General features: G+C 47.6%; 63 protein-coding genes. 26 read left to right on the top strand and 37 right to left on the bottom strand.

The window, feature by feature from the left end:
• Positions 1–734: 734 nt before the first annotated feature.
• The 5 genes from EAO33_RS02475 to EAO33_RS02455 all read right to left on the bottom strand — a co-directional run bounded on the left by EAO33_RS02475 (position 735) and on the right by EAO33_RS02455 (position 2,473).
• Positions 735–1,037 carry a hypothetical protein gene (locus EAO33_RS02475; protein ID WP_120944646.1) on the bottom strand — a complete coding sequence of 101 codons (303 nt, stop codon included), beginning with the start codon at positions 1,035–1,037 and terminating at the stop codon, positions 735–737.
• Between the two features lie 149 nt (positions 1,038–1,186).
• The gene (locus EAO33_RS09380; RefSeq protein WP_235853004.1) at positions 1,187–1,420 is read right to left on the bottom strand and encodes a hypothetical protein; all 234 of its coding nucleotides are present in this window, start codon (positions 1,418–1,420) and stop codon (positions 1,187–1,189) included.
• A 101-nt stretch (positions 1,421–1,521) separates the two neighbouring features.
• A complete protein-coding gene (locus EAO33_RS02465; RefSeq protein WP_120944644.1) occupies positions 1,522–1,800 on the bottom strand; it encodes an iron transporter in 279 nt (92 codons plus the stop codon).
• Positions 1,801–1,902: 102 nt separating this feature from the next.
• The gene (locus EAO33_RS02460) at positions 1,903–2,190 is read right to left on the bottom strand and encodes an iron transporter (RefSeq protein ID WP_120944642.1); all 288 of its coding nucleotides are present in this window, start codon (positions 2,188–2,190) and stop codon (positions 1,903–1,905) included.
• 10 nt (positions 2,191–2,200) lie between these two features.
• Positions 2,201–2,473, bottom strand: a complete 273-nt coding sequence (locus EAO33_RS02455; RefSeq protein WP_235853003.1) for an iron transporter — start codon at positions 2,471–2,473, stop codon at positions 2,201–2,203.
• 136 nt (positions 2,474–2,609) lie between these two features.
• On the opposite strand from EAO33_RS02455, the gene EAO33_RS02450 reads away from it, so the two are divergent.
• From EAO33_RS02450 to EAO33_RS02435, 4 genes are all read left to right on the top strand, one after another.
• Positions 2,610–4,142 (top strand): AAA family ATPase, encoded by a 1,533-nt coding sequence (locus EAO33_RS02450; RefSeq protein WP_120944640.1) that lies wholly within the window; start codon positions 2,610–2,612, stop codon positions 4,140–4,142.
• A 153-nt stretch (positions 4,143–4,295) separates the two neighbouring features.
• Positions 4,296–4,754, top strand: a complete 459-nt coding sequence (locus EAO33_RS02445; protein WP_120944638.1) for a hypothetical protein — start codon at positions 4,296–4,298, stop codon at positions 4,752–4,754.
• Positions 4,755–6,335, top strand: a complete 1,581-nt coding sequence (locus EAO33_RS09375; RefSeq protein ID WP_235853002.1) for a VWA domain-containing protein — start codon at positions 4,755–4,757, stop codon at positions 6,333–6,335.
• A gap of 79 nt (positions 6,336–6,414) precedes the next feature.
• The gene (locus EAO33_RS02435; protein WP_120944635.1) at positions 6,415–6,969 is read left to right on the top strand and encodes a restriction endonuclease; all 555 of its coding nucleotides are present in this window, start codon (positions 6,415–6,417) and stop codon (positions 6,967–6,969) included.
• Here EAO33_RS02435 and EAO33_RS02430 read toward each other — a convergent pair.
• The 3 genes from EAO33_RS02430 to uvrB all read right to left on the bottom strand — a co-directional run bounded on the left by EAO33_RS02430 (position 6,960) and on the right by uvrB (position 11,148).
• Positions 6,960–7,874 carry a DNA-methyltransferase gene (locus EAO33_RS02430; protein WP_120944633.1) on the bottom strand — a complete coding sequence of 305 codons (915 nt, stop codon included), beginning with the start codon at positions 7,872–7,874 and terminating at the stop codon, positions 6,960–6,962. The genes EAO33_RS02435 and EAO33_RS02430 overlap by 10 nt on opposite strands.
• Positions 7,871–8,119 carry a helix-turn-helix domain-containing protein gene (locus EAO33_RS02425; protein ID WP_120944631.1) on the bottom strand — a complete coding sequence of 83 codons (249 nt, stop codon included), beginning with the start codon at positions 8,117–8,119 and terminating at the stop codon, positions 7,871–7,873. Before EAO33_RS02425 ends, EAO33_RS02430 begins: the two co-directional genes overlap by 4 nt.
• A 1,058-nt stretch (positions 8,120–9,177) precedes the next feature.
• On the bottom strand, positions 9,178–11,148 hold the full coding sequence (gene uvrB, locus EAO33_RS02410) for an excinuclease ABC subunit UvrB (protein ID WP_120944627.1): 1,971 nt from the start codon (positions 11,146–11,148) through the stop codon (positions 9,178–9,180).
• A gap of 273 nt (positions 11,149–11,421) precedes the next feature.
• Here uvrB and EAO33_RS02405 point away from each other — a divergent pair, with 273 nt between their 5' ends.
• The gene (locus tag EAO33_RS02405; protein ID WP_162982183.1) at positions 11,422–12,249 is read left to right on the top strand and encodes a hypothetical protein; all 828 of its coding nucleotides are present in this window, start codon (positions 11,422–11,424) and stop codon (positions 12,247–12,249) included.
• Here EAO33_RS02405 and EAO33_RS09020 read toward each other — a convergent pair.
• Both EAO33_RS09020 and EAO33_RS02400 read right to left on the bottom strand, forming a co-directional pair.
• Positions 12,237–12,392 carry a hypothetical protein gene (locus tag EAO33_RS09020; protein ID WP_162982182.1) on the bottom strand — a complete coding sequence of 52 codons (156 nt, stop codon included), beginning with the start codon at positions 12,390–12,392 and terminating at the stop codon, positions 12,237–12,239. The two genes, EAO33_RS02405 and EAO33_RS09020, sit on opposite strands and share 13 nt — an antisense overlap.
• 45 nt (positions 12,393–12,437) lie before the next feature.
• Positions 12,438–13,010, bottom strand: coding sequence for a DedA family protein (locus EAO33_RS02400; protein ID WP_120944622.1), 573 nt, complete (start codon positions 13,008–13,010; stop codon positions 12,438–12,440).
• Between the two features lie 57 nt (positions 13,011–13,067).
• On the opposite strand from EAO33_RS02400, the gene EAO33_RS02395 reads away from it, so the two are divergent.
• Genes EAO33_RS02395 through EAO33_RS02385 form a run of 3 tightly spaced genes read left to right on the top strand, consistent with a single transcriptional unit; the run spans position 13,068 to position 15,048 of the window.
• Positions 13,068–13,883: a flagellar hook-basal body protein gene (locus tag EAO33_RS02395; protein WP_120944620.1), complete on the top strand. Its 816-nt coding sequence runs from the start codon at positions 13,068–13,070 to the stop codon at positions 13,881–13,883.
• A 52-nt stretch (positions 13,884–13,935) separates the two neighbouring features.
• Complete coding sequence (locus tag EAO33_RS02390; protein ID WP_120944618.1) at positions 13,936–14,583, top strand: outer membrane protein; 648 nt, start codon at positions 13,936–13,938, stop codon at positions 14,581–14,583.
• A 24-nt stretch (positions 14,584–14,607) separates the two neighbouring features.
• A complete protein-coding gene (locus EAO33_RS02385; protein WP_235853001.1) occupies positions 14,608–15,048 on the top strand; it encodes a DUF4149 domain-containing protein in 441 nt (146 codons plus the stop codon).
• Here EAO33_RS02385 and fliP read toward each other — a convergent pair.
• Positions 15,045–15,773, bottom strand: coding sequence for a flagellar type III secretion system pore protein FliP (gene fliP, locus EAO33_RS02380; RefSeq protein WP_407920456.1), 729 nt, complete (start codon positions 15,771–15,773; stop codon positions 15,045–15,047). The genes EAO33_RS02385 and fliP overlap by 4 nt on opposite strands.
• A gap of 93 nt (positions 15,774–15,866) precedes the next feature.
• Here fliP and glmU point away from each other — a divergent pair, with 93 nt between their 5' ends.
• The 3 genes from glmU to EAO33_RS02365 all read left to right on the top strand — a co-directional run bounded on the left by glmU (position 15,867) and on the right by EAO33_RS02365 (position 18,530).
• Positions 15,867–17,165: a bifunctional UDP-N-acetylglucosamine diphosphorylase/glucosamine-1-phosphate N-acetyltransferase GlmU gene (glmU, locus tag EAO33_RS02375; RefSeq protein WP_120944612.1), complete on the top strand. Its 1,299-nt coding sequence runs from the start codon at positions 15,867–15,869 to the stop codon at positions 17,163–17,165.
• A gap of 62 nt (positions 17,166–17,227) precedes the next feature.
• Positions 17,228–17,986, top strand: coding sequence for a DsbA family protein (locus EAO33_RS02370; RefSeq protein ID WP_120944610.1), 759 nt, complete (start codon positions 17,228–17,230; stop codon positions 17,984–17,986).
• A gap of 58 nt (positions 17,987–18,044) precedes the next feature.
• The gene (locus EAO33_RS02365) at positions 18,045–18,530 is read left to right on the top strand and encodes a DUF1104 domain-containing protein (protein ID WP_120944608.1); all 486 of its coding nucleotides are present in this window, start codon (positions 18,045–18,047) and stop codon (positions 18,528–18,530) included.
• On the opposite strand, the gene EAO33_RS02360 is transcribed toward EAO33_RS02365, so the two are convergent.
• The gene (locus tag EAO33_RS02360) at positions 18,527–18,961 is read right to left on the bottom strand and encodes a N6-threonylcarbamoyl adenosine t(6)A37 modification in tRNA (protein ID WP_205589483.1); all 435 of its coding nucleotides are present in this window, start codon (positions 18,959–18,961) and stop codon (positions 18,527–18,529) included. The genes EAO33_RS02365 and EAO33_RS02360 overlap by 4 nt on opposite strands.
• Before the next feature lie 192 nt (positions 18,962–19,153).
• Here EAO33_RS02360 and EAO33_RS02355 point away from each other — a divergent pair, with 192 nt between their 5' ends.
• Both EAO33_RS02355 and ruvC read left to right on the top strand, forming a co-directional pair.
• On the top strand, positions 19,154–20,692 hold the full coding sequence (locus tag EAO33_RS02355; protein ID WP_162982181.1) for a methyl-accepting chemotaxis protein: 1,539 nt from the start codon (positions 19,154–19,156) through the stop codon (positions 20,690–20,692).
• A complete protein-coding gene (gene ruvC, locus EAO33_RS02350; protein ID WP_120944606.1) occupies positions 20,692–21,189 on the top strand; it encodes a crossover junction endodeoxyribonuclease RuvC in 498 nt (165 codons plus the stop codon). The genes EAO33_RS02355 and ruvC overlap by 1 nt, the downstream gene beginning before the upstream one ends.
• Here ruvC and EAO33_RS02345 read toward each other — a convergent pair.
• From EAO33_RS02345 to greA, 11 genes are read right to left on the bottom strand one after another with little or no spacing between them, the layout of a single operon-like run.
• Positions 21,146–21,421, bottom strand: a complete 276-nt coding sequence (locus EAO33_RS02345; protein ID WP_120944604.1) for a hypothetical protein — start codon at positions 21,419–21,421, stop codon at positions 21,146–21,148. The two genes, ruvC and EAO33_RS02345, sit on opposite strands and share 44 nt — an antisense overlap.
• Positions 21,414–21,764, bottom strand: coding sequence for a dihydroneopterin aldolase (locus EAO33_RS02340; protein WP_235853000.1), 351 nt, complete (start codon positions 21,762–21,764; stop codon positions 21,414–21,416). Before EAO33_RS02340 ends, EAO33_RS02345 begins: the two co-directional genes overlap by 8 nt.
• Positions 21,761–22,429 carry a glycerol-3-phosphate 1-O-acyltransferase PlsY gene (gene plsY, locus EAO33_RS02335; RefSeq protein WP_120944715.1) on the bottom strand — a complete coding sequence of 223 codons (669 nt, stop codon included), beginning with the start codon at positions 22,427–22,429 and terminating at the stop codon, positions 21,761–21,763. Before plsY ends, EAO33_RS02340 begins: the two co-directional genes overlap by 4 nt.
• A gap of 40 nt (positions 22,430–22,469) precedes the next feature.
• Positions 22,470–22,985 (bottom strand): D-glycero-alpha-D-manno-heptose-1,7-bisphosphate 7-phosphatase, encoded by a 516-nt coding sequence (locus tag EAO33_RS02330; RefSeq protein WP_120944601.1) that lies wholly within the window; start codon positions 22,983–22,985, stop codon positions 22,470–22,472.
• The gene (locus EAO33_RS02325; protein ID WP_120944599.1) at positions 22,982–23,671 is read right to left on the bottom strand and encodes a sulfite exporter TauE/SafE family protein; all 690 of its coding nucleotides are present in this window, start codon (positions 23,669–23,671) and stop codon (positions 22,982–22,984) included. Before EAO33_RS02325 ends, EAO33_RS02330 begins: the two co-directional genes overlap by 4 nt.
• The gene (locus EAO33_RS02320) at positions 23,662–24,276 is read right to left on the bottom strand and encodes a type III pantothenate kinase (RefSeq protein ID WP_120944597.1); all 615 of its coding nucleotides are present in this window, start codon (positions 24,274–24,276) and stop codon (positions 23,662–23,664) included. The genes EAO33_RS02325 and EAO33_RS02320 overlap by 10 nt, the downstream gene beginning before the upstream one ends.
• Positions 24,273–24,509, bottom strand: a complete 237-nt coding sequence (locus tag EAO33_RS09370) for a hypothetical protein (protein ID WP_235852999.1) — start codon at positions 24,507–24,509, stop codon at positions 24,273–24,275. Before EAO33_RS09370 ends, EAO33_RS02320 begins: the two co-directional genes overlap by 4 nt.
• A complete protein-coding gene (locus EAO33_RS02315) occupies positions 24,506–25,468 on the bottom strand; it encodes a hypothetical protein (protein WP_235852998.1) in 963 nt (320 codons plus the stop codon). Before EAO33_RS02315 ends, EAO33_RS09370 begins: the two co-directional genes overlap by 4 nt.
• On the bottom strand, positions 25,465–26,076 hold the full coding sequence (locus EAO33_RS02310) for a hypothetical protein (protein ID WP_120944595.1): 612 nt from the start codon (positions 26,074–26,076) through the stop codon (positions 25,465–25,467). The genes EAO33_RS02315 and EAO33_RS02310 overlap by 4 nt, the downstream gene beginning before the upstream one ends.
• Positions 26,076–26,507 (bottom strand): dUTP diphosphatase, encoded by a 432-nt coding sequence (gene dut / locus EAO33_RS02305; protein WP_120944593.1) that lies wholly within the window; start codon positions 26,505–26,507, stop codon positions 26,076–26,078. Before dut ends, EAO33_RS02310 begins: the two co-directional genes overlap by 1 nt.
• Positions 26,494–26,985: a transcription elongation factor GreA gene (gene greA / locus EAO33_RS02300; RefSeq protein WP_120944591.1), complete on the bottom strand. Its 492-nt coding sequence runs from the start codon at positions 26,983–26,985 to the stop codon at positions 26,494–26,496. The genes dut and greA overlap by 14 nt, the downstream gene beginning before the upstream one ends.
• 73 nt (positions 26,986–27,058) lie before the next feature.
• Between greA and EAO33_RS02295 the strand changes: the two genes are divergently transcribed.
• From EAO33_RS02295 to EAO33_RS09890, 3 genes are read left to right on the top strand one after another with little or no spacing between them, the layout of a single operon-like run.
• Positions 27,059–27,676, top strand: a complete 618-nt coding sequence (locus EAO33_RS02295) for a 5-formyltetrahydrofolate cyclo-ligase (RefSeq protein WP_162982180.1) — start codon at positions 27,059–27,061, stop codon at positions 27,674–27,676.
• A complete protein-coding gene (locus EAO33_RS02290) occupies positions 27,609–28,811 on the top strand; it encodes an Rnase Y domain-containing protein (RefSeq protein WP_407920455.1) in 1,203 nt (400 codons plus the stop codon). The genes EAO33_RS02295 and EAO33_RS02290 overlap by 68 nt, the downstream gene beginning before the upstream one ends.
• Complete coding sequence (locus tag EAO33_RS09890) at positions 28,757–29,173, top strand: hypothetical protein (RefSeq protein WP_407920454.1); 417 nt, start codon at positions 28,757–28,759, stop codon at positions 29,171–29,173. Before EAO33_RS02290 ends, EAO33_RS09890 begins: the two co-directional genes overlap by 55 nt.
• Here EAO33_RS09890 and priA read toward each other — a convergent pair whose 3' ends face one another.
• Together priA and dapF are read right to left on the bottom strand one after the other, a co-directional pair.
• On the bottom strand, positions 29,174–30,979 hold the full coding sequence (gene priA / locus EAO33_RS02285; protein WP_120944587.1) for a replication restart helicase PriA: 1,806 nt from the start codon (positions 30,977–30,979) through the stop codon (positions 29,174–29,176).
• 18 nt (positions 30,980–30,997) lie between these two features.
• The gene (gene dapF, locus EAO33_RS02280; RefSeq protein WP_120944585.1) at positions 30,998–31,762 is read right to left on the bottom strand and encodes a diaminopimelate epimerase; all 765 of its coding nucleotides are present in this window, start codon (positions 31,760–31,762) and stop codon (positions 30,998–31,000) included.
• Positions 31,763–31,808: 46 nt separating this feature from the next.
• On the opposite strand from dapF, the gene EAO33_RS02275 reads away from it, so the two are divergent.
• Complete coding sequence (locus EAO33_RS02275; protein WP_120944713.1) at positions 31,809–32,891, top strand: AI-2E family transporter; 1,083 nt, start codon at positions 31,809–31,811, stop codon at positions 32,889–32,891.
• Here the strand turns inward: EAO33_RS02275 and EAO33_RS02270 are convergent.
• The 3 genes from EAO33_RS02270 to guaA are packed head-to-tail and all read right to left on the bottom strand — an operon-like array spanning position 32,839 to position 35,715.
• Positions 32,839–33,582, bottom strand: a complete 744-nt coding sequence (locus EAO33_RS02270; protein ID WP_120944583.1) for a hypothetical protein — start codon at positions 33,580–33,582, stop codon at positions 32,839–32,841. The genes EAO33_RS02275 and EAO33_RS02270 overlap by 53 nt on opposite strands.
• The gene (gene thiE / locus EAO33_RS02265; protein WP_120944581.1) at positions 33,566–34,183 is read right to left on the bottom strand and encodes a thiamine phosphate synthase; all 618 of its coding nucleotides are present in this window, start codon (positions 34,181–34,183) and stop codon (positions 33,566–33,568) included. Before thiE ends, EAO33_RS02270 begins: the two co-directional genes overlap by 17 nt.
• A complete protein-coding gene (guaA, locus tag EAO33_RS02260; RefSeq protein WP_120944579.1) occupies positions 34,174–35,715 on the bottom strand; it encodes a glutamine-hydrolyzing GMP synthase in 1,542 nt (513 codons plus the stop codon). Before guaA ends, thiE begins: the two co-directional genes overlap by 10 nt.
• 90 nt (positions 35,716–35,805) lie before the next feature.
• Between guaA and ccoG the strand changes: the two genes are divergently transcribed.
• The 8 genes from ccoG to EAO33_RS02220 all read left to right on the top strand — a co-directional run bounded on the left by ccoG (position 35,806) and on the right by EAO33_RS02220 (position 43,958).
• A complete protein-coding gene (gene ccoG, locus EAO33_RS02255) occupies positions 35,806–37,203 on the top strand; it encodes a cytochrome c oxidase accessory protein CcoG (RefSeq protein ID WP_120944577.1) in 1,398 nt (465 codons plus the stop codon).
• 118 nt (positions 37,204–37,321) lie between these two features.
• A complete protein-coding gene (locus EAO33_RS02250; protein ID WP_120944711.1) occupies positions 37,322–37,948 on the top strand; it encodes a cytochrome c3 family protein in 627 nt (208 codons plus the stop codon).
• Between the two features lie 31 nt (positions 37,949–37,979).
• Positions 37,980–39,356 carry a multiheme c-type cytochrome gene (locus EAO33_RS02245; RefSeq protein ID WP_120944575.1) on the top strand — a complete coding sequence of 459 codons (1,377 nt, stop codon included), beginning with the start codon at positions 37,980–37,982 and terminating at the stop codon, positions 39,354–39,356.
• 67 nt (positions 39,357–39,423) lie between these two features.
• Positions 39,424–39,696, top strand: coding sequence for a hypothetical protein (locus EAO33_RS02240; protein WP_120944573.1), 273 nt, complete (start codon positions 39,424–39,426; stop codon positions 39,694–39,696).
• 146 nt (positions 39,697–39,842) lie between these two features.
• On the top strand, positions 39,843–40,178 hold the full coding sequence (locus tag EAO33_RS02235; protein WP_120944571.1) for a DUF485 domain-containing protein: 336 nt from the start codon (positions 39,843–39,845) through the stop codon (positions 40,176–40,178).
• On the top strand, positions 40,165–41,823 hold the full coding sequence (locus tag EAO33_RS02230) for a cation acetate symporter (protein WP_120944569.1): 1,659 nt from the start codon (positions 40,165–40,167) through the stop codon (positions 41,821–41,823). Before EAO33_RS02235 ends, EAO33_RS02230 begins: the two co-directional genes overlap by 14 nt.
• Before the next feature lie 10 nt (positions 41,824–41,833).
• On the top strand, positions 41,834–42,799 hold the full coding sequence (rocF, locus tag EAO33_RS02225; protein ID WP_120944567.1) for an arginase: 966 nt from the start codon (positions 41,834–41,836) through the stop codon (positions 42,797–42,799).
• 10 nt (positions 42,800–42,809) lie between these two features.
• On the top strand, positions 42,810–43,958 hold the full coding sequence (locus EAO33_RS02220; RefSeq protein WP_120944565.1) for an alanine dehydrogenase: 1,149 nt from the start codon (positions 42,810–42,812) through the stop codon (positions 43,956–43,958).
• On the opposite strand, the gene EAO33_RS02215 is transcribed toward EAO33_RS02220, so the two are convergent.
• A complete protein-coding gene (locus tag EAO33_RS02215) occupies positions 43,955–44,833 on the bottom strand; it encodes an outer membrane protein (protein WP_120944563.1) in 879 nt (292 codons plus the stop codon). The genes EAO33_RS02220 and EAO33_RS02215 overlap by 4 nt on opposite strands.
• Before the next feature lie 109 nt (positions 44,834–44,942).
• Here EAO33_RS02215 and EAO33_RS02210 point away from each other — a divergent pair, with 109 nt between their 5' ends.
• Complete coding sequence (locus EAO33_RS02210; RefSeq protein WP_120944561.1) at positions 44,943–45,689, top strand: hypothetical protein; 747 nt, start codon at positions 44,943–44,945, stop codon at positions 45,687–45,689.
• Here EAO33_RS02210 and EAO33_RS02205 read toward each other — a convergent pair.
• The 8 genes from EAO33_RS02205 to EAO33_RS02170 form a co-directional block, all read right to left on the bottom strand.
• The gene (locus tag EAO33_RS02205; RefSeq protein ID WP_235852997.1) at positions 45,673–46,515 is read right to left on the bottom strand and encodes a glycosyltransferase family 4 protein; all 843 of its coding nucleotides are present in this window, start codon (positions 46,513–46,515) and stop codon (positions 45,673–45,675) included. The two genes, EAO33_RS02210 and EAO33_RS02205, sit on opposite strands and share 17 nt — an antisense overlap.
• Before the next feature lie 643 nt (positions 46,516–47,158).
• The gene (rlmN, locus tag EAO33_RS02200; protein WP_120944559.1) at positions 47,159–48,232 is read right to left on the bottom strand and encodes a 23S rRNA (adenine(2503)-C(2))-methyltransferase RlmN; all 1,074 of its coding nucleotides are present in this window, start codon (positions 48,230–48,232) and stop codon (positions 47,159–47,161) included.
• Positions 48,232–49,080 carry a glycosyltransferase family 25 protein gene (locus tag EAO33_RS02195; RefSeq protein WP_120944557.1) on the bottom strand — a complete coding sequence of 283 codons (849 nt, stop codon included), beginning with the start codon at positions 49,078–49,080 and terminating at the stop codon, positions 48,232–48,234. The genes rlmN and EAO33_RS02195 overlap by 1 nt, the downstream gene beginning before the upstream one ends.
• A complete protein-coding gene (glmS, locus tag EAO33_RS02190) occupies positions 49,080–50,888 on the bottom strand; it encodes a glutamine--fructose-6-phosphate transaminase (isomerizing) (protein WP_120944555.1) in 1,809 nt (602 codons plus the stop codon). Before glmS ends, EAO33_RS02195 begins: the two co-directional genes overlap by 1 nt.
• A gap of 9 nt (positions 50,889–50,897) precedes the next feature.
• Positions 50,898–51,137, bottom strand: coding sequence for a DUF2443 family protein (locus EAO33_RS02185; protein ID WP_120944553.1), 240 nt, complete (start codon positions 51,135–51,137; stop codon positions 50,898–50,900).
• 2 nt (positions 51,138–51,139) lie between these two features.
• The gene (locus EAO33_RS02180) at positions 51,140–52,117 is read right to left on the bottom strand and encodes a KpsF/GutQ family sugar-phosphate isomerase (protein ID WP_120944551.1); all 978 of its coding nucleotides are present in this window, start codon (positions 52,115–52,117) and stop codon (positions 51,140–51,142) included.
• Entirely contained in the window at positions 52,117–53,115 is a 999-nt protein-coding gene (gene msrB, locus EAO33_RS02175; protein ID WP_120944705.1) for a peptide-methionine (R)-S-oxide reductase MsrB, read from the bottom strand. Before msrB ends, EAO33_RS02180 begins: the two co-directional genes overlap by 1 nt.
• Before the next feature lie 37 nt (positions 53,116–53,152).
• Positions 53,153–54,979 (bottom strand): ribonuclease J (locus tag EAO33_RS02170; protein WP_407920453.1); only part of this gene is annotated, 1,827 nt, incomplete at its 5' end.

The raw sequence follows: 54,979 nt of genomic DNA, 5'->3' as shown, positions 1-54,979 counted from the left end.
CGCCAAAGAAAACCCGTGCAGCAAGACCCACACCTCCTATTAAAATCACGCCATTAAGTCCAGCGAATACCAAACAAGCCATCTTCCAAACACGACTAGGTTTTGTTTCACTATAAACCACCAAAATCAGTGCAAAAGACAACAAACTACAAAGGGGTGCGCTCAAAAGCGCTGAAATCTCATGCCCCAAATAAGATAATCTGCCCCCCACTCTAGCGCATAAAAAAAGCGTTAAAAAGGGTGTTATGAGAAGCAAAACCCCCCAATAAAACCTCTCTATACGATCGATCCACTTCTTCATATAACGCTCCAAACACAATCGATCCAAACACAATCGCCCCAAACCCAACCTCTCATACACAAACAAAATGATAAGGGATATCAACACTAATCCCAAGAACAAGAGAAAAATTTTCAACATTTATCCTTACTAGGGTATAGAACGCAAGACTTAAAAACATAAGGGATACCAAGCCACCACAGCTAGAGCATTAAAAACCCCGCTAATGATACAACGCCACGCCCAAACTTTGCTAGGCGCATGGCGCTTGTAAATTTTAAAAATGGGGTAAAAAGACAAACCCCCTAAGATCCATGAAGCCATAAGGGCGAGGTTAAGATCAAGAACAATACAAAGAACCAATGCAAAAAAGAAAAGGCACGATGCAAAAGTAACAAAGGGCATGAGCACCAACTCCAAGCAAAACAATGTAGTCATTTTCATTTTTACACTCCTAACAACGAAACGATTGCATGTCTAAAAGTAGCCCCCCTATAATCAGCAAGCCCACCACAACCATCATATTAGAATATATACTGATCCAGCAAGCCAAAGCCCAAGTCTTACTAGAAGCGGTGTATTGATAGATTTTGATAAGGGGCACAAAAGAGAGAGCCCCTAAGAGCACATCACTCAAGCAGGCTAAACGCACATGGCAGGGACCAAAGTACATCATCGCGTCTGCACACACCCAAAAAGTCAAAAGAGGCATCAACACCAACACCGCTTCCAAGCAAAACGCCTTAATCTTTTTCATAATAACCCCTAAAACATCTTAGTCGGGCAACCTACCTAAGGGGTGCCCCAGTAGTAGCGCGCCCTAGACACTGAGGACAATACCTCCCAATACAACTATCTTTATCCTTCACAGGGTCTGTAGGGCAAGGGCTCTCATAACACATCCCCTCACACACGCACCGCTCTGCATAGCAAGGGCGATCCCAAACCCCCAGCCCCACAAAAAAAACCACTCAGCACCACTAATAGGGTGAAAATCCCACTCAAGCGACAGCCAAAAACCCAGCCCGTGCGCTTGTAAATCCCAAAAATCAACCCAAGAAACAGCGCGCCTAAGAGCACTTGGCTTAAAGCTGCTAAGTGAGAATAGCAAGCATTCACAAGTTGCTTCCCGACAAACAAACACACTCCAAAAGCCAAAACAGGCATTAACCCCAACGCTAGCTACAACAACTCTAAAAGCTCTTCTCTTTTTTTCATCACCAACCTTTCCAATATGCATATCATGAATATGGGATACTGAGCATAAAACAACATCCCACGATCACAGCATTCACAATCCCACTCACCACACAGCCATCCCAACCCGTGTATTTATAAATCTCTCTAATGGGTAAGAAGGACAACACACCCAACACCGCTACGCTTACAACTTGCAAAATATGAGTCCTATCGCAACCACAATCATGGATTGTTACAATTACCCCAAAACACATACACAAAGTAAGAATGGGCGTTAACCACAACGCTAGCTTTAAGAGAGACTCTTCTTCAGTTTTCATCGCCAACCTTTTCAAAATATGCATGCTATATGCATGCTATATGCATGCTATATGCATGCTATATGCATGCTATATGCATGCTATATGCATGCTATATGCATGCTATATGCATGCTAGTATCAGGCACAATGCCACCACTAACCAATTAAAACCCCCACTCACCCCACAACCAAAAACCCAACCCGTGTGTGCATAAATTTTACTAATGAGCAAAAAGGACAGCACACTCAACACCGCTACGCTTATAAATCTCAAGACATGCTCAGGGTCGTAACCATAATGGTAGCCATAATCATGCAATGTTGCGACTACCTCCACACACATACACAAATTGAAGCTAGGGATGAGCACCAACACCAACCCTAAGAAAAACGCTTTGATAGCTTTCATCACTCATTCTTTAATATACATAGGATGCTATCATATGGCAGAACACCACCACCAACCCATTAATACCCGCACTCAGCACACAGCCAGAATACCAACCCGTGTATTTATATATCTCCCTAATGGGTAAAAGAGACAGCACGCCTAGCACCGCTACGCTTATAAATCCCAAAATATGCGTATGGCAACAATGATCATGCAATATGGCTATCATCTCAAAACACATACACGCGGTGAAAATAGGCATGAGCACCAACGCCAACCCTAAGAAAAAATTTTTCATCATGCTACAATCCTCTAATGCGTGTGATCTAAACGGAGATTTAGAAATAGGCGTTTTGTCATGTCATTCTCTCTTTTTACCTTTGTTAGGCTGTCTAAGAATCATGTTACAATACAGTCCTTAGTTTTAAGGAGACCCCATGCCTTACAAGAGTCGAGTTAAAAACCTCATCGCCGAGCTAGAAAAAGGTTTATTCGAACGAGAGGAGTGCGTGCGCTTGGTGTTATTAGCCATGTTTGCCGGAAAAGCGATTTTCTTGTATGGACCCCCGGGCACAGCCAAATCCATGATTGCTAGAAAAGTGAGCCTTGCTTTTGGCGAGTCTAGAGATTTCTTTAGTGCTTTAATGCATCGCTTTTCTACCCCTGAGGATATTTTTGGTCCCATTGATATTGGCGCACTCAAGCAAAACAAATTGATTAGAAACACAAAAGGCTATCTCCCCACCGCTAGCTTTGCCTTTTTAGATGAGATTTGGAAAAGCTCACCGGCGATCTTAAACACCCTACTAACCATCATCAACGAAAGGCTTTTCAAAGAGGGCGACACGGACATTAAAGTCCCCCTCAAGGGCATTGTGTGCGCGAGCAATGAGTTTCCTCCGGCTAATCAAGGGCTAGAAGCTCTTTACGATCGCATGCTTTTGCGCTACTTTGTCGAACCCTTAAAATCTAAAGAGAATTTCTTAAAACTCATCACCGCCCAAGAGAACAAGAGTTCTAACCAACACGCCTTTAGCCTAGAGGAATTAGAGGCTATCCACCAGCAAGCCACTCAAATCCCCTTTAGCCAAGAAGCCTTAGAGAGTTTGCACACCATTAAGGCAACTTTAGAGCAATTAAAACACAACCCCGCCCTAGTGGCAAAATTCTTAGGAGATGATGCGCCCACAAAGGAGGATGAGGAGAGCACAGAGCCTGATTCTAACTTGATTGCCACCCCTTCCGATCGGCGTTTTAAACAATGCGCCCAACTCCTACAGGTTGCCGCCCTACTTAGCGATCAAGATCAAGTTACCACCCCCGATCTTGCCTTACTTAGGCATTGTCTATGGGATAGCCTCGAGCAAATCCCCTTAGTCAATGCGATCTTAGCACGGGTGTTAAAAAGTAGCCACGCAAAGGCTAGGGATTTGGAAAAGGCGCAAGAAAATTTTTTACACCTTGAAAAGATGACTATAGATTCTTCAGAAACTTTTGCTAATGCCTACCAATACCTATACAAACAAGTTACTACACATACCCAAGAACTTAGTCAAGAGTTACAGACAGCGCGCCAAAATACTAATGTATTTTTATCCCATGAAGATATCAAGATCGCCTTTGCAGGTATTCAAGAATTGTTACAAGCTTTTAAAGTGCTGGAATTAGGACTAAAGGAACTCGATCAAAAGGCGGTCAAAACCCAAAGCACAGCTGGAAACACAAATATTAACCCTTCTTTAGAAAAAGAGATTTTGGCGATCACGCGCAAGTATGGAATCACAGACACAGCGCAAGTAGCCAAAATTGCAGAGCTTTTAGACGCGTATGTGCAGGGTAATCTTGATCCCACTGATCTTAAAAAGCGTGGTTTTAAGCTCACTAACCATCGTGGAGAGGCTGTGGATCTGGGTGCTTATGCCGACCCGCGTAATGTGCTTAAAGCAGGTTTAAGGGGCTTAATTCATTAAAGGAGTGTTAAATGGCTCTTCATCTAGATCAAAAACAAAAAGACGATCTCATTAACGAACTTTTGAGTCTTGCGGATAAGATTAAGGGCACTAGATAGTTACTATTGGTAAATTGTGCTAAAATAGCACAATCAAAAATCAGAAGGGGTTTTTATGTCTCGCACGGAAGAAGTGGAAGAAAAGGGCAACAACCGCGATGTGCATGAGGATTTGAGAAAGCTTTTTACAGAACTCATTATTAGTTTTGGCACACTCAAAGATCAAAGAGTGATGCAACTCCCAGAATTTCAAAATGCGGTTGAGGCGATAATCCAAACTTTTGAGAATTTTGCAGAAGGAACAATAACACTCCCTGAGGATATGTTTAAGCAACTAAATGACATATCATACCCTTGCGACATTTACCGCAATCGCATATTTCTTAAGGAACATGGCGCATGGATACAACAACCCGAAGTGATAGGGAGGGTGGAATTTACTTCGGATGTGCTTAAAAAGGCCAAAGCTAAATACGAAGAAGAAGAAGCTAAAGACCGAGAAAGTGTAGGTAATCTGTACATCTTTCTTGTTTATATCGCCGAAGAAATGCGCTGGGAGCATATGGGGTATTAGTTGCTAGAAACCCTAAACACCTTTGGGCTTTTAGACGACCCCCAAGTCTCTAAACAATTTGGATTAGCGTGCCAAGAAAAAGACGCACAGATCAAGCAAACCCTTAAAGATCACCCTTTTTTTGAGGAGAGCCTAGCCCACTACCAGCGCAAACACGCCAGCCCCAAAGAAAAAGACCTAGTCAAAGCCACGCGCGCCCAGTTTCACGCCCACAACCAAGAGGCGGATTTGAGTTTTATTGACACCCAAGAAAAGGCGTTAGAAAAATCCAAAGATAAAGAGAGCGATCGGGCTACCTTACACCGCTTTATTTTAGAGAAGTGGCAGGGCGTTTTAGATAGCAAGATTAGCGCATGGAAACAAGCCACACAGGCAAAAATGCAGCAAGATTTTTTAGCGCGCATGCGTGCGTGGTTTAAAGCCCTTTGGGAGGCAAAACAATTAGCCAAGCAATCCCCCGAACTCTTTGGCACAAATGGGCTATTTATGGACGCTAAGGGGCTCGCCCTAGAATCTTTAGATTTAGAGGACTTAGGCGATAAAGAGGCACAAAAACGCGCGTTAGAAAATTTAGAGGGCTTGGATACGGGTTTGGAGTTAGAACAGGGGGACAAAAGGGGAGGCAAAAGGGAACAACAAGGAAATAGGGGCTTTTCTTTGCAGGGGGCTAATCCCAAGCGTTTAAACCTCGCCCAAATTTTAGCCCTTTTCAATCAAATTAAAAACAATAAAGCCTTAATGCAAATTTGCGATCTGCTGGGGCGCATGAAAGAAATGCAACAAGAGATGATCAAAGAGATGATCAAGGAACAACGCACTTACGCTTATACAGAGCGCCACCCCACAAGGGATTATAAAGAGGAGATTTGTGGGGTGCATTTGAGCAATGATTTAGAAAACTTGCTCCCCCAAGAGCTTGCCATGCTCAATGACCCGGATTTAGAAACCCTTTTTTATCTCAAGTTTGTAGAAAAACGCCTCTTTTGTTTTGAAAAGCAGGGCTATATCGATCAGCATTTGGAGGGCATAGAGAAAGTGGAGGTAGAGATAGAAAAAGAACAAGAAAAAGAGGGAGAGAAAGGACCTATTATTATCTGTGTGGATACCAGCGCTTCGATGAGTGGCGCGCCCGAACTCATTGCTAAAGCCCTCACCCTTTCTCTAACCTCCCATGCCAAAAAGAGCAAACGATCTTGCTTTTTGATTAACTTTAGCTCCCAAACTACGGCTATGGATTTAAGCAAGGGCGGGGGGCTTGCTAGATTGAATGAGTTTCTAAGCCTGAGTTTTGGGGGCGGGACAGATGTCGGGCTTGCCTTAACAGAGGGTTTAAAGGCTATGCAAGAGCAAAATTATAAAAAAGCAGATTTGTTAGTGATCTCAGATGGGGATTTTGGCACTCTAAATTCGCACCTAGAGCAACAAATGCGCCAAAAACGCCAAGATAAAAACCGCTTTTATTTGTTGGATGTCAATGGCAACTCGGGGGCAAAGCACGCTTTTGATAAACACTGGGTCTATGACAGCCAGAAGCAAAATATTAGGGTGCTGTGTGAGTTAAGTAATGATTTAGGGGTGTGAGGGTTTGGCTTTGTGTCCATATAAAAAAGATTATAGAATATAACCTTGTAGCTGTATATCATCGCAAAGGAGTTAAGAAATGAAAAATCATGTTGAAACAAATATTGTAGGCATACTAAAGCAGTATAGAAATAGTTTTTTGCAAAAAGAATTTAAGAACAAACATTATGATTCTGATATTTTGATGGATTTTTTCAATATTACTCCTGAAATGACAGCCAAAAACACGCAGTATTGGAATAGAGAATTAGGGATGGTATGGGAATTAGTTACTAAAGAACTATTTTCTTCCAACAAGTTTTTTGCACCGCCAGAGAGCGTTGATTTTGGATCCGATCGCCCTGTAGATTATTTTATAGGCAAGATCGCTGTTGATACTAAATATAGGATGGGTTCCGGAGATAGTGGAACGCTAAAAAAGTTTAAAGCATATGCAGAGATGTTAAGAAAGAAAAAATATGAGTCCGCGTTTTTAATTTTAAGAGATGACAATTTACCCGCTGCGATCACTGCTGCCAAAAATGGAGGCTGGAAAGTTTTGGTCAAGCATGAAGCCTATAGTTTTATCGCTAAACACGGCGATGGTATCGATATAGTGCAATATTTAGCCCGCTTAAAAGCCAATTACTTTTGAGATAGTCTATGCTTGGCGATCTCTATATATTCTTGATTTAACTCACAACCTATAAAGGGGATATTTAGTTGCAAACAGGCAAGGGCTGTTGTCCCACTCCCCATAAAGGGGTCTATGATGGCATGTTCTGAAGGGCATGGGACAATCATTTCTATTAGTCTTTTGATGAGTTTAACGGGTTTAATCGCTATATGCTTGTTAAAAGATTCTTTTTTATCTCTGCTATACCCTTCTAAAACATTAGACATAAAGCCCTCTTGATTGCTATAGCCTTGCGTTTTTAAAAGCCCAACACCATATTTTTTAATGTTATGGATGTAATTTTTTTCAATGGGTTTTTGTAACACCGCTATGGCTTCGTAATTATTCCTAGTTGCGCTATGCCACCCTTGCCAATCTTGAGCTGTGTTATCTTGATCTTTTTGCATTTTTTCATAAGCATTTAATCCTTTTGGAATACCGCTACTTCTTAACCAAATAAACATGTCTTTAGTAAAAAACCCGGCATTTTCAAGCCCTATTTGCACATGCGCCACACTTCTATTACTATTAAACACCATCACAAAGCTACCGGGCTTTAACACAGCAATCAAAGCGCGCCCCCACCTCTCTACCCAAGCTTGGTATTCTAAAATATTTTCTCTATTCTTTTGATACCAACGCGCATTTCTCACTCCACCAGCTAAACCACTGCCATAAGGGATATTTTTCACCAGTATTTTTTGATGATTTAAGGCTTTTTGTGTCCGGCGTTCTATTTCAACATGATCCCAATTTCTGCCAAAAAATTCATAGTTATAGGGTGGGTCGGTTACACAGCCAGAGAGGCTATTTTCAGGCATGTTTTCCATTAACTCCACACAATCCCCCAAGAGGATTTGATTTAAAAAATCAGTCTTCATCATAAGCTATCTCCTAATTTAGCCTTATTCCACTCTCTAACTACTTTAATAATCTCCGCATCATCTAACTCATTGAGCATATTTAACAGAGCCTTCATGGCTAATGGTTTATTTTTGCCGCGAGAATACTCCACATAGGTTCTATGTTGCACGCCAATGCGTTTAGCCATTTGTGCTTGGGAGATGGTTTTAATCTCTTTTGCTTCGATAAGTTTATGAATTTTATTGATCAACTCATTCAATTCCATTTGACAACTATAGCCAATGCTTCTTAACAAGAAACTTATAAAAATATCTAATTAAGATATTTTTATATAATTACAAGATATTGGAAGCATCTTAACAGAGGGTTTAAGGGCGATGCAGGAGCAAAATTACAAAAAGGCAGACCTTTTGGTGATTCCAGACGGAGATTTTGGCACTCTAAATGCGCACCTAGAGCAACAAATGCACCAAAAACGCCAAGATAAAAACCGCTTTTATTTGCTCGAAACAGGAGCATAACACACCACAAAAGTAACAAAGGGCATCAACACCAACACCGCCCCCAAGCAAAACGCTTTAATCTTTTTCATAGTCCCTAAAACATCTTAGTCGGGAAATCGAGTAGGACGGCCCAAACACTCAGGACACTGATCTTTGACGCATCCACTATAGTTAGGACAAGGACTCTCCATACACATCCCATCACACACGCACCGCTCTGCATAGCAAGGCGATCCCAACGCCCCAACCCCACAGAAACCCCACTCAGCACCACTAATAAGGTGAAAATCCCGCTCAATTTAGAGCCAAAAACCCAGCCCGTGCGCTTGTAAATCCCAAAAACTAACAAAAGAAAAAACGCGCCTAAGAACACTTGGCTAAATAATGCTAAGTGAGAATGGCAAGCCTTCACAAGTTGCCACCCCACAAATAAGCACACTCCAAACGCCACAACGGGTATCAACCCCAACACTATCCCTAAAAACACCTCTCTAGTTTTCATCGCCAACCTTTTTAATATGGTATATGGAGTGCCATCAAAATATTATATATAATATTATTATGGGGAAGAGTATTACGCCCACAGCATTAACAATCCCACTCACCACACAGCCAAAAGACCAGCCCGTGTATTTATAAATCTCCCTAATGGGCAAAAAAGACAGCCCATATAACACCACTATGCCCACCACGCCCATGCCTCCCCAAACCCCATTAAGGCAACCATAATCATGCAATGTTGCGAAGACCCCAAAACACATACACGCAGTGAAAATAGGCATGAGCACCAACACCAACCCTAATAAAATTTTTTTCATCCTTACAACCCTCTAATGCGCGCGATCTCATCGCGTAATCTTGCCGCCTCTTCAAAGTCTAACACCTTAGCGCGTTGTTGCATTTGCGCCCTTAAAGTTTTAATCAAGCGATCCTTTTCACTCTTAGGCATTTTTTCTAGGGCTTTGGAGCGTTTGGGTTTGGCAGGTAGGCTCTCTGTGAGCTCCTCCTCTAAGAGTCTTTGCACACTCTTAGGCTCAATGCCATGCTCTGCATTAAAGGCTTTTTGTTTAGAGCGCCTCTCATCGCTAATTTGCATCGCTTTTTGCATGCTCGCTGTAATTTTATCCGCATAAAACAACACCTTGCCATGCACATGCCGCGCCGCGCGCCCCATGGTTTGAATCAAGCTCGTTTCACTGCGTAAAAACCCCTCTTTATCCGCATCCAAAATCGCCACTAAGGACACTTCGGGCAAATCTAGCCCCTCTCTTAATAAGTTGATCCCAATGAGCACATCAAATTCTCCCAGTCTTAAGGAGCGAATCAAATGGTTACGCTCGATCGCATCAATATCGCTATGCAAATACTGCACCCTCAAGCCCCATTCTAAATAGTGCTTGCATAACTCCTCAGCCATGCGCTTAGTCAAGGTGGTTACTAAGACGCGCTCCTTTCTAGCCACCACGCCCTTAATGCTCTCAAATAAATCTTTGACTTGGTTAGCCACAGGGCGCACTTCATACTCGGGGTCTAATAGTCCGGTGGGGCGGATAATCTGTTCAGCAATATGTCCTTGTGAGAGTTCTAACTCTAGGGGGTTGGGGGTAGCTGAGACAAAGAGAAAATGGGGGGGTTTGGTGATAAACTCCTCGTATTTAAGTGGGCGGTTATCCAGCGCACAGGGCAACCTAAAGCCATAATCTACCAAGACTTGCTTACGGCTCAAATCCCCGGCATACATCCCCTTAAATTGGGGCAAACTCACATGGGATTCATCTACAATCACCAAAAAGGGGCGTTGTTTCTGGGCGAAATAATCCATGAGCGTATAAGGGGTTTCTCCCGCCCTCTTGCCCGTGAAATGGCGCGCGTAATTTTCAATGCCCTTACAAATGCCTGTGGCACTAATCATTTCTAAATCAAATTCGGTGCGGGTTTTAAGGCGCTCATACTCTAGGGGCTTTTGGGCTTGCTTGAAAAAGTTTAAGCGCTCTTGTAATTCTTGCTCAATATCTTGAATGGCTTGTTGCAAACGCTTAGGGCTTACAATAAAAGCATTTGCCGCATAGAGGGGGTAGGAGTCTAGTTGCTTTAGGGGGGTGTTTTCTAGCGCGTCCATGCTGGTGATGCGCTCGATCTCATCGCCAAAAAACTCGATGCGGATAAAGTTTTCATCATTATAAGCGGGGAAAATATCCACGCACTCCCCCACCACCCTAAATTTGCCCCGCTCTAAGATTTCTTGGCGCGCATAGCCCATTTCTACTAACTTGAGCAAGAATTGTCTGTAAGGGCGCACTTGCCCCACTTGGATTTTTTCTAGCATGCTCAAATACTCCGCTGGGTTGCCCAGCCCATAATTAGCCGACACGCTAGCGACCACGATCACATCCTCATAGCTTAAAAGCGAAGTTACCGCGCTCAAGCGCAGGCGTTCTAAATCCTCGTTGATCGAACTATCTTTTTCGATGAAGAGATCGCGTCTAGGGATATAGGATTCGGGTTGGTAATAATCAAAGTGGGAGATAAAGTATTCCACATGGTTTTTAGGGAAAAAGCCTTTAAACTCGCTGTAAAGCTGGGCACAGAGGGTTTTGTTATGGCTCATGATCAAGGTGGGCATTTGCAAACGCGCGATCAAATTTGCCATGCTAAAGGTTTTGCCTGAACCAGTAACCCCAATCAAGGTCTGATAACGCGCCCCTTGGGCTACCCCCTCACTTAAAGTTTGCACAACTTTTTCTTGCTCTAAACTCATGACATAGGGGGCGTGTAGACTAAATAAATTCATGTTAGCTCTTTGTGGTTTTGGCGCGATTGTAGCACAACCCCTAAGAAGACTCGATCAGTGCTTGCTTAGTTGAGTAACATTTCAAAGCGCGCAAAATTCTTTGTTTTAAATAATCAAGCTAGATGGCTTAAGATTTATGTTAGATTGAGATCGTGCCGGTTGGCACAAGAAAATACAAAGGAGCGCTTATGAGGAAGTTGTTATTAGTATGCCCCATAGTTGCAGGGTTTTCTTGTGTGATAAAATAAGAAGGAGGGGGTAGAAAGGATTTGCATGCAACAAGAGAAGTGGACACTTGTGGACAATACGAAGTCTTTGTGTTATGCTACTGGTCTTTACTCAGCCTCTCTGTTTATACGGTTGACAGAATCATCCGATCCCTTCGACCTTTTGAACGATTCTAAGCATTCTATCTTTTTATGGGCGATTATTGTGCCAGCTGCGCTTGTGCAGACCTATATTTTTAGTGTTAGAAGGAAGCCTGCTGCGCTAACATCCAAATCTAGCTCCATCCAATTCCGACCCATCTTAGAATTGCTGGTAGCCCTAGCCTTTGTGGTTTTGATCCATGTCATTTTTAACACCCCCCCTTGGCTAGAGATACTTCTATTCTTAGGCATCATACAGCTCTACAACCGGCTGATAGTCCCTAGGGTCGCTTGTTTGCGCTTTGAGCCAGAAGAGGAGGATACAAGCACCCCCGCGGTCTCTATAGTGCGCGGGAGCATTTATCCTGGTGTGCTCTTTGGTCTTGCATGTATAGTAGGCGATCAATTCGCGGGGCTTAAACTTCTCACCAATCCTAGTAATTCTGCGCTCATAGGGGCGGGTCTTGTTATGGGGGCGTTTCTTGCCGATTGTTTTTATAGCCTCAAGGGGAAGCTGGTATCTAGCTCTAATCGCGCGCCAAGACCTATCAAATGGCAATTCCAGCCCACCTTAGAGATGCTAGCCAAGCTAGCTCCCATTGCCTTGATCCATGCCATCTTTAACACCCCCCCTTGGCTAGATGTGTTGCTTCTGCTAGGCATAAGCGTGTTCTACTACAAGGTGGTAGTCCCCAACGCCACATTCTTACAGGTGCAAGGTTATTCTACCTGATGGGGCTCGCCATCATTGGGGGCGACCTTGGGGGGTTTTTTATGGCTTTTGTGTTGTTTGGGGGAGTTGGTGGGAGTGATAGGGCATTGGCAACACCCCGCCAGCCACAACAACGCGCCCAAGCAAGCTAGAATTTTACCCATGTCGATCCTTTTTGCACGACTTTACTCTGTTAAAGCCAATGTTCATTAAGCCTTCTTGCTCCCCCGTTTAAGCACCCATACAATCCCCACAACCAAAGCCAAGATAAAGAGGGGCATCAAATAGGCATAAGCGCTCAGGCGATCCCATATATGGCGCACCCATGCGCTCGCATAAAAAGCGATCGCGCCCACCACCACCGCCCACAGCGCGCATGCCCCCCCATTTAACAGCGCGAATTTCTTTAGATCGTATTTGCTAAAGCCAATGGCTAGGGGCAAAATGCTCTTGATCCCATAGATGTATTTGTTAAAAAAGATCAACCACACCCCGTATTTTTGCAACCACATATGCACTAGGGCGAATTTACGGCGGTGTTTGGCAAAGTAGTTAAACAACTCTTTTTTCTGGGTGCGTCCCAGCAGAGCTAGCCCCATACTCCCCACAAAATTGCCCACCCCCGCGCTGAGTATGCTGAGTTTAATATCCATTTGCCCCATAGAGCTTAGGATCGCGGCCACCACAATCCCCACATACCCACTCCCCAAAGAGTAGGCAAATAAGAGCAAATACCCCCAAGTGCTAAATAGGTGTTGAAAATGCGCGATGCTCTCTTGCACGCCAATCCTTGTATTTTTTAGGTTATAATAGCACACTCGTATCATTAGGAGTCTAACATGACAAATGGGTATTATGACGCAACGGGGGGGATGGTTAATGAGTTTAACCGCTTGGATCAAATCTCCAACAACTTAGCCAACCTCAACACCAATGGGTTTAAACGCGATGATGTGGTGGTGGGGGATTTCTTGCGTCTGTATCAAAATTACCGCGACAAATTGCCCCTAGCTGACCAAACTAAGCAGGCTGCGCAGTATCTAAACCGCAACCTCAACCGCGTGCCCATCATCACGCAACGCTACACAGACTACAGCCTAGGACCTATGGCTAAGACGGATAACGAATTGGATTTTGCCCTTAGCGATCCCAACGCTTATTTCGTGGTGCAAACCCCTCAGGGGATCGCCTTTACACGCGATGGGAGTTTCACCATTGACGCGCAGGGTTTTTTGAGCACTAAAGAGGGTTTTCATGTGCTTAGCCGCGGGGGAATTGAAAACCACACGGGGATTCACATGTTGCCCGGGGCGCGTTTGAGCGTGAGTGCCAATGGCGATTTGTTTTTCCATGATGGCAATGAAGAAGTGCCCGGGGGCGCGTTAGCCATAGTGGGCTTCCAAAGCCAAAAACTTTTAAAAAAGATGGGAGACAATCTCTATACCTACCCCCAAGATAAAATGGCGGAACGCGTGGAGCTCAACGCCCCCATTGTGCGCCAACACTTCTTAGAAAAAAGCAATGTCAATGCGGTTACCGAGATGACGCGCTTGATCGAGGCTAACCGCCTTGTGGACATGTATTCTAAGGTCTTGCGCACCCATATGGACGATTTGCACGCGGATGCCATCAGCAAATTGGCTGCTAGGGCTTAAGGGGTGTGGAATTTTTCCGATCTGCATGGTTTCATCATAACAAGGAGTGCGCATGCGTTTGAAAGTCTTGAGCCTTGTTGGAGCGACAGCGTTGTGGGGGGGCTTACAGGCAGAAGAGAGCGCGTTTTTCGTGGGCGCGATGTATGAGATGGGGGGTTCTACCTTCAAAGCCGAAGTGCTAGGGGGTAATGCGCCTAAGACAAACGCCAACGCCATCACGCAGGGCGTGGGCGTGCACATAGGTTATAACCAACTCTTTGGGCAAAAGGGTTGGATTGGCTTGCGTTACTACGGCTTTTACAACTGGGGGATCACTGACTTTGGCAAAGTGGTCTACAACGATAAAGTGGCTTTTACCAATAACACTTTCAATTTGTCAGGTTATGGGGTGGGGATAGACTTGCTGGTGAATCTGATCAACGCCACGGGGTTTAGTTTTGGGGTGTTTGGGGGCTTGGCGGTGGGGGGTAACACTTGGTGGCTAGTCAAAGGCAATAACCCCCAAACCAAAGCCCAATGGTTCTTTAATGGCGGGGTGCGCGCCGTCATCGCCAAACATAATGGGATCGAGCTGGGTTTCAAAGTGCCCATGATGCGCGCTAATTACATCAGAAATTACAATGGTGTCCAAGTGGATAACACCACTATATCTCTTAAGCGCGATTGGGCGTTCACCATCGCTTATTATTTCTACTTCTAAATGTTAGGGAAATTATGGGGGGTGGTGGTGTTGCTTGTGCTGGGCGTGGGCGTGGGCGTGGTGTTCTTTGCGGGTGCGGGAGTAGCCCCTGTGATCTTTAAAGCTTCTGAGATCGCCCATGTCAATTTGGGTGCCCTAGAGGCGGGGGCATTGATGGGGCAGATTTTTGTGCGCGCCAACACACTCTTAAACGCTTTAGGGGTGTTGTTGGTGCTAGATAGTCTATTCTTAGCGCTCAAGAAGTCTAAGGGAGCGTGGCTAGTGCTTTTGAGCTTAATAAGCGCGGGTTTGATCGCCCTATTTAGTTTTTATTACACCCCCTTTATTTTGAACGCACAAGCCACCCACATGACTGACACACCTACATTTGCGCGCATGCACACCCACAGCGAAGTCCTTTTCAAAGCCCTGCTTATTTTACTCTGTGCCCTCTTTGTGGGGCGCGCATGGCGTGTAGCGCGCTAGCTCAAGTGCTTAAAGCTAGCCACTAAGTTTTCTACTAAGAGATTAAACCCGTCCACCAAGATAAACACTAAAATTTTAAAGGGCAAAGAGATCATCACGGGGGGTAGCATCATCATCCCCATTGCCATTAAAATAGAGCTGACCACCATGTCAATCACCAAAAAGGGCAGATAAAGCAGAAACCCGATCTGGAACGCCGTTTTGAGCTCACTGATCATAAAGGCGGGCACAAGCACGCTCAAGGGCACACTGCTGGCATCTTTAGGGTTTTCCAAATGGCGGATTCTAAAAAATAGGGCTAAATCCTTTTCACGCGTGTTTTGTAACATAAACTCTTTAAAGGGCACAACCCCCTTTTCAAAGGCTTGCGTATACGATATTTTTTCCGCTAAATAGGGCTTGATGGCGATCTCATAACTCTTTTTGGCGCTAGGCTCCATGATAAAAAAGGTCAAAATCAAGGCTAAGGACACCAAAATTTGGGTGGGTGGGGTTTGTTGCGTGCCCAAAGCGGTGCGCAAAAAGGAAAACACCACAATCAGGCGGATAAAGCTTGTCATCACTAAAATGAGTGAGGGGGCTAACACAAGTAAGGTTAGCACCAAGACCACATTCAAACTGGTTACCAATTGCGCGGGGGTGTGGGGCGCGCTCAATGATAGATCGATGGTGGGGATTATGGGGTCTTTGATCTGCGCCCCCAGCAATAAATCCACCCCTAACAACCCTAGCAAGATCACTTTTAGCAATCTAAAACCTTTTTACTTGATGTCTTAAGTATAATGCCCTAGAAGTTAAAAAGCTCTAAAGGAAACTTGATGTCTCTCTCTGTGATCATTTTAGCCGCAGGCAAGGGAACGCGCATGAAAACTCACCTCCCCAAGGTCTTACACCCCCTATGTGGGCAACCCATGTTATTTTACGCGCTAGAGAGCGCGCTAGCCTTGAGCCAAGATGTGCATGTGATCTTAGGACACCAACACGAGCGCGTGGGCGCATATCTCAAAAACGCCTTTGCTAACGCGCCCATACACACCCATATCCAAGACACCGCAAATTTCCCGGGCACGGGGGGGGCTTTGTTGCAACAAGGCGCGCTCATCCCTACCACCCATGAGAAAATCCTCGTTTTGAACGCGGACATGCCCTTGGTTGAGCCCTCAAGTTTGCAGGGCTTACTCACACACACGCATGCCATCGGGGTGTTTAGGCTAGAGAACGCACGCGGGTATGGGCGGGTGCGCGTAGAAAAAGGTTTAGCGCACGCCATTGTAGAAGAAAAGGACGCTTCTTACAAAGCCCTAAAACTCCCCCATCTCAACGCTGGGATTTATGTCTTTAGCAGGGCGTTTTTACAGGCGTATTTACCCAAACTAGACGCACAAAATGCCCAGAGAGAATACTATTTAACCCAACTCATCGCCCTAGGAGCGCAAGAGGGGGTGGAGATTGTGCCCGTGCGTGTGGACGCTCAAGCGTGTATGGGAGTTAATTCTCTAAGCGAGTTGGCACAGGCTCAAGAAGTGATGCTAGGGCGTTTGCGCCAAGCAGCAATGGATCAGGGCGTGCGCCTAGAAATGCCCCACACGATCTATTTAGATCGCCATGTGCGCTTTGAGGGGGATTGTGTGGTCGAGCAGGGGGCGCGCTTGGTGGGCTGTGTGCTCAAAAACACCTATATCAAAGCCCATAGCATCATAGAGGAGAGTGTGGTGGAAAATAGCACCATAGGTCCTCTAGCCCATGTGCGCCCCAAATGCCATATTGTAGATAGCCACATTGGCAATTTTGTAGAAACCAAAAACGCGCAACTCAAAGGGATTAAAGCGGGGCATTTGAGTTATCTAGGGGATTGTTGCATTGATGAGGGGAGCAATGTGGGCGCGGGGGTTATCACTTGCAATTACGATGGCAAGCAAAAGCACCAGATTAACATCGGCAAGCATGTGTTCATAGGGAGCGACACCCAACTCATCGCGCCCTTGAATATCCCCTCGCATGTGTTAATAGGGGCTGGGAGCACCATTAGCCAGAGCATGCAAGAGGGGGATTTGGTGCTAAGCCGCGCGCCCCAAACCAACAAGGCGGGGGGGTATTTCAAGTTTTTTAAACGCTAAACTCAAGCGTTTGTTAGGCATTTCTTGCTAGAATGGGGCTAAAATTTCGTTTAGGAAGGTGTATGCGCCAATTTAAATTTCTATGTGCGGTCGTGTTATGCATGGGGATTGTGGGGGCTAAGGAGGCTAGGGGAGTGGGCAAGAATATCGAGGAGAGTGTAACCCAGCTCATTCATAAACAGACAAAGCGTTCGGTGCGGGTGTTGCGCTTGCAGCCCCTCAAGTCCAATAAGGATTTCCAAATCGTGGTGGTAGAAGACCCTGAAACTAAATACCATATCCCTTTGCTGACCAATAAAAACGGCACTTTGGTGCTAGGACTTAGCAATGTGTTTTTCAGCAATAACGATCAAGACATCGAGTTGATCAACACAGTCTATCATGAAACCCAAACCTACAATTTCAAACAGGCTAATGGGGCTAAGATCAACGCCATGTTCGATGGGTTGCCTAAGGACTATGTGATCACCCTAACTTCCAAGAATAAGAAGGCTAAGGAGCTTTACATTGTTTCTGATCCCATGTGCCCGCATTGCCAGAACGAATTGCGCCATGTGCAAGAACGCCTCAAGGATGCCAATGTGCACATGGTGGTGGTGGGGCTATTAGGGGAAAAATCCGAGCTCAAGGCGGCGGATATTTTAGCGCAAGCCAAACAAACCCACAGCACACAGAGTAAGATTGATCTACTCAACAAAGTGTATGCCAACGCTTACACGCCCGCAGAAGTGCCCGATGACAAGATCAAAGAAGTCAAAGAAACCACTAAGAAAATCTTAGCCACGGGGATTACAAGCGTGCCTTTTCTCTACGAACGCTAGTGTTTGTGGTTTAGAAAAAAAAGTTATAATGCGAGTCTAAATTTTACAAAGGATGTTCATGAGGTTTATGAGTGTAGTGTTGGCTTCGAGTTTGCTGGGTGTGCTAGGGGCGCAAACCATCGGGTTGAATGTCTTCCCTGAGTACCATGCCAAGCCGGATCAAGAAATGTTGGACATGGCCGGTAAGGTAGAGGCTAGCAAGGTCATCGTCTATTTGAGTGAAATGAAAAACCGCTATCTCAAAATGACTCCCAAGCGTCAGGCAGAATTCCAAAAGCATTTTCAAGATGTCTTAGCCAAGAATATCGCTAAACTCAGCCCATCACAACGCCAAAAACGCCTGAACGCGATTGAAAAAGCTCTAGCTGTGAGGGTGAAAAATGTAGACAACCTCAAAGAAGAGGTGGACACCGAATACGACTACTTAGAGCACTGGGAGTCCACTTTGAAGTCTAAAACTTTCTATGAGGATTTACAAAAAAACGGTTTTGTGCCTGCCAGCGTGACGCAAAAACAAAAAGCTAGAAAACAGCTTTCACACTAACGCAAACGCCTTTTGTGCGTGCGCGAAAGCTTGAAGATCGCCGAAGGGGGGGCTTTGTAAAGCCCGCGCTTGTCTTCAATGAGGATGTGTGCCACTTCCTGTGCCCATTTTAGATCGAAATCCCCCCTGCTCAAATTAGCTGAGGTGCTATAAAGCGCGCCAAAGTGCTCTAAAAAGTCTAGCACACTTGGATCTCTAATCACCCGAAACGCCTTGCCATTGGGGTAAATGCAACTTGCGCGCGTGCGTCGCACAAAGGCGCGGTGGATCACAGGCACGCGTGCCTTGAGATCGCTCAAATGTTCTACCACCTGCAAGAGGGGTTTATGGGGTGGGCTACGCTTGGCGTGGTTGAGTTGGCTAAACTCTGTGCTAAACAACCCGGCGGTGGTGTCGCTTTGGGCTAAAATAATGTAGGCTTGGGCTTGCATAGGCTTATCTTAGCACATTTATGCTAGAGTAATGGCTTGATTTTGTGTAGGAGTGCGCATGAGTCTTGGGGCTAAAATCATCGGTGTGGTTTTCCTATCTCTTTCTATTGTGGGGCTGGCGGTCGTGATGATCGCAACCACAAACAACATCATCTTATAGACCTAGTGATTGACAGCGAGAAAAAGGGGGACATGCGCCATAGAGAGAGGACTCTGAAATACGATACCCGCTTGATCGAGCAGGCGATCGCGGGCTATTACGAACGCTATCCTAAACCAGAAGCTAGAAAAATGGCATTAGAATACTTTAGCAAGATCAACAACGATCGGGGCATGATTTACATGGTGGTGGTGGACATGCAGGGCGTTGTGCTCTTTGATCCGGTCAATCCGGACACGGTGGGCAAGAGCGGGCTGAATATCTTGAGTGTGGATAAGGTGTGCTATGTGTGTGGGTATGTGGAGCAAGCCAAAAAAGGGGGGGGATTTACCTACTACCAAATGCCCAAATTTGCCGGGGGCAAGCCTGAGCCCAAAGTAGCCTACAGCCATTACGATCCCACAAGCCAGATGGTGATCGTTTCTACCTCCTATTTTAGCGACATCTTAAACGCCACTTCTAACACCCGCAAAGAGATCAAGCAACAAGTTGCTAAGAATCTGCGTAATTTGATTTACTGCATTGCCTTCATTGTCTTGTTCTTCATCACGATCACCTCTTCATTCACTTATTTCACCATCATCAGGCGTTTGAATACGCTAGTGCGTATGATGGACGACTTCAATCAGGGCGAGCGCAATCTCACCCAGCGTTTGCGCATCAAGGGGTGCGATGAGATCGCTAGGGTGGGCAAGGGGGTGAACCACTTTGTAGAAAGCATCCAAGACTTCTTCAATTACATGAAAGCAACCGCTAAGAGCAATAAAGAGATCGCGACCATGCTCAAATCTACCATTCTTGCGGTGTTAGAGGAGATGAAAAACCGCACTTCTATGATCAATAACATTAGAAATAGGACAAATGAGATCAATGAAATCTTGGGCAAGTCTTTAGATCAAGCCCAAGAGAGTCAACAGAGTCTAGTCGCCGTGCAGGGCTCGATTCAAACCTCCAATGGGGCGATCGCCAGTCTCTTTGGACAAATCACCGAAGCTTCCAAAACTGAGGAGGAATTAGCCATTAAGGTAGAACAACTCAGCAAGAACGCCGATAGCGTGAAGAACATCTTGCACATCATCGATGACATCGCCGATCAAACTAATTTGCTCGCGCTCAACGCGGCTATTGAGGCAGCCCGGGCGGGCGAACATGGGAGGGGTTTTGCGGTGGTGGCTGATGAAGTGCGTAATTTAGCCGCGCGCACCCAGAAGTCCCTAGTCGAGATCAACTCCACCATCGGGGTGATCGTCCAAGAAATCAACGATGTGTCTTCCCAAATGAATCTGAATTCTAAAAAAATTGAAGAGCTCAATAGCGTAGGTCTAGAGATGCAAGACAAATTTAAAGAGATGAATTCCAGTTTGGAATTTGTGGTCCAAAGAGTCAACACCTCCATTGGGAATTTCGTGGGCACCAAAGAGGATATTGATGGCATGAAACCTTTCTTTGATGGGATTGATGCGATCAACGCCAATAACGCGGTGGAAGCGGCTAAAATCATCAAAGCCGCGGAGAATCTGCGCGAAGCCACCGAATCTCTAGATCACAATGTCAGCCAATTCAAATCTTAATGATCTTAGGCATTGATCCGGGGAGTCGCAAGTGTGGTTATGGGGTGATAGATGAGCAGAGCAAGCTCGTAGGGGCGGGGTTTATCCATATCCACAACGCGCCCTTCCAAATCCAAGTGTTAGAGATGGTCGCGGGTTTGGATCAAGTTTTGGATAGCTACCCCATTGCAGAAGTGGCGATGGAGGATATTTTTTACGCCTATAATCCCAAGAGTGTGCTAAAACTCGCACAATTCAGGGGGGCATTGAGTTTAAAAATTTTGCAAAGGGTGGGGCATTTTAGCGAATATACGCCCCTGCAAGTCAAGCGCGCCATTAGCGGGCATGGCAAGGCTAATAAAGAGCAGGTCGCCTTCATGGTGAAAAAAATCCTCAGACTCAAAAGCGCGATCAAGCCCCTAGACATCACAGACGCGTTAGCTATCGCCCTCACGCACGCCCAACAACGCCGCGCTATTGGTAAGCCCCATCTACACTCAAGCGCGCCAAATCGCTAGAGAGAGCGCGCAAATGGGTTTGATCACTAGAGACATTGATGCTTGCGTCCGTCTTGAAGAGGTCGCTAGGCTGATTGCTTTGGCGTTGTTGTAATTCTTTGCGTTTGAACACTTCGGTGTTGTTAAACTCAAACTTCTTAGGCGTTTTAGGGGGTTTGGGGGCGGGCTTTTCTTGCGCGCCCAAGAAGCTAAGAGATAATCCCAGCAAGATAGATAAGCCAAGTTTAACCATGGGAGCTCCTTTCAAAGATTTTACACACCCTAGCCCCCACTAAGGCGCGCTGGCAGGCTTGGGGCTTTTGGATTTCCATAGTGATTTGGGTGATGCTAGGAAAACACTGCTTGAGCCACGCGCTGATCTCCTCTAGGGCTTCTTCTAAAAGGGTGTAGGGGGTGGTGGCGAATTTGTTTTGCACCACTTCTAAAATGTCCATGTAGTCTAGGTAAGTCTGGGCGTTGTCATAGCGGTAGCCAACTTCTAAATGGATGATCAAGGGCTGAGGGTGCTTTTGTTCGCTCTGTTGCGTGCCTATGAACGCGTCTAGGCGGTAATTCTCTATAAGTAGGGTCATCATAAAATCTTTTTTTCCTGTCCGCCGATAAGTTTAAGCAGATTAGAGCCATGTTTATAAAGCGTGAAGAGGAAAATCAACACCATGGGCGTGGGCGTGCCTATTTGGCTATAAACATTGATGGGTGCGGGTAAACTGACATGCAAAGCCGGGAAAACAAACAATAGCAAAGTGGCTAAACCCACACCCACAATGGAAGCCAATGAGGAGATTTTGAGTTTCTTGCCCACAAAAGCCCATAAAGACAGCCCGATCAAGCTCTCTACAGGGATGAGCAAGAGCACTGCGCCCATCGTGGTGCTCACCCCCTTACCCCCCCTAAAGCCCAAAAAGGGAGAATAGCAATGCCCCAAAATTGTGCTAAGAGCAACCATCCATTGCGCCTCATAACTCAAGGTTGCTAACTTGGCTACTAGCACACAAAATACCCCCTTGAGCAAGTCCAACACCAAGACCGCTGTGCCCAGCCTTTTTGCCTTGCTAGGATCGATGGTATTCATCACGCGCACGACATTGGTCGCCCCGATCCCTCCGCTACCCTGTGTGGTAATGTCCACATTGTAACACACCTTGAGTATCCAATACCCAAAAGGAATCCCCCCCACGAAATAGCCCACAAGATACAAGATCACATTGATATTGCCCAGGAATGTCAAAAGTCCCTCAATGAATTTTTCCATCACCACCCTTTAAACCCATTATAGCCAATTAATCCCCCAGAAACTCTAAAGCTTGCTTGAGATCGCTGATGCTAAACACTTGGGGGTGCACGCTTACAGGACCATTGAGCCAAAGATTAAGACCTATCCCCCCTTGTAGCCCAAATTGCATGTCGCTAAGCTTGTCGCCCAACATAAGGCTTTGCTTTAAATCCAGATCAAAATCGCCCAACGCCTGTTCTAACATGCCCAGCCCGGGTTTACGGCAGGCACAACTACCGGGGGCATGGGGGCAATGATAGATTTTATCCAGCCCAAAACCCAAATGCGCGCGTAAAAGGGTTTGCATGTGCGCGCTCAAATCCCAAAAATCCTGCACACCGTAATACCCGCGCGCAATCCCAGATTGGTTAGTAACTAGCAAGAGCAAGAATCCCCGCGCTTTAGCCGCGCCCAAGAGTTCTAAAATCCCGGGCATCAAGACAAAATCTGCTATATGGCACACATAACCCCTATCTTCATTGATCACCCCATCGCGATCCAAAAACAGGGCTTTTTGTTTCAATGCCCGCCCATGTGGTGGGCATGCCCCGCCCACATAGAAAAACCCTTGTAGAGATCATAAGCCCCACAAGCCAACATGAGCACAAAGGCAAGTTTGGCAAATAGGGCTTTTGAGCCAAGCAAGCGCCCTGAGCACAGACCCAAGAGCAAGAGGGGCGCAAAAGTGGCTAAACTGAGCACCAACACTGTTACAAGCGCGTAAAGAAGATTGGGCGCGCCAAGAACATTGAGGAGAAAATAGTAAACTAGCGAACAGGGCAAGAGCCCATTGAGCAAGCCTAGCAAGTAAAAACTAGAGAGTTTAGAGCTCCCCAAGGTGGCTTTAAAGAGCTTGGAGAGTAGCGCTGTATGGAAATGCCATTTGAAGACAAACCCAAAGGCTAACAAGATCACCAACACCCCCACGCCCATGATCACCCCCCCTTGCAATTTGGTGCGCGCGATCGCGCTGTGTTGCGCGATCATGTCTAAGAGAGTGTGCCCCACAAAAGCCACAATGAGCGCGGCGATCATGTAAGTGCTCACACGCCCTAGATTGTAGAGAACATGCCCTAGCATTTGCGCTTTAAGGGGGGTAGAGGGGGGGAATTTTGCCTGCGTGTAAGCCAGCACCACCCCCCCGCACATCCCCACGCAATGCCCCAGCGACATCACAGACGCGCTCAAGAACAGGAGGACTAATTCCATGCTAGCGCGCGTTGCATGCCCTCAAAGATCAACCACTTATGGTATACCCCCCGCTGGAAAAACGCGCTCAAAAATTTCCCATCGCCCCCAGTAAACACCACCCGTTTATCCGCGATGATCTCTTGGAGCAATAAGATCACGCTCTTGAGTGTCCCAAAACTCAAGGCTTGCGCGGTGCTTTGGGGTAGGCTTTGCAAATCCACGCGCACATTGATAGGGTGATCTAGTGCTCCAGAAATGCTTTGAAAAGCCTGTTGGTAAGCCCTAAAGCCGGGCAAAAGCACCCCACCCACATGCGCTCCGCCCTCCATTACATCCACGCTAATAGCGCTCCCGGCATCCACCACCACGCCATCATCTCCTAGACCCAAACAAGCCACCTTGCGATCCACGCCCAAACCCTGATACGCGCTTTTGAGTTTGACACAGGGTTCTAAATTATGCGCGCGCGGACAAATCTCTAACAACGCCTTTTCAAAGCTCGGGTTAACGCTGATGTAATGCACGGGCTGATCAAAGGGTTCCAAAGTTTGGGGAGTGCGATGCCAAATTTTCTTGCCATTGTAAAAATGCAGGGCACTATTGCCTATATCACACAAGATCATGGGTTTTGACTCAAGTCTATGTAGTAGCGATCGTAATAAATCTTATCCCCGGTGTAAAAACTCATCTTATCCAAACGCCCTCCCCAGTTCTTAGACACATTGCTGAGGTGATACACCCTATAATCATCAAAATGCTGCAAATCCACTTCCACTAGATAGCCCCGTTTTTCTAAAGTGTAGAGTTTTTTATCGGTTACCACTAGGCTTGTGAGCATCGCAAAGGGCAATTTCACAACCCCCATACTCTGATCGTTGAGGGTGCGATCATCTCTAAAATTTGTCCGTCCAAAGTGAGCACATAGAGATGGTTATTTTTATAGAGCACATCTACAATGTCCGCATCAAAGCTAAATTCCTGCCCAGAAACAATGGAAACAAGTTTTTTAGCTGTCGCGGCAAACATGTTTTCCCCATCCACCCTCAAATAGATCACATTGTTGAAAAACTTTTCGCTATTGAGCACGATATTGCGCACCACTTTGGGGGTGTCTCCGCTCACATCCACCACCAAGAGTCGCCCATCTAACATAGGAAAAACCACCACCGTGTCCAAAAAGACGGGGGCAGCCATTAAGGAGTTGATCGCAGTGGTGGACGCGCCCTTTTCGCTAAAAATGAGTTTACGGCTAGTAATGTCAAAGATATTGGCTGAATTGTCCGACATCACCACCGCTAGGCGTTTACCTTTCACGCTCGCGCTCAAAGGGTAAGCGTCTATGGGGATAAAAATGGAGGGCTTGGCTTGCAGGGCGGTGCTGACTAATTCTAGGTGGTGGCAACGATCTTTTAACACCACTTGTTCGTCTATGGATTCAATGTTTTCTACGATCTCTTCTTGGGCTTCTTGCTGGGTTAATTTCACTTCCTTAGTTTTTTTGGGCTTGGGACCATTTTGTTTGTGGCTACGCCAACAATCTTCGGCTAAAATATAGTAATCTTGGCTTTGATTCAAAAAAGAGCTCTCTTTATACTCTTTTTTGGTGAGTTTCAGGGGTGTAACCCCTTGGGTGTCGATCACGCCTCCATTTTTCAAAATCGCCCCATAGCGGTTAGTGAAAGTGATGGGGTCTTTAAGCTCATGTTTGAAGCGCAACTCACCCTTGATCTTGGATTTAGGCGGTTCAAAGTTCTTCCTAGAGCCACAGCCCAAGCACAGCAACGCGATCAGCAGCCAAATAATCCTCAAGCTCACTTGCTCTCCTTAGAGGAAGATTTTAGAACGCCATAATGTCTTAGTAAAGAAGCGATTTTATAGAGGCTGGAGTTAGGAGTGATGGGAGCTAAGATCGCCCCAATATCGCTTTTTGGGTTGGTTTGCAAACTCAAATACGCTTGTTGCAAAGCGATCCAATCTTGCAAACCCTCTAATTTTAAGCCCTCTAAGGCTTTCAAATCCTTGCTATAGGAGGCGCTATAATAGCGCGCTAAAACACTCACCAGAGGGCTAGAGGAGTGGCTAAGTTCTTTTAAAGCCTTGAGATTCTTCTCTTGGAGCGCGCGCGCGTAAGCATGCAGGCTGTAGAGATTGGGGGCTTTGCCTTGGAGTTTGTTTAAGAGAGCTAGGTTATTGGGGTTTTGCAAGACCTCGTTATACAAAGCGGTGATCTCTTGGACATGCATAGCTTTTTTGTGCTCTAAAAACTGCACCCCGCCCCACCAAAGCAAGCCCAAGCCCACCAACGCCCAAAGTCCAAATTTGTACTTTTGGTAGAATTTCTCCAGTCTAAACGCGCTTTCCAAGAGTTTTTCATCGCTCTTAAACTCTTCTTGCACCTGTTTGAGATTTTGCTTGATTTCCATTAGACTCCACTGCTCCCAAACCCCCTACAACCCCGCGCGCTAGTCTCTAGCTGATTGACTAATTCAAACTGCGCGCTAAAGACCCGACACAAGATCGCTTGGGCGATGCGATCCCCGGGTTCTATGCTAAAAACGCGCCCAGAGAGATTCATCAAGATCACCTGCAATTCGCCTCGATAATCGCTATCAATGGTGCCCGGGGAGTTCAACACCACGATCTGATCTTTTAAAGCTAGCCCGCTACGCGATCTAATCTGCAATTCAAAACCCCGTTCTAAGCTAATAGCCAGCCCGGTGCGCACTAGGGCTACAGCACCGGGCGCAATGTGTAAAGCTTCTAGCGCGTGCAGGTCAAACCCGCTTGCGCCCGCGCTTTGGTAGGCTGGGATACGCGCTTCAGGGTGGAGCTTTTGAATCTTAACTTTTGGCATAGGCGATGTCTTGGTAACAAATGTCTAAAATCTCAAATTCGCTCTCTCCTGTGGGCAAGCGCACACTCACCTCATCGCCCTTTTGGTGTCCCATCAAACTCTTGGCAATAGGGGAGCTACAAGAGATCAAGCCGCGCACAGGATCGCTCTCCATACTCCCCACAATGGTGTAACTCATCTCTTTATCCGTGTCCAGATTGAGGATTTTCACCGTGCTCCCAAAACTTACCTTTTGGTGGCTTAAGGTGGAGGGGTCAATGACTTGGGCGTTGGCTAAAGTGCGGCTTAGATCATTGATACGCGCTTCAATGAACGCCTGTTTTTCTTTAGCGGCATGGTATTCGGCGTTTTCCTTTAAATCCCCATGTTCTCTAGCGCGATCGATCTCTTTGACCACTTGGGGGCGTTCTTCTTCTTTTAAGCGTTTGAGTTCAGCGCAGATCTTTTCATAGCCAAACATGCTCATGGGTTCTTTCATCTAATCTCCTTAAAAAACCTTCATTATATAGCAAGCATGCTTAATTTGGGGCGATTGTGCTAGCATGCCCACCATGAGATTTAGCACTAAAGCCCAATTTCGCACTTGGTGCAAACACCAACTCTTCAAGCAACAAGGCTGGGATATCAAAGATCACAAAATCACCACCCAACTCCAGCCCCACTTAAAACCCTGCAAGCGCGTTTTACTCTTTTGCCCCCTAGCCCATGAACCCAATCTAATGCCCTTGATTAAATGGGCACGCCAACGCCACATTCAGGTATTCGTGCCTACTTTAGCCCAAGACCGTCTGCGCGCCACCCCCTATCGCCTGCCCTTACAACGCAAGAAATATGGCATTTTAGAACCCGCGCCCTCGTTGTTGCGCGCCAAACTTGATCTGGGCATCATCCCTGTGCTAGGCATGGACAAGGCGCACAGACGCATAGGCTTTGGCAAGGGCTATTATGACAGCTTTTTTGCCAAGCACCCCAATGTCCCTCTTATCTTTATCGCGCGCAAAATCTTGCAATCTCAGAATCTACTAGGTGATAACCATGATATAGTAAGCGCGCGGTATTTTGAACAACGCACAACAAAAAAAATAAATACAAGGATAACCAATGGACTATGTCATAGAAATTGTTCTCCCCTGCGCCCTCACAGGCTTTTGCGTCTTTTGGGTAACTAAAAGATTCATGCTAGCCCACAGCCAACAATACCTGCACCAAGCCAAGGCTAAGGCGGACATGCTACTTTACCAAGCCCAGGTGCTTTACCAAGCCAAAGAGATCGAATCCCAAACTCTGCTAGAGAGCTTGCAGGCAGAATTTACCCAAAAACTCCAAGCCCACACCCTAGAGCACCAGCGCAAGCTAGACGCGTTGCAATCCCAAGAATTCCAGCAGAAACAATACCTAAGCACCCAAAAAGCCCGCTTGGATCAAGATCGCCAAGCTCTGCAGATCCAGCAACAGGACCTAGAGAGCCAAAGAGATGCCCAAGCGCAGTTACAAAGCGAATGCACAGAGCTCAAAGCCCAAATGTTAGAGGCGCTCGTGCAAGTTTCTGGCTACACCCAAGAAGAGGCGAAGGCGCTAATCCTCGCGCAAGTAGAAAAAGAATTACTGCTACAAAAAGCGGCTTTGGTGCGCCGTTATGAAAAAGAAGCCAAAAGGGAAGCGCGTGCGCGGGCTAATTTTGTGATCGCAGACGCCACCGCGCGTTTTGCAAGCCAATTTGCGATGGAAAACCTCACTAGCGCGGTGAGTTTGCCCGACAGCGAGTTTATCGGACGCATTATCGGCAAAGAAGGCAAAAATATAGACACTTTCAAGCGCATTAGCGGCGTGGAAGTGATGATTGATGAAGAATCCAAAACCATTACCCTAAGCTGTTTTAATCTCTACAGACGCGCGATCGCGGCAAGAACCCTAGAAGAACTCATTGAAGATGGGCGTATCCAACCCAGCCGCATTGAAACCACTTACCAACGCGTGGAGGCGCGCATGGAAGAGATGGTTTTAGAAGACGCGCAAGAAGTGTTATTGGAGTTAAAATTAGATGCAATGCCCCAAGAACTCCAATACCTGCTGGGTAAAATGCGTTACCGCACCAGCTATGGGCAAAACGCGCTCATGCACTCCATAGAAGTGGCAATTTTGGCTAGCGATATTGCTACGCAACTGGGTGGAGATGCCAAACTGGCGCGCGCGCGGGAATCTTACATGACATCGGTAAGGCACTCACTTACGAATGCGGGGGGGATCATGTGGAATTGGGCGCGCAGGTGTGTGCGCGCCACCATGAAGATCCAGTCGTGCTAAATGCCATCTACGCCCACCACGATCGCGAAGAAATCAAAAGCATCGAATGCGCGGCGGTGTGTGCTGCTGATGCGCTTTCAGCCGCACGCCCCGGGGCTAGGCGCAAGGACGCAGAAAACTTCCTAGCGCGCATGCATGATTTAGAGCGCATCGCTAGCCAAAAAAAGGGAGTCAAAAAGGTTTTTGCCCTAGATGCGGGCAGGGAAATCCGCGTGATCGTCTGCCCTGAACGCGTCAATGACGCCAAGATCACCATGCTAGCTAAAGACATTGCCAAAGAGATAGAGGAGAAACTCAAGTATCCCGGGGAAGTAGTGGTGCATGTGATTCGCGAAAAATACGCCAAGGCTATCGCGCGTTAGTCATACATCTATGGGGTCCATGATGATCTTAGCTTTGCTGTGATCTAGCTGGTGTAGGAGATTGAGAAGTTGGGTCGTGGAGCTAGCGCTCAGCAAAATTTCATAGTGGTAGTGTTTGGCGATCTTAAGCACGCGTGCAGGACCTGATCCTAAGATTTGCACGCTGGGGGGTAGGCTCTGCTCTAGGCGATCTAGCACGCCTTGCATGTTTTCTTGGGCTTTAGATTCCTCAGGCGCGCTAAAGAGTATTTGGGCTAGGCGTTTGAAGGGGGGGAAAATCTTGAGACGCGTGTCTAATTCGTCTTTGAGAAATTCCTCATAATCCTCAATATAACGGGCTAAAAAAGTGGCATTGAGGGATTGAATCAACACTTTACCCCGTTGTTTGCGCGCGCTGCGCCCGGCAATTTGGTGCATCAAGCTCACCCCTTGTTCAAAACTCGCGTAACTTCCATTGTGTAAAATTTCATCTAGACCCAAAATGATGGCTAGATTCACTTGGGGGTAATCATGCCCTTTGGCGATCATCTGTGTGCCGATCAAAATGTCTATTTCTTGGGCGTTAAGCGCGCCTAAAATGCGCTGGATTTGGGTATTGGTGTGGGTGTGATCCTTGTCTAAAATGCCAATGCGCGCATGGGGCAATAGGGCTTGCAACTCCTTTTTGAGTTGTTGGGTGCCCATGCGCTTGCCCTGCAATAAGGGGTGTTGGCAAGAGGGGCAGACTTTAGGGATGGGCGCGCTGTGTTGGCAATAGTGGCAACGCATGCGCTGGTCTTTGAGGTGTAAACTCATGTTCACACTGCAAAAGGGGCAATACACCCCCTGTGCGCAGGCTTGGCACAAGAGTTTCTTAAAATGCGCGCGGGTGGGCACAAAGATCACGCTTTGTTGCTCGTGATCTAGAGCTTCTTGCAAATGGGCGCACAGAAAGGGGGTGAGGGCGGTGCTTTGTTCCTCAAAGAGGATTTCTTTTTGCGAGTCAAAAAAACGCCCCTTGAGGCGCACTAAATAGTTCTTATTTTGCGCCATGTAATAACTGCGTAGGCTTGGTGTAGCCGAACCTAGAATCACCTGGATGGGCATTTGGCTAGAGAGATACAAGGCGGCATCGCGCGCATGGTAGTAGGGGGCTTGGTTGGATTTGTAGGAGTGATCGTGTTCTTCATCTATGATGATGAGTTTGAGATGGGGGATGGGCAAAAATAGCGCGCTTCTAGTGCCCACCACGACACGCACTTGCTGGGTGTCAAGCTGACCTAACAGCTGTGTCTTTTGCGCGCTCTTGAGTTTGCTATGCCATAGCCCCACTGAATCCTTAAAGCTCTGTAAAAGGGCGTAATACACTTGGGGAGCTAGGGCGATCTCTGGGATCAACACTAAAGCGCAACCCTCTTTGAGGGCTTGGGCGATCAAATGCCTATAGAGGTGTGTTTTGCCACTGCCCGTATCCCCAAAGAGTAGGGCTTGGGGTTTGGATTGCATTTGCAAAAGAGCCTGTTGTTGGGGGGGGGGAGAGGTGTGGGCTTGTTTAAAGGGGTAAAATAGGGGGGCGATCGTGCCTAGTTGGGCACAGTAGTAATGCGCGATAAAGCGCAACAGGAGCATTTGGTGGGCGTTGAGATAGTGCCCTGTGGGGGTGGCTAATTTGCACGCAAAATCAGGGCGCGCGCATGCCTCTAGCACTACCCCTAAGATGTGGCGCTTTTGCAAGGGGATCTTCACTAGAGTCCCGGGGGCTAGATTTGGCGCGCTGGCATAGATCAAGGGCTTGGTGTTGGCAAAGGGGATAATGGTGTAAAACAAAGCAAACCTTTTAGAGGACTAAAGCCCCAAACAACTCCCCACCCTAAGCACCTCCCCCTTAAAATACACCCCATCTTTTTCTAGGCGCAAGTTTAGGGTTTCTCCACTAGGGGGGATCAAGCTGGCTTGGGGGGGAGTGTGGTGGCGGTAGTGGGCGCACACAAACACGGCAGCCATACCCGTCCCACAAGCCAGAGTGATCTCTTCTACCCCGCGTTCATAAGTGGCTAGTTTAATGGTGTGGGGGTCTTGGATATGGGCGATATTGACATTGGCATCAAAGCGCGCGCGCAAATCCTGCATTTGAGGGGTCTTGTGTGTGGGGATTTGGCTAGGATGATCTACAAAATGCACCAAGTGGGGCACGCCCGTGTCTATGAAATCCCACACCTGCCCCTCTAATTCCAAACTCTCTAAGCGCTTAGGGTTGCCCAAATTGCTCTGCACCACACCTCGATTGCCCTCACACTCCAGCACTTCTACATGGATCACCCCAGCTGTACTCAAAAACGCATGTTTTCTGGGGGCTAAACCTTGTTGGTAGGCATACAAAGCCACGCAACGACTCGCGTTTCCACACATGGCTGCACAGCTCCCATCGGCGTTGTAAAACTCCCATGTATAAGCATACTTGGCATGGGGCAAGAGCACCACTAAACCATCGGCCCCAAAGCCATAATGGCGTTTACAAACCTGTTTAGCTAAAGCGTGGCGATCTTTGGGGCTAAATTGGTGGGTGATCAAAAAATCATTACCACTGGCGCAATATTTGTATAGATGCATGGTTAGCCTTTTTGGGTATTATAATGCAAAACTATTTGGGGTTGGCATGCGCCCGGTGTATTTTTTTTGGTTGCTCTTTGGCGTGGCGTTTTATTGGATGATCTACCTCTATGAGAACTTTCTTATGGACTTGCTCATCGCCGGGCTTTTATGCGTTACGATTTTTTGGCTCAAAGAGTTTTTAGACAGGCACATGCGCAATCTCTTTAGCGCGCTTTTGTGCGTGATCTTACTGCTAAGTTTCCTAGTCGTGCCCCTGTATTTTTTAATCCACAAGAGCACGGACTTTATCTTCCATCTCAATTTAGAACAGGTTTCTTTCTTTCTGAACAAATTCAAGGCTGATTTACTGGCGTTTTTGGATCGTTTCCCGGCCAATGGGGAGGCTAAAGCCTTTCTTTCTAATATTTCTGCGCATTCTTTGATGTCCTACGCCCTACGCTTTAGTAGCGACATTGGCAAATACAGTCTAAAATTAGTGAGCGACACTTTTATGGTGCTGGTGTTCTTGTTTCTATGCTTTTTTTATGGGCAACATTTCTACCACTATATCCTAGATATTCTGCCCTTTGAGCGCCACCACAGCCAACACATCTTCAAGGAAGTGGCCGGAATTTTGCGCGTGGTCTTGCTCACTTCTATTATCAATGTGGTGTTGCAGGGGTTGGCTTTTGGGGCGTTGGTGGTGTGGTTTAATCTAGATTGGCTCTCTTTGGGGATTTTATACGGGCTAGCTTCGCTCATCCCCATCGTGGGCGGAGCGTTGGTGTGGGTCCCCGTGGTGATCTATGAAACCTACCAAGGTCATAGCACAGTCGCCATTGTGATCGCCATCTACTCCATCGTGCTGATCGGAGGGTTGATTGACAGCCTCATCAAGCCCCTACTCATCGGCTTTATTAAAGGTCATGTCCTCAAGATCACGCTCAATATCAACGAGATTTTGATCTTCTTTTCTATCTTGGCGGGCATTAGCAAATTTGGCTTTTGGGGCATCGCTGTGGGTCCTACCATCACCGCCTTTTTCATCGTGCTTTTAAGGCTTTACGAACAATCTTTTATCAAGTCCAAAACCCTTAAGCACGCGCATCCAACAGACTCTCCTCAAAGCCAAATAGGGGCTCAATAGGGTTTATAGTGGCGATCAACACGCTTTCAAAGCCCTTTAGAGTGTGTTGGTGGGCTAGCAATAGATGTTGCACACTCTCATAGGCTACGCCCAAGTGCAAACTTAGCCCGGGATCGTGAAATAGGATACTCCCCTGCAAGGGTCCTAAATGCGGGTAGAGCGCGTAAAAATCTAGGCGTTGTTGCTTGCCCTTTTTGAATTGCACAAGAGCTTGCTTGTGGCGATCTTGGATCACAAAGCTAGCCACTTGGTGTTGCAAAGAGAGCAAGAGATTTCCTAGCAGTAAAAAATCCTGCTTGGTTGTGGCGTGGCTAAAGTGCTGGACTAGCATGTCCTTATAACCCTTGAAGTCTTCTTGACCTAGCAGACTGGGCAAGTCTTTGATCTCTAGCTTTAAGGGCGCGTCTTTGAGTTGTTCTATGATCTTGGGCTGGGGGGTTAGCTTGGAGAGTTGGATCGCCCCTACTGAGCTTTTTTGCATCAAAGCCCAGTAATTTTGCCCGATACTGAGGGGTTTTTGACTCTTGGTTTCTACAATTTGGTTGCCTAGTTGCAAGAGATACTTTTGCGCCCCCTTTTTTTCTAGCACCTTGAGTAAAATGGGGAGGGTGGCGTTGAATTGCTTGGGTTGATCTTTGAGCAATTCTTGGAGTTGGTTTAAGCTCAACAGCGCGCTAATGGGATTGAGCATGGGCACTGCTTAGTATTTTGGCATTGGCACGCACATCACCCTGCCAAAGCGCGCTGATGAGGGCGATCATATCCGCATGCTGGAGTTGGGCGATATTTTGGGCATTAATCCCACCAATGGCACAAATAGGGATTTTTAAGCGCGCCTGCGCGCGCGCTAAGACTTCTAAGTCTATGCAGGGAGCATGGGGCTTAGTAGGAGATCTAAAACATGCCCCAAAGGCGACATAATCTGCCCCCTGATCTTGGGCTTGAATGGCGCGTTCCAAGTCCCCATAGCAAGAGACCCCAATCACTCCGCTAAAGCGTGCGCGTGCCTTACTTAAAGGCATATCTTCCTCCCCTAAATGCAACCCCCATGCGCCACACTCTAGGGCTAGGCAGAGGCGATCGTTGATCACAAATCCCACGCCCTTTTGGGCGCATAAATCCTTTAATGCTTTAGCTAAACCTAGCAACTCGTTATGACTACTCTGCTTGTCCCGTAGTTGCAAGAAACGCACCCCCCCCTCAATGGCATATTCAGCCAACTTAAGTAGATGAGAATAGGGAGTGAGTTTGGGATCGCTGATCGCATACAAGCCTTTAAGCTCTATTCCCATTCAATGGTCCCCGGGGGTTTAGAAGTGATGTCATAGACCACGCGGTTAATCCCGGGCACCTGATTGATAATGCTATTAGCCACGCGTTCTAAAAACTCAAAGGGCAAGGGCGCACAATGCGCGCTCATCCCATCGCTAGCCTGCACGGCTCTAAGCGCGATAGTATTATCATAGGTGCGCTTATCCCCCATTACTCCTACAGAAAACACATTGAGCAAAACACAAAAGGCTTGCCACACCTCATTATATAGCCCCTCTGTATGCAAGGCTTGTATAAAAATGTGATCGGCTTGAGCCAAGAGTTCTAAACTAGGTGTATTCACCTCGCCTAAAATGCGGATCGCCAACCCGGGACCGGGGAAGGGGTGGCGGGCTAACATCTTTTCAGGTAGTCCTAAACGCGCTCCTAGTGCGCGCACCTCATCTTTAAAGAGTTCTCTTAAGGGCTCTAAGAGTTTGAGATTCATCTTTTCAGGCAACCCGCCTACATTGTGATGAGATTTGATCACCGCTGAGGGACCCTTAGCACTCACCGACTCAATGACATCGGGGTAGAGCGTGCCTTGAGCGAGCCATTTGATCGCCCCCTGCTTAGAGAGTTCTTGTGCTTTTTGTTCAAAGACTTCAATAAAAGTATGCCCGATGATTTGGCGTTTTTGCTCAGGCTCCACCACCCCTTTAAGACGGCTTAAAAATAAATCTTGTGCCTCTATGACATGCAAGGGGATTTGCAAATCTGCAAACATGCTTACCACTTGATCACGCTCGCCCGCCCTTAGTAAGCCGTGATCGACAAAGACCACCTCTACTTGCTCTTTTAGCGCGCGTGCGCACAGCGCAGCAACCACGCTTGAGTCCACCCCCCCGCTCACCGCGCACAGCACCCGATCGCTCCCCACTTGATCTTGGATGCTTTGGATTTGCTGGGTTAGAAAATCGCGCATATTCCAATCGTGCCTGCAACCACACAGACGCGCGAAATTGCTCAAAATACGCCCCCCTTGCGCGCTATGCGCAGATTCGGGATGGAATTGCAAGCCATAAATGGGCTTATGTTTGTGCGCGATCGCACAAAAGGGGGCGTGCGCACTCTTAGCTAACACCTCAAAATCAGCAGGCAGGACCTCCACACGATCCCCATGGCTCATCCACACCACGCTAGATTTTTCAATCCCTGCTAACAAGGGGTGATTTTGCAGATTCTCCAAATGTGCGCGCCCAAATTCTTGAGAGGACGCACGCGCCACGCGCCCCCCCAATGCGTGCACCAACCACTGCATACCATAGCAAATCCCCAAAATGGGAATATTGAGATCGAGAATCTTAGGATCGCAGTGGTAGGCTTGCAAATCATAGACACTAGCCGGTCCCCCGCTTAAAATGATCCCTTTGGGGGCTTTGGTGCGGATCTGATCTAGAGGAAGATTATAGGGGTAAATCTCTGTATATACCCCGCATTCGCGCAAACGCCGCGCGATGAGTTGGGTGGTCTGACTCCCAAAATCCAAGATCAAAATCTCCGGGGTTGCCATTTTTTGCCTTTTTAGGGCTATTATAGCGCGTTTGCGCGTTTAAACCCCCTTAAACAAACTTTGCTAGCATGGGGCTATTTACTCTCAAGGATGCCAAGCATGCCTCCCTCTGCTAAGAAGATTCCCTTTAGCCGCTCATGGCGTTTTAAGCGCTATTGGGGTTATGTGTGTATCAGCCTTTTATCTATTCTCATCCCCTTTATCCATGTGGGCGATGGGCAAATTTTCTTGATCTCTTTTGAGCACCACCAGATCCACCTATTAGGCAAGATTTACAGCGCCCAAGAGATGTATTTATTGCCCTTCTTGGTGATCTTTTTATTCATCTTTATCTTTTTTATCACCTCCATGCTGGGGCGGGTGTGGTGTGGCTGGGGTTGCCCTCAGACGATCTTTAGGACAATCTTGCGCGATCTCATTGAAACCAAGTTATTAGGTTTGCATGCCAAAATCGCCAATAAACAACGCCCCACACCCCCCACGATGGCTAATAAGCTCAAAAAGGTCCTAGCCCTGATTCTCTTTGCCCCCATCCCCCTAGCCTCTATGGCGGTGTTGCTCTTTTATTTTGTCCCGCCCCTAGAGTTTTTTGCCTCCCTGGCTAACCCCCAAGATCACGCCTTGTTATTGGGGATTTGGGTGGCTTTAAGCGCGATTGTGTTCTTAGACATCGCTTGGGTGCAAGAGCGCTTTTGTATCTATCTATGCCCCTATGCGCGCGTGCAAAGTGTGCTCTTTGATGAGCATACTCTAAACCCCATTTACGACACGCGCCGCGGGGGGGCGATCTATGATGAATCCGATGTGAAAATCCCCCTCTTACCCCAAAAGCGTAGCCCTAGAAACGAATGCGTGAGTTGCAACCACTGCGTGCTCGTGTGCCCGACACATATTGACATCCGCAAGGGCATGCAATTAGAATGCATTAACTGCCTAGAATGCGTGGACGCGTGCACAATCACCATGGGCAAACTGGGTAAAAAAAGCCTCATTAACTGGTCCTCAAGCCAAGCGCAAGCCACAAAAACCCCCGTGAAGTTATGGCGGACCAAGACTGTAGCCTATGTGGGGGTGTTGTTAATCGTGGTAGGCGCGCTGGTGGTGGGCGCGCTCAATAAGGCTAGCATGCATTTAGACATCACGCATGGGGGGCAGCTGTATGCCCTGCATGGCAAGTTTGTGGACAATAGCTATTTGTTTTTGTTCCAAAACACTAGCTCCAAGCCCCATGCCTACACCTTCAATATAGACGATCCCAATGTGAGTATCTTACGCCCCACCGGCACGCTTAACATTGAACCACAGGGCAAGCTTAAAGTTGTGGTGATCTTGCGCATGCCCATAGAAAAAGCCAAGCAAGCCTACATGGCGCACAATGTTACCCAAGCCAAGCGCGGGATTCTCCCCATCACCATCAAAGCCTATAGCATGGACGATCCCAATATCGTTTTGGAACAAAAAACCTTCTTTATGGTGCCACATTTTTAAGATAAAAGGCGGGGGAATAAACTTTTTATCTAGTTTGCTTGCAAAATTAGCTCTTTGGTTATATCTTTAGTTAATTTTACTCTGTATGATCCCTAGCATTGTTATTGGCGAGGGCATCATGAATGTGTTAGAAACTCTCAAAAGCAAGAAGTATTTTGTGTTTTGGATTTTTGTGGGGGGGTGTGTGTTGGGGGTGTTTTTGAGTGTGTTGACCGTGCAGGCGGTGGAGTGGACGGCTGATGATAAATTCTGTGGGATTTGCCACATCATGACCCCCGAATTAGAAGCCTACCACGCAGACAGGCATGGGGGGCATAACCATGTGGGTTTTAAGGCTAGATGTGTGGATTGCCACTTGCCCCATGACAATGTGGTGCATTACTTTGTGAGCAAAACAATTTTAGGGATAGAAGATGTCTATGGCAACACCCTCAAAGACCCTAAGAAGTTTGATTGGGAGAAAAACCGCCGCCGCGCTAGTGAATATGTCTTTGATTCGGGCTGCTTGCATTGCCATGACAATTTGATGCGCGCTAGCGCGTCCAATATGAAGTCCTTTTTGCCCCATCGCGATTATTTTGAGGGGCTTAGCCATAAAAAATGTGTGGAGTGCCATATAGATGAGGTGGGGCATAAGAATTTGGGTCTACACCTAAGGGAGTATCTCAAAGATCATTACCAGCCCTACCCTAGGGAGTTTGTAATGGAGCAAGCGCGCCAAATTAAAGAGGCGATCAAGGAGTGAAGATGTCTAAAATTCGTGCAAAGGAGGCAGTATGTTAAGAGGCTTGTTGTTGCGATGGGGGCTTGTGGTGGGCTTGGGCGTGGTGGGCTTGGGCGCACACCAAGGGGGGGGCACGAGTGTGGACAACGCCATGGATGTGCAATTACCCTTGAAAACTTTCAGGGACATGAAAGCGGAGGCTAAGGGCTGTATTGAATGCCATGCCAAGAAAACCCCGGGCATTGTAGCCGATTGGAGGATGAGTCGGCATGCCCATGCGGGGGTGAGCTGTATTGACTGCCATGGGGTTACTAGAGATAGCCCCATGCTCACAAGAGATGGGCATGAAGGCTCTAAAATGCCCATTTCTGTGTTAGTCTCCACCAACACTTGCGGGAAGTGCCATGAAAAAGAAACTACAGAGTTTAGACATAGCGGGCATGTGAGGGGTGCTGTGCAGGTGTGGTCTAAGGCGAGTATGCGTGATTTAATGGAGCTTGTGGAAGGCAGAGGGCATCCGGATTTAAAACATGCCCCTGAAGCCACTGGGTGTATCCAATGCCATGGCTCTATTATCAAATTAGACAAGAACAGACGACCCACCCCAGAAACTTGGCCCACCTATGGCATTGGCACAGCCTTCCCTGATGGCTCAGTGGGTAATTGTGCGAGTTGCCACAGCGCGCATAAATTCAGCCTAGCAGAGGCTAGAAAACCTGCCGCCTGCGCAAGTTGCCACTTAGGTCCTGATCACCCCGATATTGAGATTTATGACAACTCCATGCATGGGCACATTTTCAACGCTGAGGGGAATAGCTGGAATTTTGATGCCGCGCCCGGGACTTGGAAAGTGCCCGACTTTAGAGCCCCCACTTGCGCGACATGCCATATGAGTGGCAATTCTAAGAGCGCGGTAACCCACAATGTGAGCCGCCGTTTAAAATGGAATCTCTTCTTGCCTTTGAGCAAGCTTAGAACGGGAGGGTATGAAACCGCCAGCGATGCCTACAAAGATGGTTACAAACTCACGCATGGCAATCCTTTGGCGGGCAACCCTAAGGGTCCAGAAGCCGCGCGCGCGGAAATGAAAGCGGGCTGTATAGACTGCCACAACTCCACCCACATTGACAACTTCTTCCTCATGGCTGATAAGAATATCTTGCTCTACAACGAGTATTGGAAAGAGGCGGTGAAGATGAAGGAAGAATTAGCCAAGAAGCATTTATTAGGCAAGGACATGTGGGCTGATGACTTCCAAAATGTCATGTATCACCTCTGGCACCATGAGGGTCGCCGTATGCGCCAAGGTGGGATCATGGGCGGACCAGATTACTCCCACTGGCATGGGGTGTTTGAGGTCCAGCAAGACATTAGAAAGTTGCGTAAAATTTACGCCAAGCGCTTGAAAACCAACCAAATTGAGGACTAGCGCGGTGTAAGCCCCCCTTAAGTTGGGGAGGCTAGCATTGAGCTCTAAACACCACTAAAGGAGTCGCATGGAAGATAAAACACCTGCACGAATCGAGCAAGACCCAGAGGTCAATCAAACCCCTAGTGCGGTTTCCTTTGGGTTTATGGGATTTAGCCAGCCCACAGAGGGTGCTGTCATCATCCACGAAAGCGTGAGCGTGAAAGTCAAACGCACTTACCAAAAGGGCGATATCAAAGAGGTGCATGAGGAAGTGCGCGAACAAAAACGCGTGATCGAACAGCGCGCGCCCAGCTCCCAAGACTCCCGTCCTGCTTGGTTTAAATCTCTACTCCCCTAAAACCCCAAGGGCGCGATCGCGCGCCTCCTAGGCGTTACCAAAATCTACAGCACTTTTTGGCTTCCAGTGGAGGAAACTCCTTAAAAATCTTTGCTATCTTTAATTGCGTGTAAAATGGCTTTATATCTCAATATAAGGAGTGGCTAATGCCAGAAGCCTACCAAAAATCCATCCAAGCGTTTAAGGAGTTTGTGTGTTTGCGCAACAAGGTCTGTTGGGGGTTGTCCATTGTGGTCTTTGTGTGTTATTACGCCTTTGTGCTGGGCATTGGGTTATTCCCGCAGGTGTTAGGTTACCGCTTAGGTCCAAGTGCCATCACTTTGGGGATCATCGCTGGGGTTTTCCTCATCGTGCTGTGTATCGTGCTCACAGGGCTTTATACTTTTCTAGCCAATGAGCATTTTGATCGCACCCAAGCTGAGATTTTAAAGCAATTAAAATCTAGTGGTGCGCTTGAGGAGATGCAACATGGCGCGCATTAATTTAGCCATTCTTATCGCGCTTTTAGGGGTGGAGGGGTTGTGGGGAGCTAGCTTAGAATCCATGCCTGTGAGCACGCAAAAATTTAACCCCATTGCGGTGTCTATGTTTGTGATCTTTGTGCTGAGCACTCTGTGTATCACCTATTTTTCTAGCAAGAAGAGTCAGAGCGCGAGCGGGTTTTACACCGCTGGGGGGAGTATCACCGGGCTACAAAATGGGATCGCCATCGCTGGGGATTACATGAGCGCGGCAAGTTTTCTAGGGATCACGGCTCTAGTCTTTACCAACGGCTTTGATGGGCTGATTTATTCGGTAGGCTTTTTGGTGGGTTGGCCCATTATCTTGTTTTTGATCGCGGAAAAGTTTCGCAATCTAGGCAAATTCACCTTTGCAGACATCACGGCTTACCGCTTAGAAGCCAAACCTATCCGCGTGATTTCAGCGATCTCCGCTTTGAGTGTGGTGGTCTTCTATCTCATCGCCCAAATGGTGGGTGCGGGGCAGTTGATTCAACTGCTCTTTGGACTGCCCTACAGCGTGGCGGTGATCTTGGTAGGGATTTTGATGATTTGTTATGTCGCCTTTGGGGGCATGCACGCCACCACTTGGGTGCAGATTATCAAGGCGATCTTATTGCTCTTTGGCGCGTCCTTTATGGCGATCATGATCTTGTATCTCACCAAATTTGATCTAAGCTACTACTTCGCCCAAGCGATCAAGCACCACCCTAAGGGCGAGGCAATCATGGCTCCGGGCACCTTTTTACCCAACACCACCGCGGCGATCTCTCTAGGGCTCGCCCTCATGTTTGGCACGGCCGGATTGCCCCATATTTTGATGCGCTTTTTCACGGTCAAAGACGCTAAAGAGGCGCGTAAATCGGTCTTTTATGCGACAGGTTTCATTGGGTATTTCTACATTTTGACTTTCATTATTGGCTTTGGGGCGATCGCCCTGCTCTATGCCCACCCGCAATTTGTAGGTCCTAATGGGGTTTATAATGGGGTGAAAAACATGGTCGCCATTAATTTAGCCGGGGTCGTGGGGGGCGATGTGTTTTTGGGCTTTATTAGCGCGGTGGCTTTTGCTACGATTTTAGCCGTAGTATCAGGGCTAGCCATCTCAGGGGCAGGGGCTATTAGCCATGATCTCTTCGTGCATGCCTTTAAAGGAGGGGTGTGCGATCCCAAATTAGAAATGCGCGTTACTAAGGGCGCGACTATTGGTTTAGGGGTTTTGGCTATCGTGCTAGGCTTGGTGTTTGAAAACCAAAATGTGGCTTTCATGGTAGGCTTAGCTTTTGGGATTGCCGCTAGCGTGAATTTTCCCATTCTCTTTTTGAGCATTTATTGGAAAAATCTCACCACTAGGGGGGCGTTTTGGGGCGGGCTGGTTGGCTGGCTGGCTGTGGTGTGCATGGTGGTGCTCAGCCCTAGCATTTGGGTGAAAAGTCTAGGGCATGCTCAAGCGATCTTCCCCTATGATCACCCTGCTCTTTTTTCTATGCCCTTGACTTTTATTCTTATTTATCTTATTTCTAAGGCGGACAAAAGTCCTAGGGCACAAATAGATAAAGCGGGCTTTGGCGCGCAGGATTTTCGCGCCCAAAGCGGGATTGGCATTTCAAGCGCGAGCGCACATTAAAGGAGAACAGATGATTTTAGTGAGTTTGGCAGCAGAGTTAGGGGCTTCTAAGCAAGGGAGCAATCAGGGCGTGCAAGAGCTCAGGCGGGCTTTAATTGACTCTTATCCTGAGATCACCGAACACATGGTGCTCATCCGCCAAAAGCAATGTTTGTTAGACACTTTCTTTAGATTCGCCAAGAATTTTGAAGACTACTTTGTCTTTTGTAGGGACACCTTGATCCCCAAAATGCACGGGGTGTTTAAAAGCAAGAATTTCCCCTTGATCTTGAGCTCAGAACATGCCAATGTCTTTGGGATTTTGCAAGCCTTGCGCGGAGTGCACCCAGATAAGAACATCGGGGTGCTATACCTAGACGCGCATGCGGACATCCACACCGCTTATGACAGCGATACCGGGCATTTGCATGGCATGCCCTTGGGGATGTTGATTAACCAAGTCCACTCAGGGCATAACCAACTCAATGCTAGAGAAGAGCACTTTTGGCAACAACTATGCCACTTAGGCATAGAGGGGGGCGCAAAAGCCTTTGATCCGCGCCATTTGGTGTATTTTGGGGTGCGTAGCACGGAGCCTAGCGAGGATGCCATGATTGCCACGCACCATATTCCTTTATTTAGAGTGCCAGACATCCAAGCGGACATGGAGGGGTGTGTGCGCCAAGCGCAAGCGGCGTTAGCAGAAGTGGACTTGGTGTATCTGAGTTTAGATTTAGACATCATGGATGGCAAACTCTTCCACTCTACGGGGGTGCGCGAAAATGGAGGGCTACGCCCCGAAGAATTAAAAGCCTTGCTGGTGTTGCTCCTAAAACGCTTTGCGCCCAAATTAGCCGCCCTAGAGATCACCGAATACAACCCTCAAGTGGGCATTCAAGAAGACGCGCCGGTGGTCTTAGAGATTATCCACAGCGTGGTTAAGCATTTGTGCAAAAACGCCAAGGTGCGATCGAATAAAATCTGTAGTTATTGCTAGGGGGGGGTGTATGCTAAGTGTGGGTTTACCCAAAGAGAACATGGATTTAGAGGCGCGTGTGGCACTTGTGCCAAAAGATGTGGCTTATCTTATCCAAAACGCGCCCATAGAGTTATGCGTGCAGGAGGGGGCGGGGGTGTCAAGCGGGTATGAGGACACGGCTTACGCGCGCGCTGGGGCGCGCCTTGTTAGCAAGCAAGAGGCATGGGCGCAAAGCGTGGTGGTCAAATGTAAAGAACCCCTAGAGGAGGAGTATGCGCTTTTACAAGAGGGGGCGACTTTATTTAGTTACTTGGATTTGGCTTATAACAAACCCCTAGCCTCCATGTTGGTAGAAAAAAAGATTCTCTCTATCTGCACAGAAACTATCGCGGGTCCCAAGCACAATTACCCCATCTTAGCCCCTATGAGTGTGCTAGCTGGGCAATTAGCCGCGCATTTGGTGCAACATTATTTGCTAGGCTTAGAGCATTTGCCCGGGGTCTTTGGGCTCGGAGTGATGTTAGGCGGGTTGGCTGGGCAGGCGCGCGCTAAGGTGGTCGTTGTAGGTGGGGGCGTGGTGGGGCTAGAGGCGGCTAGGGCGTTGAGTCTGATGGGGGCGCGTGTGGTGGTGCTAGAGCTCAATTACGCCAAATTACAAGATCACCCCTACACCTATTTGCACCATTTAGAAGTGTTGAGCGTGAATGAGGAGAATATTCTCTACGCCCTAGAGGGAGCGGTAGGGCTTGTGGGAGCGGTGTTACAAACCGCTACAGCCACGCCTAAAGTGATTTTAAAACGCCATTTACAGAAGATGCAAAAGGGCGGGGTGGTGATCGATGTAGCTTGCGATTTGGGCGGGTGTGTGGAGAGCATCCGCCAAACCAGCCACTCTAATCCGCTTTACTTGCAAGAGGGGCTTTTGCACTATGGCGTGCCCAATATGCCCGGTGTGGTGGCTAAAAGTAGCTCGATCGCCTATAGCCATGCCAGCATGCCCTATTTGCTCTATTTTCTCCAACATGGCTTAAAGGGATTTTTGCAGGCTAACACCCCCATCGTGGCAAACACCCTAGGGGGCTTGAGTGCCTATCAAGGCTATCTTACCCAAGAGGGGATCGCGCGGGCTTTCAATTTGCCCTTTAAATCCCCCCATGCTGTACTAGAGCAACTTTAAAAGTTGTAGACATAGTTAGCAAAGACGGCGATCACACGGCGGAAGGCAAAATCCACCTTGACGCTGTCCTTGATATGGAGTTTGAAGATGGGATCATTGATGACAGGGACGCGCACGCCCACTTCAAACCCGTTGTGCTGACTCAAATTGGCGCGTAGCCCGAAGTTAAAGATGAACTGCACCCAGTTGTTAGAAAAGCTCGCCGTGTTGCCATTGCGGTTATAGCTGTCCGCCATAGCCTTGAGTTGCTTGTTCACATTTTGGCAAATCATCTGCCAGCTCCCAGAACTGGCGAACTGTTGCCCCACACAGCCCCCATGGACGCGACCATTCCCCATAGACCAAGAACTCCCCCCAATCATCGCGCCCCCAAAGACCCCGACTACATAGTCCTTTTTCTCAAAGAAGTTCAATAGCACATCCACACCCGCGCCATAGAAATAATTAGAGAGAGAACCCCACACAGCAGGGGAGAACGCGCTCCTGTAATTGCCTCCCTGCCCGCTAAACAAGCCATAGTAGCGCAACCCAAAACGCTTTTTCTTCCCAAAGAACTGCTTGTAACCCACTAGCACATCCATCCCATAGAGGTTGCCCGAATAAGTGCCCTTGTTTTTAAAAAGCGTGCTAAGCAATTGCTGTTGGTTTTGTTGGCAATTTTTCGGAGCGGACGCAGTTGGACCGCTGATATTACACAGCACATCTTGATCTAGCGCATTAGGATTAGTTGTGGAGTTGGTGATGGGGGTGCTAGCCATATCAGAATACTGGAAACCCGCCGCGGCAAAGGCTCCATTGCGCTCCGCACTCAAGGGGGCTAGGCTTAAGAGTGTAAAGGCGGTGGTGGTTAAAAGTTTGCGACTCGTGCTTGACATGAAACTCCTTGTTTCTATTAAAATAAGGGCTCTATTTTAAAGAAAAATAAAAATGTTGTCAAGAGAGGAAATCTGTTATACTAAAGGCATTTTTTAATCAAGGAGTGGCATGGATTGGCGTTTGTGGTGTGTGGGGGTTTTGGGTCTTTGGGCTTGGGGGTGCATGGGCTTTTTTCCCTTCTTTGCGCTCTCTTCACTCTCTTCAAATAATCAAGATCAACTGAGCGATTTTACGGTTTCTAAACAGGGCGATGTAACTTACTACACCCGCCTAGAACCCCCCAGCTTTGATGACATCCCTCAAACCCCCGCGCAACCAGATATAGGGCTCTCTTCTCAAGACATCCAAGGCACGCCCATCCCCAATAGCGTTGAAATCCGCCGTAGCGACTTACTAGCCGAAGTGCAGGACACGCAAGCCCAAGAGGCTAAACTCCCCCCACCAACCCAACAATCTTTCCATACCCTATTGAATAATTGCGCCAAAAACGATCTCTTCAACCAACTAGGCGCGGGGCTAAAAATCAAAGCTAGCGAACAAGCCCAATGCGCGCGCTTGCAACAGCGTTATTTTGCGACCCTAGAGGAACATTACAGCCATTTAACCCACTCCCACACCACCCTTTTACAAGATATTCTAGGGGCTTGCCACACCCGTATTAGCAAACAAGCCGTGCTGCAAAGCGCGTTTTTCAAACGCCTAGAGCCCACACTAAAGGGGCGCAAACAACGCGTCTTGCTAAAAGAGCTCACACAAGCCAAGCCCTTGAGTCGCCAAAAACTCCACGCCTTGCTCCAACAACCTAATTTAGGCGAGCGTTTTTATCGCTGCCAATACTTTATCCACGCGCGCTAGGATTCTCCAAGAGGTTTTCTATGACTTCTATATGCGCTTGCATGCTTTTTTTCAAGTCAAATTGTTTAACCCGTTTCTTCCCCCTAGCAATGCAAGCAGCGCGCAAAGACTCATCTACTAGCGCGCGCTCTAATTGTGTGGCGATGTCTTGGACACTATAGGGATCGCAGTAAATACCCGCATCGCCTAGAACTTCTGGCATGCAAGAAACATGGCTGGCTAAAACCACCAAGCTCGCCTCCATCGCCTCTAGCATGGGCAAACCAAAGCCCTCAGCCAAACTACCATACCACAATACCCTAGCGCTCTTATAAAGACTAGCAAGGAGCGCATCAGATACAAAGCCTAGATCTACAACAAAGCTTTCGCCCACCATTTCTAAAAAATTTTCATCTATATTCCACTCCGTGCCCGTTAGTGCAATTTTGTAGCGCGCTTGTAAATCTGTGGGCAACAGTTTAAAGGCATTGATGCAATTTTTGAGGTTCTTACGCTTACCCTTAGCCCCCACTGCTAGAATAAAGCCTTGTTCTTTTAAAGCAGGAGGCAAGGAGCAAGGTGTTAGAACGCTGTAATTTCTTAGTCCATGGGGGATAACATGGATTTTAGCCCCCATGTATTGCGCGTGGTTGAGAATGTCCTGTTTGACACAGGCACTAAAGCAAATAATCTCACAACTGCGTTTAATGAGCGTTTCTAAAGGCATCTTTAGTGAGGCTTGTGTTTGTGCGTCCAAGCACCATTCTGGGCTAAAGGGGACATCGTGGATAATCCCTAAGATCTTTGCCTCAATGTGCGCAAGGATACTTGTAGATTCATCGAGCAATTTAGGCTCTATGTAGAGAGAGAGAGAGAGAGAGAGAGAGAGAGAGAGAGAGAAGAGAGTCGGGCTAGAAATGCGGTCTTTTTGCGTTGCAAATGGCGTTGTAAATAGGCGTGGTAGTGTTTGGCAAGAAAAGTCCTCAAAATTTTACGCACAACCCGATTGAACAAAGAAGATCTGGAGGCTTCTAGGGCTAATTTTGCTATTTCTAGGGCTTTAAGCCTCCTCGGCAGAAATCCCACTCGTCTTTAGCGGGTGGGATGAATGCCACTAATTCGTGGTATAATGCTCTCATACATTCGTATCTACGGCAGGGAGTGTCGAAAGTTACGCCTTTGGAGATATGATGTGTGAGACCTGTAGGGAATGCGTTGGAGCTCAAACTCTGTAAAATCCCTACTATAGGGACATAGAGTGAGAACCAAACTCTCCCTACGGGCAACATCAGCCTAGGAAGCCCAAATGCCTTTAGCATTTGGGCACTTCACTACTTGGATAGAGTGTGTAATCTGCATAGAAGTGCAACACAATATCCTCTCTATTTTGAAAATGCTCTTCTAGCGCACGCGCCAAAGCACAGGAGTAAACCCCAATGCCTGAGGGGTGTTTTCCATCAAGGACGATGCGTTGATGATGAGGTGTTTTTTCATGACTCTTCCTTTGTGAGGCGTTTTTCTCTAAGTTGCCCACAACCAGCCGCGATGTCCTGCCCCTTAGAAATGCGAATGGTGCACAGCAAACCCTTTTGGTTGAGAAAATCTGCAAAGGCTTGCACTCTCTCTAACTTTGGGCGTTCAAAGCGAGAATGGGGGGTAGAATTGTAAGGAATGAGATTGATCTTAGCCTTAAGCCCATTGAGCAGTCTTAATAACTCTTTAGCGTGGCTTAGCGAGTCGTTGGTGTCTTTAATCATCAAGTATTCAAACATCACCCGCTTGCGCTTGTCTAGGGGAAAGGCTTTAAGCGCGCTAATCAAGGATTCTAAATTGTAAAGCTTGTTAATGGGCATCAGTTTGGAGCGCAGAGTGTCATTGACTGCGTGCAAAGAGATCGCCAACTGCACGCCCAAATTGAGCGCGCCTAAAGTCTGCAAGGCAGGCACGACCCCGCTTGTAGAAATGGTGATGCGTCTAGGGGCAATATTGAGCCCCTCATGGGTGCTTAAAATCTCTAGTGCGCGCACCACCTGCTCAAAATTATGCAAGGGCTCGCCCATGCCCATAAAGACAAGATTGATTCCCTTTGTGGGTTCTAGCTGGTGGGCGCGCTTGAGGGCGACCACCTGTTCTACAATCTCGCCTGCGTTTAAATCACGCACAAAGCCCCCCTTAGCGGTCGCACAAAACACACAGCCCACCTTGCACCCAATTTGACAACTCAAACACAGCGTGATCTTTTCTTGTGCGCCCCCCTCTTGTGCTTCTCTCATCAGCATATACACGCTCTCAAAACTATGCCCATCAAAGGTTTTAAAGAGGTATTTCACACTTTTATCTGCGCTTTGTTGGCACTCTAGCACCTCTAAGGGGCGCACCTCAAAATCTGCATGCAATGCCTCTTTAAAGGCTTTGGGGAGATTGTGCATTTGATCTAGGCTAGCATAACGCTGGTAAAGCCACGCGTAGAGTTGTTTAGCCACAAAGGGCTTAAAGCCATGTTTTGTGCAATAATCTTGCCATTGCGCTAAAGTGAGCGCATACAAAGAGGGTTTGTTTTGCATTAAAAACGCCTGAAGAGGAGATTAAAGAGGTGGTAACAACACAGACGGGTTTTTAAGACATAATTACACAGACGCAACCACAATGAGAGGTCTTTAAGCCGCCCTCTAAAATGCTGGGTGCTCGCATGGGGCACTTGAGTGGGGATATTTTCAACCAGCAGAGCGTAGGATTTTAGCGTGAGGGTTTTAGCATGGTGGGTGTAGTGCGCGTCCATGTAAGTGTCCACGGGCAAAACCCATTGGGGCGGGCAGGCTTTTAAGAGTTTTTGTGCGCCCTGTGGGCTTAAAATATAGCCCTGTGTGCCCATCCCCCCATAGGGGCTAAAAATCCAATCAAAATAATGGGTGAGCGCGCTTTTGATTTGATGGTGCTTGAAATAGAGCGAAAAGAGACGCACAACTTGGGCTTGTCCAGTATTGATCGCCTCCAAACTCAAAGCGCACTTTTCATAAAAATCAAAAGTAGGTAGGACATCATCTTCTAACACAATGATGGGCTTTTGCAACTTGACACACTCCTGCCAAAGCAAAAAATGGCTAGCAAAACAGCCTAGTTGCCCCAAACTCTGAAAATTCACCCGCATGCGCAAGGCAAGGCGCATAAGTTCTAGGATTTGGGCGCGCTTAGGGATACTGGGGGCAAAGTCATTAAGCACGGGATGGGTGTGCTTGAGAGTGATCCCCCCCTTAGCAAAATCCTCTTTACCATTGACTCCCTCAAATAAGGCGATCTCAAAGGCATCAGGGGTGCGTGATCGCTTTAGCAGATAGTCCAAATGCCATAGCAAAGGCGTAACATCTCTGCTACTCTGGCTCAAGTGGATGATATAAATAGGGGTCGCGCCCATCACTCTACAGTTACACTCTTGGCTAAGTTACGCGGTTTATCCACATCTAAGCCTTTGAGTTGTGCCATCTCTAGGGCAAAAAGTTGCAAGATCACCAGCATGTGAAAAAACTCGGGCATGTAGTGATCGTAGGCGCGGGTTTGGATTTGAAAGGTAGCCTCTTTAAGCTTAACAGGACTGAGGGCAAAAATGAGCGAATCGCGCGCGCGCAACTCCTCTACATTGCTTAAATTTTTGGCAAATAGAAGGTGTTGGGGGAGTAAAGTGGTGCTAAGCAAGCTAGAGTCGGCTAGGGCGATGGGACCATGTTTCATCTCTGCGCTAGCATAACCTTGTGCGTGCACATAGGCGATCTCTTTGAGTTTGAGCGCGCCCTCTAGGGCTAGAGGGTAAAAGACCCCCCTACCCATGAAAAAATACCCTTTTAAGTCCCGCTCCAGCATTTGCGCGCTAATCTCACGCACGCGCTCGTGCAACTCTAGCCCCTCTTGCATGGCTTTTAAACTCCCCTGCACGGCTTTAATTTCTCTGCTTAGGGTATCTGAGCTCAAGGTGTGGCGCGCTTGGGCGAGTTGCAATGCCAAAAGCCATAAAATTAAAACCTGACTGGTAAAGGCTTTGGTAGAAGCCACGCTACGCTCCAATCCGGCATGGGTTAAAAGCAAGCCATCCGCCATGCCTGCCATGCTCGAACTTTGGGTGTTGCAAAGGCTAAGGGTTTTTAAGCCCAAATTTTTGGCTAGGCGCAACGCCTCTAGGGTGTCCGCACTCTCTCCACTCTGTGAGATGGCTATAAAAAGCTCGCCCTCTTGGGTGGCAAAATGCCCATAGCGGTATTCGCTGGCTAATTCTACCTGCACTTTCACCCCGGCTAAACTCTCGATCAAATACTTGCCCACTAGCCCGGCGTGGTAACTTGTCCCACACGCGCTAATGCTAATACAGCTCACCCCCTCTAAAAAGCCCTTAGGCAATTCCAAACACACGCGATCAGCGCAAAGTCGCCCTAGCAAACTTAGCACTTTGGGCTGCTCGTAAATCTCTTTTTCCATGAAAGTGCTAAAACCCTCTTTATCGCTCTGTTGGGTGGTGCTAACTGGTTGCACCTCTCCTAAGGCTTTTAAGTCTAGGGGCTTGGTAAAATCCAACACCCCTACACTCCCCTCCTCCAAGCGCACCATGTAACTTGCATGCCCACAAAGCGCATTGGGCGCGCTAGCAAAATACACCCCGCCCTCACCCGTGGCAATGAGCAAAGGCGAGTGTTTTTTGGCATAAAAAATACAATGAGGATAGTGCTCACAAATAAGCAAGATCGCATACGCGCCCTCTAGCCTAGCGATCGTTTCTTTAAAGACTTGTAGGGCTTGTTCTAGGTTGCTAGGGGGGTTTTGCTCTAAATTCTGCTCAAATAAATGCACCACCACCTCGCTATCAGTTTGGCTAGAAAAAACATGCCCTTTTTGTTCTAATTGCGCTTTAAGCGGGGCGTAATTTTCAATGATCCCATTGTGCACGATCGCGCTGGAGCGGTAGGCATGCGGGTGGGCGTTTTGCGTGGTGGGTTTGCCATGGGTTGCCCAACGCGTGTGGGCGATCCCCACCCCTAAGCCCTGTGTGTGCACCCCCTGCACTAAGTTTTCTAGTGCGCTGATTTTGCCACTGGTTTTAAATACCTGCAAGCGTGCGCCCTCCCCTAGCAAGGCTAACCCCGCGCTATCATAACCCCGATACTCTAACTCTTTAAGCCCTCCTAGCAACAGCTCTACTCGCTCTAAAACGCCCAAATAGCCCACAATCCCACACATGCCAAACCTTTAAAAAACTAACATTTCTTTTTTGTATTTATTGAGCGCGTTAATACACTCCTTAAGCTCCTCCACATGCTCGCTAATTTGGGTGTAAAAAGCCATGTCCAAACTCTGTGGGATGTCTAAACTCCCGCGCTTCATCAAAATAAAATCGCTTAAACTCACATTGGCTAGCTTTAAGAGTAATTCTACCTCCTCTTTGGCGTTTTCAATATCTTTAATGAGTTGTTCTAAGCGTTCAAACATCGCTACTCCTTGATGTCTTTAAGTCCTAAGGCTAGCAAAGCGTGTAAGTGCACCACCCCTAGCACTTTTTTATGCGCGTCTAGCACGATGAGTAAAGAGATTTGGTGGGTTTCTATGAAGTCTAGCGCGTCTAGCACTAACATATCTGGGTCTTGGATGGTTTTGGGCTCTAGGGTCGCAAAGGCGCGTGCGGGGGCGCAGCGATCAAAGTCTGCCTGCAGGAGCGCGCGCCGAATATCCCCATCGCTTAGCACCCCTACAAGTTCTTGATTTTCATTGAGCAAAAGCGCGTTGCCCAAACCCTGATGGGTGGCTTCTAGAAGGGCTTCATGCAAAGAGGCTTGTGCGCTCACTAGGGGGAGGGCATGGGTGCGATAAATGTCGCGCACGCGTAGGTGCATTTTTTTACCCAGCAAGCCCCCCGGGTGGTAGCGCGCAAAATCGCTTTGGGCAAAGCCCTTATATGCCATCAAGCACACCGCCAAAACATCGCCTAAGGCTAGGCTTAAGGTGGTGGAGGTGGTGGGCACCATGTTAAAAGCACAGGCTTCTTTGTCAATGTTTAGGCTTAAGTGGTGCTTAGCCAGCTTGCCCAAGGAGCTATTAGGGCTTTTGCTCATCGCCACCACGCCCCCACTTTTTATAAAGCGCAACGCCTCTAAGAGTTCCACACTCTCGCCCCCATAGCTAATGGCTAAGATGACATCTTTTTCCCCCACGATCCCCATATCTCCATGCAGGGCTTCAGTGGGGTGCAAAAAGATCGCCCTAGTGCCCGTGCTAGTGAGAGTAGCCGCGATCTTGCGCCCGATATGCGCGCTCTTACCCACCCCCATCACCACCACTAGGGGCGCGTTGGCTAGGCATGTGATCATGGGCTCTAATTTGGCATGATTTAAAGATTCTTTAGTGCGTGTGAGCGCATCTATGGCTAGATCGAGTGTATGAGAGGCAAGCGCGCCATAATCTAGGGAGCGCATTAACGCTTAATCTCTTGCTTAACTAAGGCTTTTTTGAGCATGGGCACTAAATAGCCATAGCCCTTAGCCTCCATGTCCTCTAAGGGGATGAATTTGAGCGCCGCACTATTGATACAATAGCGCAAGCCCCCCAACTCTTTAGGTCCATCCTCAAAGACATGCCCTAAATGCGCCTTGCCTACACGGCTACGCACCTCAGTGCGAATCATCGCATGGCTACTATCTTTTTCATACCCTACCACCTCTTTACTAATGGGTTTAGCAAAGGCGGGCCACCCACACCCGCTATCAAATTTGTCTGTAGAGAGAAACAAGGGCTCGCCGGTGGTAATATCTACATAAATCCCGGGTTTAAACAGAGTGTCATACTCATTTTCAAAGGGGCGCTCAGTGTAGCTCTCTTGGGTTACCTTATATTGTAAATCTGTGAGTTGTTTTTTGAGCGTGGCTTGATCGGGCTTGTGGTAGTCCTTAGGGTCGATCACCACCTCATCAGCCTTTTTGAGATCAATATGGCAATACCCCCCCGGGTTTTTCTTCAAATAGTCTTGGTGGTATTCCTCTGCGACTACGAAATTTTTAAGCGGTTCTAGCTCAATGCGCACTTTTTGTTTGTAATGGCTTTGCAAATTGGCTAGGGCTTTGGCGATGATGGGTTCATCTTTAGAATCGGTGTAGTAAATCCCGGTGCGATACTGCCTGCCCCTATCATTGCCCTGTTGGTTTAAACTGGTCGGATCGATCACCTTGAAATAGTAGAGCAAGAGTTTATCTAGGCTAATCTCCTTAGGGTCAAACTCCACCTTCACCGTTTCAGCGTGGTCGGTGTTATGCAATTCGTGGTAGTTGGTTTGATCGCTCTTTCCATTAGCATAGCCCACTAAAGCGTCTTTCACCCCATAAATGCGCTCCATATACGCCTCTAATCCCCAAAAACACCCCCCTGCTAAATAAATTGTGTGCATATTTCTCTCCTGTGCGCTCTGTAATGCCCCCATCGCCAACAACACCCCTAATACCCACGCTCTCACAGCTTTAACTCACAAAAACATGGCTGACAATAGCCGGGTATTTCTTGGTGTGCTTGAAAAGGGCTTTACGCAAGAAATGCCGCACACTCTCATCTAAGGACTTGTGATTGCCCAGCACATCTTGGCGTAGGGCTTTGATATGCAAGCCTAGAGAATCTTGCAAATCCTCTAAAAAGTGGCGTTCTTCCTTGAGATTGACAATCCCCACACTGCTAATTTTAGAATGGGGCATCAGACTTTGAGCCTCTTTGGAGATGAATAACACCGCGCTCAACAAGCCAGCACTAGCGATCTCCAAGCGCTCATCTACGATTTTTTGCTCAATGCTGACATTATTGGTATTATCCACATAGTGCTTACCACTCTTAATACTCTTAACCTTGCGCATAAAGTTAGGATTGACCTCCACTTGATCCCCATCCTCCATCAGATAGATATTTTTCTCCGGGATTCCGCACGCCATCGCGGTTTCTTTATGCTTGGCGACATGGTTATACTCCCCATGCACGGGTAAGAAAAACTTAGGCTTGATGAGGCGCAACATCAGCTTTTGCTCCTCTTGGGCGGCATGCCCGCTCACATGGATGTCAAAGGCATGGTGCACCACTTGGGCATCTTTTTTCATCAGCAAGTTTAAGATACTAGAAACGCTGGCTTCATTACCCGGGATCGCCTTAGCCGAGATGATGACTAGATCGCTAGGCTTAATGCTAATGTGGCGGTGCTCATCGGTTGCCATGCGATAGAGCGCGCTCATGGTTTCTCCCTGCGAGCCCGTGGTTACAATAAAGACCTCATGATCGGGGAGTTTTTCTACCTCATGGGCTTCAATGAAAACCTTAGAGGGCAGATGGATATAGCCTAACTCTCTGGCAATATCTAGGTTTTTCTCCATAGAACGCCCAATCACAGCGACCTTGCGGTTATGCTTGAGGGCGTGTTGAATTGCCTGATACACCCGGTGGATATTCGAAGAAAAGGTGCTCATAATCACGCGCCCCTTAGCGCTCTTAAAAAGGTTTTCAAACACAGGTCCCACGCTAGTTTCACTAGGGGTAATGCCCGGTTTGTAAGAATTGGTGCTATCACTCAGCAACAACATCACCCCCTGCTCGCCATAATAAGCAAGCCTATAGAGATCGCTGGGCAAATTATCCACTGGGGTGTGATCGATTTTAAAATCCCCGCTATGGATGATTGTGCCCACTTTGGTTTGGATGGCTAGCGCGCTCGCGTCAATAATGGAGTGGGTGATGTGAATCCACTCCACAATAAATTCGCCAATTTGAATGGGCTGGCGTTTTTGCACCATTTTAAAGAAACTCTTAAACTTCTTGAGTCCATGTTCGTCAAATTTATTGCCGATCATCCCCAAGCTTAAGGGTGTGCCATAGAGAGGGAATTGCAATTCTTTAAAGAGATAGGGCACAGCCCCGATGTGATCTTCATGGGCGTGGGTGATGAGCACGCCTACAATCTTATCTTTAATGCTGTGCAGATAGCTAAAATCTGGGATGAGAATATCCACCCCATGCATGTCCTCACTAGGGAAACTCATGCCCACATCAATGATAATCGCTTGGTGCATGGTTTCAATGACCATCATATTCCCCCCGATCTCGCCTAAGCCCCCTAAGGGGGTAATTTTAAGGCGGGCTTTGACATTGAGATCGAGTTTATAATGGGGGTTTAAATGGTTGATGTGAATCTTATTATTGGTTTCTACCCCGGCTTTGAGCTCTTTGTGAAAGCCTAAATTGCCCCGCTCATTGGCTTTAGTGATGTTTTTCACCCCGGCTTGCTCAGGGTGCTGGGCATGGTGGTGTCCCCT

Origin of the sequence: Helicobacter labacensis (assembly GCF_003660285.1) — a bacterium.
Classification (GTDB): Bacteria; Campylobacterota; Campylobacteria; order Campylobacterales; family Helicobacteraceae; genus Helicobacter; species Helicobacter labacensis.
The sequence above is the reverse complement of the archived record's forward strand: the minus strand, read 5'-3'. Positions and strand labels throughout refer to the sequence as shown.

Coding starts and splice junctions, on each gene's coding strand:
- EAO33_RS02395 (WP_120944620.1), top strand. CDS start 13,068: ATGACAAATGGGTATTATGACGCAACGGGGGGGATGGTTAATGAGTTT.
- EAO33_RS02290 (WP_407920455.1), top strand. CDS start 27,609: ATGGACTATGTCATAGAAATTGTTCTCCCCTGCGCCCTCACAGGCTTT.
- EAO33_RS02325 (WP_120944599.1), bottom strand. CDS start 23,671: ATGGAATTAGTCCTCCTGTTCTTGAGCGCGTCTGTGATGTCGCTGGGG.
- greA (WP_120944591.1), bottom strand. CDS start 26,985: ATGAAAGAACCCATGAGCATGTTTGGCTATGAAAAGATCTGCGCTGAA.
- EAO33_RS02195 (WP_120944557.1), bottom strand. CDS start 49,080: ATGGGCGCGACCCCTATTTATATCATCCACTTGAGCCAGAGTAGCAGA.
- EAO33_RS02310 (WP_120944595.1), bottom strand. CDS start 26,076: ATGGAAATCAAGCAAAATCTCAAACAGGTGCAAGAAGAGTTTAAGAGC.
- EAO33_RS02340 (WP_235853000.1), bottom strand. CDS start 21,764: ATGATGACCCTACTTATAGAGAATTACCGCCTAGACGCGTTCATAGGC.
- glmU (WP_120944612.1), top strand. CDS start 15,867: ATGTCTCTCTCTGTGATCATTTTAGCCGCAGGCAAGGGAACGCGCATG.
- EAO33_RS02235 (WP_120944571.1), top strand. CDS start 39,843: ATGCCAGAAGCCTACCAAAAATCCATCCAAGCGTTTAAGGAGTTTGTG.
- EAO33_RS02185 (WP_120944553.1), bottom strand. CDS start 51,137: ATGTTTGAACGCTTAGAACAACTCATTAAAGATATTGAAAACGCCAAA.
- EAO33_RS02450 (WP_120944640.1), top strand. CDS start 2,610: ATGCCTTACAAGAGTCGAGTTAAAAACCTCATCGCCGAGCTAGAAAAA.
- glmS (WP_120944555.1), bottom strand. CDS start 50,888: ATGTGTGGGATTGTGGGCTATTTGGGCGTTTTAGAGCGAGTAGAGCTG.
- uvrB (WP_120944627.1), bottom strand. CDS start 11,148: ATGAATTTATTTAGTCTACACGCCCCCTATGTCATGAGTTTAGAGCAA.
- rlmN (WP_120944559.1), bottom strand. CDS start 48,232: ATGCAAAACAAACCCTCTTTGTATGCGCTCACTTTAGCGCAATGGCAA.
- EAO33_RS02370 (WP_120944610.1), top strand. CDS start 17,228: ATGCGCCAATTTAAATTTCTATGTGCGGTCGTGTTATGCATGGGGATT.
- EAO33_RS02355 (WP_162982181.1), top strand. CDS start 19,154: ATGCGCCATAGAGAGAGGACTCTGAAATACGATACCCGCTTGATCGAG.
- EAO33_RS02295 (WP_162982180.1), top strand. CDS start 27,059: ATGAGATTTAGCACTAAAGCCCAATTTCGCACTTGGTGCAAACACCAA.
- EAO33_RS02320 (WP_120944597.1), bottom strand. CDS start 24,276: ATGATCTTGTGTGATATAGGCAATAGTGCCCTGCATTTTTACAATGGC.
- EAO33_RS09020 (WP_162982182.1), bottom strand. CDS start 12,392: ATGGGTAAAATTCTAGCTTGCTTGGGCGCGTTGTTGTGGCTGGCGGGG.
- EAO33_RS02455 (WP_235853003.1), bottom strand. CDS start 2,473: ATGATGAAAAATTTTTTCTTAGGGTTGGCGTTGGTGCTCATGCCTATT.
- EAO33_RS02345 (WP_120944604.1), bottom strand. CDS start 21,421: ATGGTTAAACTTGGCTTATCTATCTTGCTGGGATTATCTCTTAGCTTC.
- EAO33_RS02245 (WP_120944575.1), top strand. CDS start 37,980: ATGTTAAGAGGCTTGTTGTTGCGATGGGGGCTTGTGGTGGGCTTGGGC.
- EAO33_RS02365 (WP_120944608.1), top strand. CDS start 18,045: ATGAGGTTTATGAGTGTAGTGTTGGCTTCGAGTTTGCTGGGTGTGCTA.
- EAO33_RS02430 (WP_120944633.1), bottom strand. CDS start 7,874: ATGATGAAGACTGATTTTTTAAATCAAATCCTCTTGGGGGATTGTGTG.
- EAO33_RS02220 (WP_120944565.1), top strand. CDS start 42,810: ATGCTAAGTGTGGGTTTACCCAAAGAGAACATGGATTTAGAGGCGCGT.
- EAO33_RS02405 (WP_162982183.1), top strand. CDS start 11,422: ATGCAACAAGAGAAGTGGACACTTGTGGACAATACGAAGTCTTTGTGT.
- EAO33_RS02435 (WP_120944635.1), top strand. CDS start 6,415: ATGAAAAATCATGTTGAAACAAATATTGTAGGCATACTAAAGCAGTAT.
- EAO33_RS02425 (WP_120944631.1), bottom strand. CDS start 8,119: ATGGAATTGAATGAGTTGATCAATAAAATTCATAAACTTATCGAAGCA.
- EAO33_RS02270 (WP_120944583.1), bottom strand. CDS start 33,582: ATGCTCAATCCCATTAGCGCGCTGTTGAGCTTAAACCAACTCCAAGAA.
- EAO33_RS02230 (WP_120944569.1), top strand. CDS start 40,165: ATGGCGCGCATTAATTTAGCCATTCTTATCGCGCTTTTAGGGGTGGAG.
- EAO33_RS02275 (WP_120944713.1), top strand. CDS start 31,809: ATGCGCCCGGTGTATTTTTTTTGGTTGCTCTTTGGCGTGGCGTTTTAT.
- dut (WP_120944593.1), bottom strand. CDS start 26,507: ATGCCAAAAGTTAAGATTCAAAAGCTCCACCCTGAAGCGCGTATCCCA.
- rocF (WP_120944567.1), top strand. CDS start 41,834: ATGATTTTAGTGAGTTTGGCAGCAGAGTTAGGGGCTTCTAAGCAAGGG.
- EAO33_RS02250 (WP_120944711.1), top strand. CDS start 37,322: ATGAATGTGTTAGAAACTCTCAAAAGCAAGAAGTATTTTGTGTTTTGG.
- dapF (WP_120944585.1), bottom strand. CDS start 31,762: ATGCATCTATACAAATATTGCGCCAGTGGTAATGATTTTTTGATCACC.
- ccoG (WP_120944577.1), top strand. CDS start 35,806: ATGCCAAGCATGCCTCCCTCTGCTAAGAAGATTCCCTTTAGCCGCTCA.
- EAO33_RS02240 (WP_120944573.1), top strand. CDS start 39,424: ATGGAAGATAAAACACCTGCACGAATCGAGCAAGACCCAGAGGTCAAT.
- EAO33_RS02360 (WP_205589483.1), bottom strand. CDS start 18,961: ATGCAAGCCCAAGCCTACATTATTTTAGCCCAAAGCGACACCACCGCC.
- EAO33_RS02180 (WP_120944551.1), bottom strand. CDS start 52,117: ATGCGCTCCCTAGATTATGGCGCGCTTGCCTCTCATACACTCGATCTA.
- EAO33_RS02475 (WP_120944646.1), bottom strand. CDS start 1,037: ATGAAAAAGATTAAGGCGTTTTGCTTGGAAGCGGTGTTGGTGTTGATG.
- EAO33_RS02445 (WP_120944638.1), top strand. CDS start 4,296: ATGTCTCGCACGGAAGAAGTGGAAGAAAAGGGCAACAACCGCGATGTG.
- guaA (WP_120944579.1), bottom strand. CDS start 35,715: ATGGCAACCCCGGAGATTTTGATCTTGGATTTTGGGAGTCAGACCACC.
- EAO33_RS02465 (WP_120944644.1), bottom strand. CDS start 1,800: ATGAAAACTGAAGAAGAGTCTCTCTTAAAGCTAGCGTTGTGGTTAACG.
- ruvC (WP_120944606.1), top strand. CDS start 20,692: ATGATCTTAGGCATTGATCCGGGGAGTCGCAAGTGTGGTTATGGGGTG.
- thiE (WP_120944581.1), bottom strand. CDS start 34,183: ATGGGAATAGAGCTTAAAGGCTTGTATGCGATCAGCGATCCCAAACTC.
- EAO33_RS02460 (WP_120944642.1), bottom strand. CDS start 2,190: ATGAAAGCTATCAAAGCGTTTTTCTTAGGGTTGGTGTTGGTGCTCATC.
- msrB (WP_120944705.1), bottom strand. CDS start 53,115: ATGGGGGCATTACAGAGCGCACAGGAGAGAAATATGCACACAATTTAT.
- EAO33_RS02390 (WP_120944618.1), top strand. CDS start 13,936: ATGCGTTTGAAAGTCTTGAGCCTTGTTGGAGCGACAGCGTTGTGGGGG.
- EAO33_RS02210 (WP_120944561.1), top strand. CDS start 44,943: ATGGATTGGCGTTTGTGGTGTGTGGGGGTTTTGGGTCTTTGGGCTTGG.
- EAO33_RS02215 (WP_120944563.1), bottom strand. CDS start 44,833: ATGTCAAGCACGAGTCGCAAACTTTTAACCACCACCGCCTTTACACTC.